Annotated in this window: 55 protein-coding genes (1 of these 55 cut by a window edge); 39 read left to right on the forward strand and 16 right to left on the reverse strand. The window is 54.8% G+C overall.

Translation table 11 applies throughout. The features are described 5' to 3' along the window. The first annotated feature begins 1,107 nt into the window (after window positions 1–1,107). The 15 genes from ACN0XZ_RS15015 to ftsZ all read left to right on the forward strand — a co-directional run bounded on the left by ACN0XZ_RS15015 (window position 1,108) and on the right by ftsZ (window position 18,378). Window positions 1,108–1,518, forward strand: a complete 411-nt coding sequence (locus tag ACN0XZ_RS15015) for a division/cell wall cluster transcriptional repressor MraZ (protein ID WP_417458611.1) — start codon at window positions 1,108–1,110, stop codon at window positions 1,516–1,518. Continuing rightward, window positions 1,518–2,528 carry a 16S rRNA (cytosine(1402)-N(4))-methyltransferase RsmH gene (gene rsmH / locus ACN0XZ_RS15020; RefSeq protein WP_417458612.1) on the forward strand — a complete coding sequence of 337 codons (1,011 nt, stop codon included), beginning with the start codon at window positions 1,518–1,520 and terminating at the stop codon, window positions 2,526–2,528. The genes ACN0XZ_RS15015 and rsmH overlap by 1 nt, the downstream gene beginning before the upstream one ends. Further along, the gene (gene ftsL, locus ACN0XZ_RS15025; RefSeq protein WP_417458613.1) at window positions 2,528–2,917 is read left to right on the forward strand and encodes a cell division protein FtsL; all 390 of its coding nucleotides are present in this window, start codon (window positions 2,528–2,530) and stop codon (window positions 2,915–2,917) included. Before rsmH ends, ftsL begins: the two co-directional genes overlap by 1 nt. Beyond that, a complete protein-coding gene (locus ACN0XZ_RS15030; protein WP_417458614.1) occupies window positions 2,914–4,596 on the forward strand; it encodes a peptidoglycan D,D-transpeptidase FtsI family protein in 1,683 nt (560 codons plus the stop codon). The genes ftsL and ACN0XZ_RS15030 overlap by 4 nt, the downstream gene beginning before the upstream one ends. An 18-nt stretch (window positions 4,597–4,614) precedes the next feature. Next, window positions 4,615–6,084, forward strand: a complete 1,470-nt coding sequence (locus ACN0XZ_RS15035) for a UDP-N-acetylmuramoyl-L-alanyl-D-glutamate--2,6-diaminopimelate ligase (protein WP_417458615.1) — start codon at window positions 4,615–4,617, stop codon at window positions 6,082–6,084. Beyond that, the gene (locus tag ACN0XZ_RS15040; RefSeq protein WP_417458616.1) at window positions 6,081–7,529 is read left to right on the forward strand and encodes a UDP-N-acetylmuramoyl-tripeptide--D-alanyl-D-alanine ligase; all 1,449 of its coding nucleotides are present in this window, start codon (window positions 6,081–6,083) and stop codon (window positions 7,527–7,529) included. The genes ACN0XZ_RS15035 and ACN0XZ_RS15040 overlap by 4 nt, the downstream gene beginning before the upstream one ends. Beyond that, window positions 7,519–8,595 carry a phospho-N-acetylmuramoyl-pentapeptide-transferase gene (gene mraY / locus ACN0XZ_RS15045; RefSeq protein WP_417458617.1) on the forward strand — a complete coding sequence of 359 codons (1,077 nt, stop codon included), beginning with the start codon at window positions 7,519–7,521 and terminating at the stop codon, window positions 8,593–8,595. The genes ACN0XZ_RS15040 and mraY overlap by 11 nt, the downstream gene beginning before the upstream one ends. Window positions 8,596–8,601: 6 nt before the next feature. After that, on the forward strand, window positions 8,602–9,966 hold the full coding sequence (gene murD, locus ACN0XZ_RS15050) for a UDP-N-acetylmuramoyl-L-alanine--D-glutamate ligase (RefSeq protein WP_417458618.1): 1,365 nt from the start codon (window positions 8,602–8,604) through the stop codon (window positions 9,964–9,966). Beyond that, entirely contained in the window at window positions 9,963–11,114 is a 1,152-nt protein-coding gene (gene ftsW, locus ACN0XZ_RS15055; protein ID WP_417458619.1) for a putative lipid II flippase FtsW, read from the forward strand. Before murD ends, ftsW begins: the two co-directional genes overlap by 4 nt. Continuing rightward, complete coding sequence (gene murG / locus ACN0XZ_RS15060; protein WP_417458620.1) at window positions 11,111–12,220, forward strand: undecaprenyldiphospho-muramoylpentapeptide beta-N-acetylglucosaminyltransferase; 1,110 nt, start codon at window positions 11,111–11,113, stop codon at window positions 12,218–12,220. Before ftsW ends, murG begins: the two co-directional genes overlap by 4 nt. Continuing rightward, the gene (murC, locus tag ACN0XZ_RS15065) at window positions 12,217–13,632 is read left to right on the forward strand and encodes a UDP-N-acetylmuramate--L-alanine ligase (RefSeq protein ID WP_417458621.1); all 1,416 of its coding nucleotides are present in this window, start codon (window positions 12,217–12,219) and stop codon (window positions 13,630–13,632) included. The genes murG and murC overlap by 4 nt, the downstream gene beginning before the upstream one ends. Further along, on the forward strand, window positions 13,632–14,564 hold the full coding sequence (gene murB, locus ACN0XZ_RS15070) for a UDP-N-acetylmuramate dehydrogenase (protein ID WP_417458791.1): 933 nt from the start codon (window positions 13,632–13,634) through the stop codon (window positions 14,562–14,564). The genes murC and murB overlap by 1 nt, the downstream gene beginning before the upstream one ends. Next, complete coding sequence (locus ACN0XZ_RS15075) at window positions 14,564–15,343, forward strand: cell division protein FtsQ/DivIB (protein ID WP_417458622.1); 780 nt, start codon at window positions 14,564–14,566, stop codon at window positions 15,341–15,343. Before murB ends, ACN0XZ_RS15075 begins: the two co-directional genes overlap by 1 nt. A gap of 18 nt (window positions 15,344–15,361) precedes the next feature. Further along, window positions 15,362–16,627, forward strand: a complete 1,266-nt coding sequence (ftsA, locus tag ACN0XZ_RS15080; RefSeq protein ID WP_417458623.1) for a cell division protein FtsA — start codon at window positions 15,362–15,364, stop codon at window positions 16,625–16,627. 68 nt (window positions 16,628–16,695) lie between these two features. Further along, window positions 16,696–18,378: a cell division protein FtsZ gene (ftsZ, locus tag ACN0XZ_RS15085; RefSeq protein ID WP_417458624.1), complete on the forward strand. Its 1,683-nt coding sequence runs from the start codon at window positions 16,696–16,698 to the stop codon at window positions 18,376–18,378. A gap of 72 nt (window positions 18,379–18,450) precedes the next feature. On the opposite strand, the gene ACN0XZ_RS15090 is transcribed toward ftsZ, so the two are convergent. The 9 genes from ACN0XZ_RS15090 to ACN0XZ_RS15130 form a co-directional block, all read right to left on the reverse strand. After that, the gene (locus tag ACN0XZ_RS15090; protein WP_417458625.1) at window positions 18,451–18,780 is read right to left on the reverse strand and encodes an ArsR/SmtB family transcription factor; all 330 of its coding nucleotides are present in this window, start codon (window positions 18,778–18,780) and stop codon (window positions 18,451–18,453) included. A gap of 54 nt (window positions 18,781–18,834) precedes the next feature. Continuing rightward, window positions 18,835–19,287 carry a molybdenum cofactor biosynthesis protein MoaE gene (locus ACN0XZ_RS15095; protein ID WP_417458626.1) on the reverse strand — a complete coding sequence of 151 codons (453 nt, stop codon included), beginning with the start codon at window positions 19,285–19,287 and terminating at the stop codon, window positions 18,835–18,837. Between the two features lie 2 nt (window positions 19,288–19,289). Beyond that, window positions 19,290–19,544, reverse strand: a complete 255-nt coding sequence (gene moaD / locus ACN0XZ_RS15100) for a molybdopterin converting factor subunit 1 (RefSeq protein ID WP_417458627.1) — start codon at window positions 19,542–19,544, stop codon at window positions 19,290–19,292. 3 nt (window positions 19,545–19,547) lie between these two features. Then, entirely contained in the window at window positions 19,548–20,099 is a 552-nt protein-coding gene (gene pgsA, locus ACN0XZ_RS15105) for a CDP-diacylglycerol--glycerol-3-phosphate 3-phosphatidyltransferase (protein ID WP_417458628.1), read from the reverse strand. A 72-nt stretch (window positions 20,100–20,171) separates the two neighbouring features. Beyond that, a complete protein-coding gene (gene uvrC, locus ACN0XZ_RS15110; RefSeq protein WP_417458629.1) occupies window positions 20,172–22,025 on the reverse strand; it encodes an excinuclease ABC subunit UvrC in 1,854 nt (617 codons plus the stop codon). 376 nt (window positions 22,026–22,401) lie between these two features. Then, a complete protein-coding gene (gene folB, locus ACN0XZ_RS15115; RefSeq protein ID WP_417458630.1) occupies window positions 22,402–22,830 on the reverse strand; it encodes a dihydroneopterin aldolase in 429 nt (142 codons plus the stop codon). Window positions 22,831–22,834: 4 nt separating this feature from the next. Then, on the reverse strand, window positions 22,835–23,596 hold the full coding sequence (locus tag ACN0XZ_RS15120) for an SDR family oxidoreductase (RefSeq protein ID WP_417458631.1): 762 nt from the start codon (window positions 23,594–23,596) through the stop codon (window positions 22,835–22,837). Further along, the gene (locus tag ACN0XZ_RS15125) at window positions 23,593–24,573 is read right to left on the reverse strand and encodes a calcium/sodium antiporter (RefSeq protein ID WP_417458632.1); all 981 of its coding nucleotides are present in this window, start codon (window positions 24,571–24,573) and stop codon (window positions 23,593–23,595) included. The genes ACN0XZ_RS15120 and ACN0XZ_RS15125 overlap by 4 nt, the downstream gene beginning before the upstream one ends. Before the next feature lie 79 nt (window positions 24,574–24,652). Then, window positions 24,653–25,591, reverse strand: a complete 939-nt coding sequence (locus ACN0XZ_RS15130; RefSeq protein WP_417458633.1) for a 2-hydroxyacid dehydrogenase — start codon at window positions 25,589–25,591, stop codon at window positions 24,653–24,655. Window positions 25,592–25,883: 292 nt separating this feature from the next. On the opposite strand from ACN0XZ_RS15130, the gene rpmF reads away from it, so the two are divergent. The 3 genes from rpmF to ACN0XZ_RS15145 all read left to right on the forward strand — a co-directional run bounded on the left by rpmF (window position 25,884) and on the right by ACN0XZ_RS15145 (window position 27,543). Continuing rightward, the gene (gene rpmF / locus ACN0XZ_RS15135) at window positions 25,884–26,069 is read left to right on the forward strand and encodes a 50S ribosomal protein L32 (protein ID WP_025896608.1); all 186 of its coding nucleotides are present in this window, start codon (window positions 25,884–25,886) and stop codon (window positions 26,067–26,069) included. A 168-nt stretch (window positions 26,070–26,237) separates the two neighbouring features. Further along, window positions 26,238–27,014 (forward strand): M48 family metallopeptidase, encoded by a 777-nt coding sequence (locus ACN0XZ_RS15140; RefSeq protein ID WP_417458634.1) that lies wholly within the window; start codon window positions 26,238–26,240, stop codon window positions 27,012–27,014. 106 nt (window positions 27,015–27,120) lie between these two features. After that, entirely contained in the window at window positions 27,121–27,543 is a 423-nt protein-coding gene (locus tag ACN0XZ_RS15145) for a DUF6869 domain-containing protein (RefSeq protein WP_417458635.1), read from the forward strand. A gap of 20 nt (window positions 27,544–27,563) precedes the next feature. On the opposite strand, the gene nadC is transcribed toward ACN0XZ_RS15145, so the two are convergent. The 3 genes from nadC to ACN0XZ_RS15160 form a co-directional block, all read right to left on the reverse strand. Further along, complete coding sequence (gene nadC / locus ACN0XZ_RS15150) at window positions 27,564–28,403, reverse strand: carboxylating nicotinate-nucleotide diphosphorylase (protein WP_417458636.1); 840 nt, start codon at window positions 28,401–28,403, stop codon at window positions 27,564–27,566. Between the two features lie 19 nt (window positions 28,404–28,422). Further along, complete coding sequence (gene nadA / locus ACN0XZ_RS15155; protein ID WP_417458792.1) at window positions 28,423–29,415, reverse strand: quinolinate synthase NadA; 993 nt, start codon at window positions 29,413–29,415, stop codon at window positions 28,423–28,425. Between the two features lie 99 nt (window positions 29,416–29,514). Then, window positions 29,515–30,420: an MBL fold metallo-hydrolase gene (locus tag ACN0XZ_RS15160; protein ID WP_417458637.1), complete on the reverse strand. Its 906-nt coding sequence runs from the start codon at window positions 30,418–30,420 to the stop codon at window positions 29,515–29,517. A 446-nt stretch (window positions 30,421–30,866) separates the two neighbouring features. On the opposite strand from ACN0XZ_RS15160, the gene ACN0XZ_RS15165 reads away from it, so the two are divergent. Genes ACN0XZ_RS15165 through ACN0XZ_RS15175 form a run of 3 tightly spaced genes read left to right on the forward strand, consistent with a single transcriptional unit; the run spans window position 30,867 to window position 34,225 of the window. Continuing rightward, on the forward strand, window positions 30,867–32,195 hold the full coding sequence (locus ACN0XZ_RS15165) for an APC family permease (RefSeq protein WP_417458638.1): 1,329 nt from the start codon (window positions 30,867–30,869) through the stop codon (window positions 32,193–32,195). Between the two features lies 1 nt (window position 32,196). Further along, on the forward strand, window positions 32,197–33,072 hold the full coding sequence (locus ACN0XZ_RS15170) for a dimethylarginine dimethylaminohydrolase family protein (RefSeq protein WP_417458639.1): 876 nt from the start codon (window positions 32,197–32,199) through the stop codon (window positions 33,070–33,072). Between the two features lie 4 nt (window positions 33,073–33,076). Then, a complete protein-coding gene (locus ACN0XZ_RS15175) occupies window positions 33,077–34,225 on the forward strand; it encodes an aromatic ring-hydroxylating oxygenase subunit alpha (protein ID WP_417458640.1) in 1,149 nt (382 codons plus the stop codon). Between the two features lie 7 nt (window positions 34,226–34,232). Here the strand turns inward: ACN0XZ_RS15175 and ACN0XZ_RS15180 are convergent, their stop codons facing one another. Continuing rightward, window positions 34,233–35,174 (reverse strand): MBL fold metallo-hydrolase, encoded by a 942-nt coding sequence (locus tag ACN0XZ_RS15180; protein WP_417458641.1) that lies wholly within the window; start codon window positions 35,172–35,174, stop codon window positions 34,233–34,235. A 164-nt stretch (window positions 35,175–35,338) separates the two neighbouring features. Between ACN0XZ_RS15180 and ACN0XZ_RS15185 the strand changes: the two genes are divergently transcribed. Beyond that, window positions 35,339–35,938, forward strand: coding sequence for a uracil-DNA glycosylase family protein (locus ACN0XZ_RS15185; RefSeq protein ID WP_417458642.1), 600 nt, complete (start codon window positions 35,339–35,341; stop codon window positions 35,936–35,938). Here the strand turns inward: ACN0XZ_RS15185 and ACN0XZ_RS15190 are convergent. After that, window positions 35,935–36,963, reverse strand: coding sequence for a polyprenyl synthetase family protein (locus tag ACN0XZ_RS15190; protein ID WP_417458643.1), 1,029 nt, complete (start codon window positions 36,961–36,963; stop codon window positions 35,935–35,937). The genes ACN0XZ_RS15185 and ACN0XZ_RS15190 overlap by 4 nt on opposite strands. Before the next feature lie 167 nt (window positions 36,964–37,130). Here ACN0XZ_RS15190 and ACN0XZ_RS15195 point away from each other — a divergent pair, with 167 nt between their 5' ends. From ACN0XZ_RS15195 to ACN0XZ_RS15230, 8 genes are all read left to right on the forward strand, one after another. Next, window positions 37,131–37,937 (forward strand): tRNA1(Val) (adenine(37)-N6)-methyltransferase, encoded by an 807-nt coding sequence (locus ACN0XZ_RS15195; RefSeq protein ID WP_417458644.1) that lies wholly within the window; start codon window positions 37,131–37,133, stop codon window positions 37,935–37,937. A 38-nt stretch (window positions 37,938–37,975) separates the two neighbouring features. After that, a complete protein-coding gene (locus tag ACN0XZ_RS15200; RefSeq protein ID WP_417458645.1) occupies window positions 37,976–38,857 on the forward strand; it encodes a S49 family peptidase in 882 nt (293 codons plus the stop codon). Next, window positions 38,858–39,184: a chorismate mutase gene (locus tag ACN0XZ_RS15205; protein ID WP_417458646.1), complete on the forward strand. Its 327-nt coding sequence runs from the start codon at window positions 38,858–38,860 to the stop codon at window positions 39,182–39,184. Beyond that, window positions 39,181–39,921 (forward strand): type I methionyl aminopeptidase, encoded by a 741-nt coding sequence (gene map / locus ACN0XZ_RS15210; RefSeq protein ID WP_417458647.1) that lies wholly within the window; start codon window positions 39,181–39,183, stop codon window positions 39,919–39,921. Before ACN0XZ_RS15205 ends, map begins: the two co-directional genes overlap by 4 nt. Before the next feature lie 98 nt (window positions 39,922–40,019). Continuing rightward, complete coding sequence (locus ACN0XZ_RS15215) at window positions 40,020–40,898, forward strand: glycine--tRNA ligase subunit alpha (protein ID WP_417458648.1); 879 nt, start codon at window positions 40,020–40,022, stop codon at window positions 40,896–40,898. A 3-nt stretch (window positions 40,899–40,901) separates the two neighbouring features. Next, a complete protein-coding gene (gene glyS / locus ACN0XZ_RS15220; RefSeq protein WP_417458649.1) occupies window positions 40,902–43,082 on the forward strand; it encodes a glycine--tRNA ligase subunit beta in 2,181 nt (726 codons plus the stop codon). A gap of 101 nt (window positions 43,083–43,183) precedes the next feature. Further along, window positions 43,184–45,844, forward strand: coding sequence for a pyruvate, phosphate dikinase (gene ppdK, locus ACN0XZ_RS15225; protein WP_417458650.1), 2,661 nt, complete (start codon window positions 43,184–43,186; stop codon window positions 45,842–45,844). Window positions 45,845–45,921: 77 nt separating this feature from the next. After that, window positions 45,922–46,752, forward strand: a complete 831-nt coding sequence (locus ACN0XZ_RS15230) for a phytanoyl-CoA dioxygenase family protein (RefSeq protein ID WP_417458651.1) — start codon at window positions 45,922–45,924, stop codon at window positions 46,750–46,752. Here ACN0XZ_RS15230 and ACN0XZ_RS15235 read toward each other — a convergent pair. Both ACN0XZ_RS15235 and ACN0XZ_RS15240 read right to left on the reverse strand, forming a co-directional pair. Beyond that, entirely contained in the window at window positions 46,749–46,871 is a 123-nt protein-coding gene (locus ACN0XZ_RS15235) for a hypothetical protein (protein WP_417458652.1), read from the reverse strand. The genes ACN0XZ_RS15230 and ACN0XZ_RS15235 overlap by 4 nt on opposite strands. A gap of 22 nt (window positions 46,872–46,893) precedes the next feature. Beyond that, entirely contained in the window at window positions 46,894–47,679 is a 786-nt protein-coding gene (locus tag ACN0XZ_RS15240) for a YgfZ/GcvT domain-containing protein (RefSeq protein ID WP_417458653.1), read from the reverse strand. Between the two features lie 143 nt (window positions 47,680–47,822). Between ACN0XZ_RS15240 and pyrC the strand changes: the two genes are divergently transcribed. From pyrC to thiD, 9 genes are all read left to right on the forward strand, one after another. Next, window positions 47,823–48,893 carry a dihydroorotase gene (gene pyrC, locus ACN0XZ_RS15245; RefSeq protein ID WP_417458654.1) on the forward strand — a complete coding sequence of 357 codons (1,071 nt, stop codon included), beginning with the start codon at window positions 47,823–47,825 and terminating at the stop codon, window positions 48,891–48,893. Window positions 48,894–48,913: 20 nt separating this feature from the next. Continuing rightward, on the forward strand, window positions 48,914–49,552 hold the full coding sequence (locus ACN0XZ_RS15250; RefSeq protein ID WP_417458655.1) for a LysE family translocator: 639 nt from the start codon (window positions 48,914–48,916) through the stop codon (window positions 49,550–49,552). Window positions 49,553–49,760: 208 nt separating this feature from the next. Further along, complete coding sequence (pal, locus tag ACN0XZ_RS15255) at window positions 49,761–50,321, forward strand: peptidoglycan-associated lipoprotein Pal (RefSeq protein WP_417458656.1); 561 nt, start codon at window positions 49,761–49,763, stop codon at window positions 50,319–50,321. Window positions 50,322–50,472: 151 nt separating this feature from the next. Continuing rightward, window positions 50,473–51,357, forward strand: coding sequence for a tetratricopeptide repeat protein (locus ACN0XZ_RS15260; RefSeq protein ID WP_417458657.1), 885 nt, complete (start codon window positions 50,473–50,475; stop codon window positions 51,355–51,357). 15 nt (window positions 51,358–51,372) lie between these two features. Further along, window positions 51,373–52,668, forward strand: coding sequence for a tRNA lysidine(34) synthetase TilS (gene tilS, locus ACN0XZ_RS15265; RefSeq protein WP_417458658.1), 1,296 nt, complete (start codon window positions 51,373–51,375; stop codon window positions 52,666–52,668). A gap of 130 nt (window positions 52,669–52,798) precedes the next feature. After that, window positions 52,799–54,709, forward strand: coding sequence for an ATP-dependent zinc metalloprotease FtsH (gene ftsH / locus ACN0XZ_RS15270; RefSeq protein WP_417458659.1), 1,911 nt, complete (start codon window positions 52,799–52,801; stop codon window positions 54,707–54,709). Window positions 54,710–54,715: 6 nt separating this feature from the next. Further along, entirely contained in the window at window positions 54,716–55,843 is a 1,128-nt protein-coding gene (folP, locus tag ACN0XZ_RS15275; protein ID WP_417458660.1) for a dihydropteroate synthase, read from the forward strand. A gap of 48 nt (window positions 55,844–55,891) precedes the next feature. Further along, window positions 55,892–57,235, forward strand: a complete 1,344-nt coding sequence (glmM, locus tag ACN0XZ_RS15280) for a phosphoglucosamine mutase (protein ID WP_417458661.1) — start codon at window positions 55,892–55,894, stop codon at window positions 57,233–57,235. After that, window positions 57,235–57,340 carry the start of a bifunctional hydroxymethylpyrimidine kinase/phosphomethylpyrimidine kinase gene (gene thiD, locus ACN0XZ_RS15285; protein ID WP_417458662.1) on the forward strand. It continues 707 nt past the right edge of the window, so the window shows 106 of its 813 coding nt (coding positions 1–106); its start codon is at window positions 57,235–57,237; its stop codon lies off the right edge, out of view. Before glmM ends, thiD begins: the two co-directional genes overlap by 1 nt.

A 57,340-nucleotide genomic window follows, 5' to 3' on the forward strand; every position in this document is an offset into this window, starting at 1 on the left:
ACGTCACTACGATGAAACCAAAACACTCACTTATTCACAACATCAATTCTGTGCCATAGGACCTGACGGGGAACAGTCTAAATACGAACCTACCCAATATTCTGTTAATTGATACGGTAGGGAAATACTTAGGTAAGACAAAAGAAAAATATATTTCAGATACCAGTGTCGAGGCCGATGTCGAAGAGAATGTATCCGATCCCGACAAGTATAAAAATATATATGAATACCTTATCGAGCTTGCAGAGTCTTTCGAGGCTAACGGCAAAATATGCCAAATTTTCCTAGTCGACAATGATGTCCCAGAGGAAATAGCCAGAGAGTACGCAGGGTTTGTGGTTGCACACTATAGTTCCAGTGGGCGAAATGGGCTTCCTGTTGGGCTTATTGATGATTGGGACACTTTTAAGGCTGCGCAGGACGAATAGATGGGCCTCTAGCTCTGTGGCCCCAGTAGCCGTAATGTCCGAGCCTAGCTGTTTGTTTCCACCATGCCCCTTTTGGTGAATGCATCGGACAAGCGTGTGTAGCTGATGGAGCCTCTTCGGCGGGGAAAGTAAATTTCTCCAGAGGGTAACATTCTAAAAGAATTGTCCCAATTTGATGCGCCTCAAAATGGCGCAGAACTTTCCTAAAATTTCCCGCGAACGAAATATCCGGAAACTGTGGCAAAAAGTCCGGCGATTTCTGGCGCACCACAATTTGTTTGAAGGTGCCTGACGATACGCTCGTTTTTTTTTGAGGCTGCTCCGCAGTGCCTCTCTCCCATGTTTTCCCAAAAATCATCTGTTTGTGTGCAGGGGGCCCCAATGCATTCGATTTATGAGAACATATGGGAAACATTAACAGATAAGATATTGTTTTATAACCATAAAGACAGGAGTTTCATGCGAATATCGCCTATATAAAAAGTCACCCGTACCCATATGTACCCATTGACCACCCATTAAAAACCATGATATCCCAAATATGTTCAGAAGACGTTCTGAATGCCTGTGCTTTGTTTGGCGGCAAAGACCGGGGGGAGAAAAATCGGGGGCTTGTTGGGCAATGGCATTTTTCCTGTCCACATTCACAAATAAGGTAGACAAGAAAGGGCGGGTCTCTGTGCCGGCTTCTTTTCGTCAGGCCGTTGCCTCCAGCCACTTCCCTGGGATCGTCGTTTACCGCCCGCTGAATTTCCCCTGTATTGAAGGTGCAGATCTCACTTTCCTTGAGCAGTTGTCAGACCGGCTCTACGGCGACTTTGGTCCGTTCAACCCCGATCAGATGTCCGTCGCTACCGCCATTCTTGCCGGTTCCAGCCAACTTGCTTTTGACCCCGAAGGTCGTGTGATGTTGCCGGCAGAAATGCGTGCTGCCGCTGGTGTGGATACGCACGCCACATTTGTGGGGCTTGGTCGCAAGTTCCAGATTTGGGGTGCCGATGCGTATCAGGCACATTTAAAAGATCAGCTTGAGCACGCTGCCGAGGCTGCGCCGAAGCTGCCGCCATTTGGCGGCGGAGGGCAGGCGTGATGAGCAAAGCCAATATTCTGCCGAAAGAGGCTGCGGGTCAGCATATTCCTGTCCTTCTTGATGAGGTGGTGGATGCGATGGCGCCGAGGGACGGCGAAGTTTACGTCGATGGTACCTTCGGTGCAGGCGGTTATACCCGTGCAGTGCTCCAGAGCGCCGATTGCCGCGTTGTGGCGATCGACCGCGACCCTGATGCCATTAAGCGTTCAGAAGCGCTGAAGGATGAGTTTGGCGACAGGTTCCAGATTCTGGATGGTTGTTTTGGTGATATGGCGTCACTTTTGCCTGAGGCCGGATTTGATAACGTTCACGGCGTGATGCTGGATATTGGCGTTTCAAGCTTTCAGCTTGACGAGGCTGAGCGTGGTTTCTCCTTCATGGCTGATGGGCCTCTCGATATGCGCATGGGCCGTGCGGGTGAAAGTGCTGCGGATGTCGTGAATACTTACGGTGAGGAAGAGCTTGCCGACATTATCTATAATTATGGCGAAGAGAGAAAATCCCGCCGTGTAGCTGCTGCGATCGTAAAAGATCGCGCTACGATTCCATTTAAGCGCACCAAACAGCTCGCTGATATGATTGAGCGCGTGTTGGGGCGTCCGCCAATGAAAAAAGGTCAGCGGGCGGTTCATCCGGCAACGCGGACCTTTCAGGCGCTTCGCATCCATGTGAATGACGAGCTTGGGGAGTTGCGTCGTGGCCTTGAGGGCGCAGAGGCGATCCTCTCTGAGCATGGTCGTCTTGTTGTGGTGAGCTTTCATTCTCTTGAAGACCGTATCGTTAAAAATTTCATGGCTGAGCGCAGTGGCCAGCAGGCTGGTGGCAGTCGTCATATGCCTGGGCCGATTGATGCTGGGCCTGCGCCTACTTTCAAGCTGAAGAATAAGGGAGCCGTGAAGCCGGGTGAGGAAGAGGTGGGTCGTAATCCGCGTTCTCGTTCTTCCCGGCTTCGCGTGGCAATTCGCACCGGTGCGCCCGCCTGGGCGCCTGCCAGAGAGGGGAGGCGCTGATGCGGCGGCTGTTTACCATTCTCGCGGCAGTAACAGCGCTTTTCGCGGGTGCTGCAGTGCTGCAGTTGAAGCTTGCAGTGCAGGAGAAGGCCGACGAGGTGAAGGCGCTGGCGAACCAGATTCATGAAGACCGGGAAGCGATCAGGGTGCTGGAGGCAGAATGGGCCTACCTTACCACGCCGCGCGCATTGCAGGAGAAGTCTATCCGGTTCCTCGCGCTGATGCCGCCCGCGGCGGAGCAGATATTGAGTGAGCCTGACCGTATTCCCTTTCGCCCGCGCGGTGTTGAGGCGGAAGAAGACCCGGGCGTGCTGTTGCCAACAGCCGCCAAGGCGAAATCTACAAGTCAACCCAACAAGCCGGATAAAGAGAAAGGACCCACGCTGTGAGAACGGCATCAACATACGCAGGGCTGTCCATGGAAGGGCGGCACAAGAGTGCGCTTGAAGTAGCCCGCAACCGATTAATGGTTGCGGTTTTGCTGTTTTTTGCCGCTTTTGCGGTGATGATGATCCGTACTGTTGAGCTGGGGCTTTCGACGCCAGAGCAAACGCAGGTGGCTGCGCGGCAAATCGTGGTGCCTCCTGTAACGGTCGCGCGCGCAGATATTCTTGACCGTAACGGCGAAGTGCTTGCGACCAACCTGCAAAGTGCATCCCTTTACGCAAACCCACAGGAAATCAAGGATGCCCACGAAGCGGCTTTGAAGCTCGTGTCTGTTTTGCCGGATCTTTCGCTTGCGGAAGTTGAAGAGAAATTAAGCTCTGGTCGCCGGTTCGTTTGGCTGAAGCGAAAGCTATCTCCTCGCGAAAAATGGCAGGTAAATGCGCTCGGCATTCCTGCATTTCGGTTTCAGGCTGAAGAGGAGCGGGTCTACCCTCACGGGCGCCTGGCGGCTCACGCGCTTGGGTTCGTGGACGTGGATGGTAAAGGCCTGGGTGGTGTTGAGCGGTACTTTGATGACCGTCTTTCCGATCGCACCTTAACTGATCAACCTATCAAACTGGCGCTCGATACTCGTGTGCAATACGCGTTGACGGATGAGCTTGAGGCCGCGATGAGCGCGCATCAAGCCCTTGGCGCGGCGGGGTTGGTGATGGACGTTGCAACTGGCGAGGTTGTCGCCATGGTCTCGCTGCCGGATTTTGACCCCAACAGTATTCGGGGTAGCGCGGGGCAGGAGCGGTTCAACCGCGTAACCCAAGGCGTGTATGAACTCGGCTCAACCTTTAAAACCTTCACCTTCGCTGCAGCTCTTGATCAGGGTGTGGCGACACTTGAGGATGGTTACGATGCAACCAAACCGCTTCGTGTCGCGCGCTTCACTATCAGCGATGACCACCCGAAATCACGCTACCTGACATTGCCTGAGATTTTTGCGTATTCAAGCAACATCGGGACAGCGCAGATGGCGCTTGATATCGGGTCGGACAAGCAGCAACTATTCCTCTCTGAGCTCGGTTTGTTGCAGCCAGCGACAATTGAGATCCCTGAGGTCGGCGCGCCACTATTTCCGGACACCTGGCGCAAGGTCTCGACCATGACGATTTCTTATGGTCACGGCATCGCGGTGAGCCCACTGCAGCTCGCGAGCGGCATTTCAGCCATGGTCAATGGTGGCCGACTTAATGCCGCCACACTTGTTGATAATCCTGACGCTTGGAGTAATGGTAAGCAGGTTATCTCAGCGGCGACCAGCCGCAAAATCCGTCAACTATTGCGTCTCGCCGTCACCAAAGGCACCGGGGGGCGCGCCGATGCGATCGGGTATCGCGTTGGGGGTAAAACGGGCACGGCTGAAAAAGCTGTCGCGGGCGGGTATGACACACGCGCGCTGATCTCCTCATTTGTGGGGGTCTATCCAATGGATGACCCGAGGTATGTGGTTTTTGCACTTCTGGATGAGCCACGCGGTACCAAGGAGACCTTCGGTTTCAGGGCTGGTGGTTGGGTAGCAGCACCCGTGGTGAAAAACGTTATCCTGCGGACGGCACCGCTTCTTGGTGTAGCGCCAAAACAGGAAGATGATGGTCTGTACCAGAACGTCGCAATGATGATTGAGAAGTAGGGATTTGAGTTACAGAAAATGACGCTCACACTGGCACAGCTTTTGGGTGGTTCTGACGTCTCCGGGGATATCGTGATCTCCGGCATGACCGTTGACAGCCGGGCCGTGAAGAAGGGTGATCTTTTTGTAGCACTGCCGGGTACCAAGCAGGATGGCCGCGCCTATATCGCGGACGCAGTTCAAGCTGGTGCTTCTGCCGTGTTAACGACCGAAGGATACCGGGATGCGAAAGCTGGGGTCCCATTCATTGGTGACGTAAACCCACGCCGCCGGTATGCGCAGCTTGCGGCACGGTTTTGTGGTGTGCAGCCGGAGGTGCAGGTTGCTGTTACAGGCACGAACGGCAAAACCTCAGTCGCAGATTTTACGCGCCAGATATGGTGGGCGACGGGTGTTCAGGCGGCGAGCATGGGCACACTTGGCGTACGGTCCGAACGGTATACGGAGCCGGGTGGGCTAACGACCCCAGACCCGCTCGCGTTACATAAGGCACTGAATATGCTGGCTATTAATGGCGTGGACCATGTGGCGGTTGAGGCGTCAAGCCACGGTCTTGATCAGTTCCGCCTTGATGGTATGCGCTTGCAGGCGGCGGCATTTACAAACCTTACCCGGGATCATTTGGACTATCATCGTACCGAGCAAGGGTATTTTTATGCCAAGGCGCGCCTGTTTGGTGACCTGCTGGGGCCGCAAGGTAGTGCTGTTATCAACACTGATGACCCATGGGGACGTATTCTTGAGGATATCGCCTGGGCACGCGGCCAATCGTTGCTGACTGTTGGTTGCAACGCGGACGCCATGCTTCGGCTTATATCGCAGGATGTGGCGCCCGATGGCCAGCATTTGAGCGTTGAGTTCTGTGGGTCCCCTTATGATGTCAACTTGCCGCTTGTTGGGACCTTTCAGGCTCACAATGCCCTTGTGGCTGCAGGGTTGGTGATTGCCACAGGTGGTGTGCCCGATGAGGTGTTCGCAGCACTTGAAGGGCTGACTGGCGTGCCGGGGCGGATGGAGCTTGTTGGTTGCGTTGATACCGGCGGTAGTGTGTTTGTGGACTATGCGCACACGCCGGATGGATTGCGTACAGTGCTCAATGCAGCTCGCGCCCACAACCCTGCCAAATTGCATGTGGTTTTTGGGTGTGGCGGAGACCGTGACGCAGGCAAGCGCCCGCTTATGGGGCAGATCGCGCACGACCTGGCTGATTGTGTTTATGTCACTGACGACAACCCGCGAAGTGAAAACGCTGGTGAGATCAGGCGCCAGATAATGGCTGCCTGCCCGAACGCCTTGGAGATTGGGGATCGCCGCGCAGCGATTGAGGCAGCGATGTCGTCGCTTGGCGCAGGTGACATGTTGATTGTGTCCGGCAAAGGGCATGAAGAGGGGCAGATCATTGGTGGTGACGTTGTGCCTTTCTCGGATATTGGGACTGTCCGGGAAATACTGGGTGCTGCGTCAAGCCAAATGGGGGTTGGGGCGTGAATTTTAAAGAACCATTATGGACATCGGCGGAACTTGTAGCGACCTGCGGCGGTGCGGGGGCGCAGCCTTGGTATGCGGATGGCATCCAGATCGATAGCCGGGAAGTGTTGCCGGGTGATCTCTTTGTAGCCCTGCCGGGGGCAAAGCAAAACGGCCATGACTTTGTGGCTGAAGCTTTCTCGAAAGGTGCGGTCGCCGCCATTGTTAGCGAGGAAGTGTCGGGTAAAGATATCCCACCCCTTAAGCTTGTTCACGTGCCAGACACGATGGAGGCGCTCCGTCTCATGGCTGCCCAGGCACGGTTGCGGGCGCCGGTGAAAACAATCGCGGTTACCGGAAGCGCAGGCAAGACCAGTGTCGTGCAGGCTCTTCGGCAGGCGCTTGAACGCTCGGACGCCACCCACGCCAGTATCAAAAGTTTCAACAATCATGTGGGTGTTCCATTGTCGCTCGCCAGAATGCCACGGCAAGCCCGCTTTGGCGTTTTTGAGGTTGGCATGAGTGGCCCGGGCGAGGTCAGAAGCGGCGCGAGGTTGGTGAAGCCGGATGTTGCGGTGGTCACCACAGTTGGCGCAGCGCATGCTGGTAAGTTTAATCGTCTGGGTGAGATAGCCAAAGCGAAAGCTGAGATATTTGAGGGGCTTAAGTCCGGTGGTGTTGCGATCATCGGCGTGGACCATGATTGGGCTGGTGACCTGTTGGACGCGGTGAAAGTTTCAGGTCATGATCGTATAACAGTCTCGGTGACGGGTGAGGCGGATGTGCGGCCGCTTCGGATAACGGAACACGGTAATTGCACTTGTCTGACGGCGGATATTGCAGGCACCACCATCACCTACAAGATTGGCCAACCTGGGCGTGAGTGGGTGCTAAACAGCCTTCTTGTGCTTGCGGCGGTGAAGGCGGTTGATGGTGACCTGGGGCACGCAGCGCTCGCGCTCGCGAAACTGGAAGCAGAGCCCGGGCGCGGACGGCAGTACCTGCTGAACCTGCCCCACGCGACAGCGACCCTGATTGACGACAGCTATAACGCTAACCCGCTTAGCCTCAAGGCAGGGCTTCGTCGTTTGTCTCTCACCCCGGTTAAAGGGTATGGCAGGCGTATCGCTGTGCTCGCGGATATGCGCGAGTTGGGTGCGAACAGTAGTGCTTTCCATATGAAGCTGGCGGATGATTTGAAAAGATTTGGTGTGGACAAGGTAATCGCCTTTGGCCCGCAAATGAATGAAGCGGGTAAGGCCGCAGGTATAAGCACGGAGCGTTGGCACAAAGACGCGGACAGCGCTCTTCGGCTTGCCGAAACACTGCGAAGCGGAGATGTGGTTATGGTTAAAGGCGCTAACAGCGCGGGCCTTGGCGACATTGTGCAGGGCCTGCTCCGGATTAGTGCAGATGACCGGGCTGATGATGCCGAAGATAAGTTGGGAGTAAGCTATGCTTTATAATCTTTTGGCACCACTCGCTGACCAGTATGGCATCTTTAACCTGTTCAAGTATCTCACCTTTCGTACGGGTGGGGCCGTCCTGACGTCCCTCATTATCTGTTTTATCTTTGGCCCCATGATCATTCGGTGGCTGAAGACAAAACAGAAAAAAGGCCAGCCAATTCGCGAAGATGGCCCGCAAAGCCACATCGTAAACAAAGCAGGCACGCCCACCATGGGAGGCTTTATGATCCTCTTGGGGCTCGGTGTTTCCACCTTTTTGTGGGCCGACCTCTCGAACGTTTATATCTGGGCCGTGATGGTGGTTACTCTTGGCTTTGGTGCTATTGGTTTTGTTGATGACTATCTGAAGGTAACAAAACGCACATCGGATGGTGTGTCCGGTAAAATCCGCTTGCTGCTGGAATTCGCTATTGCCGGTTTTGCTGCATGGCTCGTGTCTGACCTGAACGGCACGACGCTCGCATTACCTTTCGCCAAAAATCTGCTCGTGGAACTGGGTTTCCTCTATATTCCCTTTGCGATGCTGGTGGTGGTTTGGGCGGGCAATGCCGTGAACCTGACGGACGGCCTTGATGGGCTGGCAACTGTGCCAGTGATTATTGCAGCTGGTGCGTTCGGTTTTATTGCCTATCTCGTTGGTAGTTCCGTCTACAGCTCCTACCTTGGTGTGACATATGTTGCTGGCTCGGGCGAGCTTGCCGTGCTCGCAGGTGCCATGATCGGTGCGGGCCTTGGGTTCCTCTGGTTCAATGCGCCACCAGCTATGGTGTTTATGGGTGATACCGGTTCTCTCGCGCTTGGCGGCGCGCTGGGCACCATGGCAATTGTCACCAAGCATGAAATCGCGCTTGGGATAATCGGCGGCCTTTTCTGGCTCGAGACCATATCCGTTATCGTGCAGGTGCTGTCGTTCAAGCTGACCGGCAAGCGCGTATTCCGCATGGCACCCCTTCACCACCACTATGAGCAAAAGGGTTGGGCAGAGCCCACCATCGTGATCCGTTTCTGGATCATCGCTGTCATTCTCGCCCTTGTTGGCCTTGCGACATTGAAGTTGAGGTAAAAGGCATTGATCACAGCTTCCGCATACAAGGGTAAAAAGGTCGGCGTTTTTGGGCTCGCACGCACAGGTGTTGCGGCAGTGCGGGCTCTTGAGGCGTCTGGCGCTGAGGTTCTCGCATGGGATGATGCACCCGAGCGGCAGGCGGCTGTGGGCCCCAGCGCTCATAACCTTTATGACGCTGATATGAAGACTCTTGATGCCGTTATGTTGGCCCCTGGGGTACCGCTGAATTTCCCCACCCCCCATGCTCTTGTTGTGCAGTGCCGTGAGGCGGGAACGGCCCTCATTAGTGATTTCGATTTTTTTGAAGCTGCGCGTGCGGACATGGCGCGCCATAAGATCGTGGCGATTACTGGCACGAATGGTAAATCCACAACCACGGCCCTGATTGGGCATGTGGTGAGCGAGTGCGGCAAGCCCGCAGCGGTTGGTGGGAATATCGGACGTGGTATTCTCTCACTAGACCCTCTGCCAGAAGGTGGTGTGTATGTGTTTGAAATGTCGTCCTTTCAATTGGACCTGACGACTGGTTTTAAAGCCGATGTCGGTATTCTCTTAAACATCACGCCAGACCATCTGGATCGTCATGGCAGCCTTGAGGGTTATGTTGCGGCAAAGCAGCGCCTGTTTGAACAACAGGACGCAAGCGGTGTGGCGGTAATTAGTGTTGATGACGCGCATGGTGCCTCAATGGCCGCTACATACGCGGGCCGGGTGGTTCCCATCTCAGTTGAGAAACCCGTTGCGGGCGGCGTTTACGTTTTGGATGGCTTGTTGACCGATGATATGCGCGGCGACGCGCTTGTTGTGGCAGACTTGCGGAAATGTGCGCCGATGCTGCTTGGCAGCCATAACTGGCAAAATGCGGCGGCAGCGTATGCGGCGGGGCGCAGCCTTGGCCTTGAAGCCGAGACAATCATTTCAGCCTTTACTTCATTCCCCGGCCTCGCGCATCGGCAAGAGACGGTCGCCACAATAGATGGTGTCCGCTACATCAACGACAGCAAGGCGACCAATGTAGACGCAGCGTCGCGCGCACTGAAGGCTTTCGAGAATATTCACTGGGTCGCGGGTGGTCGGCCAAAAGAGAAGAACTTCACCGCGCTCGCGCCTCTCATGACAAATGTAAAACAGGCTTATTTGATTGGTGAAGCAGCGGACGCAATCGCGCACGATGTTGGCGCGGACGTGACGGTAACTGATTGTCGCGATATGGAACATGCCCTCGAGTGCGCGCGTGCAAACGCAAGCGCTGGCGATGTGATCCTGCTGTCGCCCGCGTGCACGGCTTTCGACCAGTTTCGTGATTTTGAGAACCGCGGCGATGTATTTCGGGCTCTCGTTCTCGCGTTAGAAGGGGAACGCTCATGATTGCCTTCTCACGCACAGACAATTCCGTCCTTTCTCGTTGGTGGTGGACAGTAGACCGCTGGATGCTCGCACTCATCCTTGTTCTGATCACTGTTGGTATCTGGTTGACATTGACGGCAAGCCCTGCGGTTGCAGAGAGGCTGGGCCTTGATGCGCTCCATTTTGTAAAACGGCAGGCATTCTTCCTCTGTGCAGCACTTGTCACAGTGCTGGGGATATCCATGATGTCCACCACACTTGTGCGGCGGATGGCCATCCTTGGTTTCCCTGCCATGCTCTTTCTGATGTTGCTTACGCTCCTGATTGGGCCGGAGATCAAAGGGGCAACACGTTGGCTGCAGATTGGCAGTTTTACCCTCCAGCCCAGTGAGTTCATGAAACCTTTCTTCATTGTGACCACTGCATGGGTACTTTCATCTCATTTCACCGATGAAAAGGTGCCAGCAAAGCGGGTTGCTTTTGGCCTTTATCTTCTGGTGGTGATGCTTCTGGTTCTACAGCCGGACTTTGGCCAGACCATCCTGGTAAGCAGTGTGTGGATGGCGCAGATGGCTCTCGCGGGCCTACCGCTTATGTGGCTTACGCTTGCTGGTGTGGTTGGGCTGCTTGGTCTCGGCCTTGGGTACGCGTTGTTGCCGCACGTAGCCAGCCGGATCGACCGTTTTATCTCGCCGGAGAGTGGCGATACCTACCAAACAGATAAAGCCATGCAGGCGTTTGAATCTGGTGGCATGCTCGGCAAAGGGCCGGGTGAGGGGGCCGTGAAGCTACATCTGCCAGATGCACATACTGATTATATCTTTGCTGTTGTTGGGGAAGAGTTCGGCGCCATAGCTTGTGTGATGCTGCTTATTCTTTTCACGGGGCTTGTGGTACGCGGTCTTGCGCACCTTCTGGAAGAAGAAAACCCGTTTCGCCTACTGGCTGCGGCGGGGCTGATTATGCAGTTTGGCCTGCAGACCCTCATCAACGTGGGTGTCAATCTCGCCATTCTGCCCTCAAAAGGCATGACTTTGCCGTTCATCTCCTATGGGGGGTCGTCCATGCTGGCCTTGGCTATTGGCACTGGCATGGTGCTTGCGTTGACAAGACGGAACCGTTTTATCAGGCCGGGTACTGACCCGCTCGGGTGGAGGGCAGCTGAGTGACAGAAGCACCCTATATCGTTTTGGCTGCGGGCGGCACCGGGGGGCATATGATGCCCGCCGAGGCTGTTGCTGATGTGCTGACGAACCAGGGATGTGAAGTTTTCCTGATTACGGATACGCGCGGTGACGCAATCAGGAATGCAATGGCGGATGCCAACCGGCTGGTACTCAAAACCAGCAGCCATGCTTCGGGCGGTACCTTGAGCAAGATTCGCGCTGCATGCAGCATCATAAAAAGCACCATTCAGGTTCGCCGTCACTTTGGCGAGCGCCGCCCGGCTGTGGTGGTTGGGTTTGGCGGATATCCTTCCATGCCCGCGGTGATCGCAGCACGGCTCAAGCGCATTCCGTATGTTCTGCATGAGCAGAACGCTGTGCTCGGTCGGGTTAATCGTTTCATGGCCGAGGATGCGCGTGTGGTGGCGCTGTCGCTCGAAAATAGCCAACGTGTACCCAAGGGCGCTTACACAGAGGTCACTGGCAATCCGGTGCGTCACCTGATCTCCAAGCTTTCAAATATTGCTTACGCGGTGCCGTTTGGTTTTGGGGAGATACGCCTTCTGGTGATTGGTGGCAGCCAAGGAGCACGCATTCTTTCTGACGTTGTGCCGCCCGCTGTTGCTGCTTTGCCTGAAGAGATGAAATCAAGGCTTGAGATCACCCATCAGGCCCGTGAAGAAGATGTTGAGCGCGTGGTTGCTGCATATACGGAGGCGGGGGTCAAGCACCGGGTTCAGGCTTACTTCGATGACGTTGGCTCGCTTCTTTTGCGCACCCAGTTGGTGATAAGTCGCTCTGGTGCTTCCACGATCGCAGAACTTAGCGCTATGGGGCGGCCCGCCATTCTGGTGCCGCTTGCCATCGCTGCCGATGACCACCAAAGCGTCAATGCTTCGGTTATTGAAGATGCCGGTGGCGGTTGGGTAATGACGGAACGTGACTTCACACCCGAAGCGCTAACGGAAAAACTAAACTTTTTGCTCGCGGACCCTTCGGCGCTTAGGGATGCGTCAGATGGCATGCGTGAAATTGCTTGTCTGGACGCTTCTGAGCGGCTCGCTGGTATTGTTATGAGTATTGTAGAAAAGGAAAGAACGGCCCCATGAAAGGTATACCGTTTGACATAGGTACGGTTCATTTTGTTGGTATTGGCGGCATTGGCATGTCTGGCATTGCTGAGGTTATGCATAACCTTGGCTACAGCGTGCAGGGGTCCGATATCAGTGAGAATGCGAATGTCAAACGCCTTCAGGATATGGGGATTGAGGTCAAGATCGGCCAACGGGCCGAGAACCTGGGCGACAGTCAGGTCATCGTCGTGTCTTCCGCTATCCGCAAAGATAACCCTGAGGTTATGGCTGCGCGGGAGAAGGTTATTCCGGTGGTGCGGCGCGCAGAGATGCTGGCCGAGCTGATGCGCCTTAAGTGGTGTGTGTCTGTTGCGGGAACGCACGGCAAAACAACCACCACATCAATGGTGGCTGCGGTCCTTGAAGCTGCGCATATCGACCCAACCGTTATCAATGGCGGTATTATCAACAGCTACGGTACCAACGCACGCCTTGGTGAGGGCGACTGGATGGTGGTTGAGGCAGACGAAAGCGATGGTACCTTCGTCAAGCTTCCCGCGACCATTGCCGTTGTGACCAATATGGATGCCGAACATCTGGATTTCTACGGCACGTTTGAGGCAGAGAAAGAGGCCTTCAAGGCCTTCCTTGACCGTATTCCGTTTTATGGCGCTGCGATCCTGTGCATCGACCACCCGGAAGTACAGGGGCTTATCACCCATGTACAGGGTCGCAAATTTATCACCTATGGCATGTCGGCGCAGGCCGATGTGCGTGCGGTGAACATGCGTTCAAAACACGGAACAGTCACCTTTGACGTTGTTGTGCGTGCTCGTGTTGCGGGTGAAGACCGGACAATTGAGGCTGTCAGTTTACCTATGCCGGGTATGCATAACGTGCAAAACGCGCTTGCGGCCATCGCGGTCGGCCTTGAAATGAATGTGGATGACGCGACGCTCAAGGCCGCATTTGCTGGTTTCGGTGGCGTTAAGCGCCGTTTTACCAAAACGGGTGAAGTGGGCGGTGTAACCATCATTGACGACTATGGTCATCATCCGGTTGAGATTGCAGCGGTGCTGAAAGCAGCGCGGGAGAGTTTTGATCGGCGGGTGATCGCTGTGGTGCAGCCGCACCGCTATACACGGCTTAAGAGCCTTTTTGAGGAATTTTGCACCTGCTTTAACGATGCGGATACCGTGATCGTAGCGCCAGTCTACGAGGCCGGTGAAAGCCCGATTGAGGGCGCAGACCGGGATAGCCTTGTGGCTGGTCTGAAGGCGCACGGACACAGGCAGGTTGATGTAATCTATGGCGAGACGGACCTCGCAGAGGCCGTTCACCGGCATGCCGAGGCAGGCGATGTTGTCGTTTGTCTCGGCGCCGGCTCAATAAGCAAGTGGGCGAACGATTTGCCTGCGAAGCTTGAGACGTTGGAGAGTGAACAATGATGATGGTCGCGACCAAACATTACGCTTTTATCGACCGGTTGCCGCACGTAAGGGGCCGCCTTGTGGAAGACGCGCCGCTGGCGCGGCTCAGTTGGTTCAAGACAGGTGGTCCGGCTGATGTTCTATTCGAGCCAGCTGATGAAGCTGATCTCGTGAACTTTCTTCGCCATGTGCCGGGTGATATTCCGCTTACCATCATTGGTGTTGGGTCGAACCTCCTCGTGCGGGATGGCGGTGTTGAAGGTGTTGTCATTCGCCTTGGTCGCGCTTTCTCGGAAATCGAGATCAGGGCGGATGTGGTCAAGGCTGGTGCTGCCGCGATGGATGTTCACGTTGCACGCGCGGCTCAGAAGGCGGGCCTTGGTGGGCTCGAGTTTATGGTTGGCGTGCCAGGTACTGTTGGCGGCGCCCTCCGCATGAACGCAGGGGCTTATGGGCGCGAGATCAAGGATGTGCTGCTGCACGCACATGCTGTAGATCGCTACGGTCATGTTCACGAGTTGCGGACTGCTGATTTTGGCTATGGCTACCGTTCCAGCACTGCGGCGAAAGACCTTATTTTCCTGCGAGCCTCGTTTCAAACCAAGACGTCCAGCGCTGAGGACATTAAGGCCCGCATGGATGAAATTTCAGCTGAACGCCAGGAAAGTCAGCCGATTGGTACACGTACCGGTGGCAGCACCTTCAAAAACCCGGATGGCAAAAAGGCGTGGCAGCTTATCGACGAGGCCGGATGCCGCGGCATGAAGATCGGCGATGCACAGATCTCGGAAAAACATTGCAATTTCCTCATCAACCATGGGGCGGCAACCGCGAGTGAGATTGAAACCCTTGGTGAAGCTGTGCGGGAAAAGGTCAGAGAAAAAACCGGTGTTGAGCTTGAGTGGGAGATTGCCATTCTTGGTCGTGAGAGCCATGAGGGGAACGCTTGATGCTACAAACCCTTCGCCAACATAGAGGACTGCTTCTCGGTCTTGGCCTTGTGACAGCGGCGAGCATCTATGGCGCCGTGCTTGCGCCAAAAATCGAAGCTTGGGTGGTGGAGCGCACGCGAGACGCGGGTTTTGTGCTGAATGATCTGGAGCTTGACGGTGTGATCCGCGCAAGCAGAGCCGATGTGCTTGCTGCGCTGGATGTAGACAACGGTGTGCCGCTCTTGTCGATTGATCTCGAGCGCATCCGCGCGCAACTCGAAATGTTGCCATGGGTTAAAAAAGCGGAAGTGAGCCGAATTCTACCGGGCAAGCTTAAGATCAATATCACCGAACGCGAACCTTTTGCGCTGTGGCAGCAGGACGGTGTCGTGCGATTGATTGATGAGACAGGTCACGTGATCACGAAGCGTGGGCTCGCTGATTTTGCTCATCTGGTTATGGTTGTTGGCCAAGGGGCCGACCAAAGGGCCAACGATCTGCACGCGATGATCGATCAGTCGCCGACCCTTTCCGCGCGTATCAAAACAGCAGTTTTTGTGGGCGAAAGGCGCTGGGACCTCATTTTCGACAATGGTGTGCGGGTCAAACTACCCGAGGCGGCCCCCGCGCAATATGACGCACAAACCGCATGGCAAAAATTTGCCACTTTGCAGGGTGAGTATCGCTTGCTTGAGAGAGAGGTGAGTGTCATTGATATGCGCCTGCCAGACCGTATGATTCTCAGGGTTTCGCCGGAGGGTCGCCGCATTATGGACGGCACCGGCTGGGCAACATGATGTATTGAGTAGCAGAACATGAAAACGATCAATGGCACACCTGAAGGACTTATCGCAGCGCTGGACGTTGGTTCAGCCAAGGTGGCTTGCCTGATCGCAGAGTTTGACGGTGCTGGGCATATTCATGTGCGAGGGGTTGGGAACCGTGCAAACGAAGGCGGTATCTCGTCAGGCGCCATCGTTGACATGGAAGCCACTGAAAAAGCTATTCGCGCATCGGTCGACCAAGCTGAGAAGATGGCTGGGGCAACGGTGTCAGACGTTTATCTCACTTTCTCTGGCGGTGAGCCGAAAAGCCGGGTGGTTGAGGTAAATGTTGATATTGCCGGGCACGCTGTAAGTCAGGCGGATCTGGATAAAGCCGTGACGCTTGCGAAAGAACAGGTGGACTTCAGTGAAGATGGTCTTCTGCACGCGTTTCCTGCGGCCTACGCAGTCGATGGCAATTTTGGTGTTAAAGCTCCGATTGGCATGTACGGCAAGAAATTGAGTGTTGCCCTGCATGTCGTGACAGTTTCCGCGGGGCCGTTACAGAACCTCCAAGCCTGTGTGCGCCGCGCCCATCTGAATGTGGCGGGCGTGGTTGTTACCCCCTTTGCTTCCGGGCTTTCGACCCTCGTTGAAGACGAAGCGAAAATGGGTGCCGCGTGTATCGATATTGGCGCAGGCACAACTTCTATAGCCGTTTTTGCGCAAGGGGCGCTTGTGCATGCGGAAGTGCTGCCATTCGGCGGGGGCCAGATCACGGAACAGGTGGCACGTAATCTGTTGACGCCGTTCGAGCATGCAGAACGCTTGAAAACCTTCAACGGTGCTGCTGTTGTGGACGCGGCGGACGAGCGGCTTGAAATTGAAGTGCCGCAAGTGGGTGAGGATAGGGATGACGCGGTTATTCGTATGCCGCGCAGTGCACTTACTGGCGTTATTCAGAAAGAACTGGAGCTGCTGTTCGGCACAATCTCGGACCGGTTTGAGGCTTGTGGGTTTGCAGGCATCGCGGGCCGCCGGGTGGTGCTCACCGGTGGGGTTGCACAAGCCGAAGGCGTGCGCGACCTCGCAAGTAAAATTATGGGGCGTCAGGTACGCATCGGACGACCAGAGTTAGTACATGGTTTGCCACAGGCAGCGCAGGCGCCAACCTTTGCTGCTGCGGTTGGCCTTCTTATCTATGCCGCGAAACGGCCAGTAGAAGATACAGTGAATATCAAAGGAAACAAAAAACGCACCCCACCCCCGGCAAGCGCAATGAGCCGCCTGTCGCGTTGGGTCAGGGATAACTTTTAACGGGCGGACCTGTGGGCTGGTTTTAGCCCGTAGTGCAGAATACAAGGATCAAACGGAGGTACTGGGCAATGTCTATTGATTTTGGAAATACGGAACTGACCGAACTGACACCGAAGATTGCGGTCATTGGTGTCGGTGGTGCAGGTTGCAACGCGGTCAACAACATGATCGAGGCGCAGCTGCAGGGCGTCGATTTCATCGTTGCAAACACAGATGCGCAGGCGCTTGCCAATGCGTCGGCTGACAACCGCATCCAACTTGGTGTGCAGATCACTCAAGGTCTGGGCGCTGGCGCACAGCCGAAGATCGGTGAAGCTGCAGCGGAAGAAGCTGTAGATATCATCGACAGTATGCTTGGTGGATGCCATATGGCTTTCATCACAGCAGGTATGGGTGGCGGAACCGGCACAGGGGCAGCGCCGGTTATCGCTCGTCGCGCGCGCGAAAAAGGTATCCTGACTGTTGGTGTTGTAACAAAACCATTCCAGTTTGAGGGTGGTCGCCGCATGAAGATTGCGGACGCGGGTATCCAGGAACTCGCGCAGCACGTTGATACGCTGATCATCATTCCAAACCAGAACTTGTTCCGTGTAGCGAATGAGCGCACTACCTTTGCTGATGCCTTTAATATGGCAGATGAAGTGCTGCACTCAGGTGTCCGTGGTATTACGGACTTGATGGTTATGCCGGGCCTCATCAACCTCGATTTCGCCGATGTTCGCACAGTGATGTCCGAGATGGGCAAGGCGATGATGGGCACAGGTGAAGCTGAGGGTGAGACACGCGCGCGCGATGCAGCAGCGGCAGCTATCTCTAACCCGCTTCTTGAAGAAGCTTCTCTGAAGGGTGCAAAAGGCGTGATCATCAACGTCACGGGCGGCATGGACATGACGCTTTACGAAGTTGATGAAGCGGTGAACATGGTGCGCGATCAGGTAGACCCTGACGCGTTGATTGTTTTTGGTTCTGCGTTTAATCAGGAGCTTGAAGGCCGTCTCCGGGTTTCCGTTGTTGCAACGGGCATTGAGGGTGGTTCAGGCAACATGCAGATGCCTATGCCGCGCCGCGAACGCATTGAGACACCGTCCGTAGCTGAGAGCAAACCAACCGCTCCTGATGCTAGTGTGGAACAGCCAAAGGCAGAAGAGCTAGAGGGGGTTGACGATGAACCCGCAGCGGAAGAGCTGAAAGAAGATACGGCTGAAGACCTGATGACAGCACTGTCTTCGCTTCAGCAGGCGATTGAGGAGCCTGAAGCCGGCAATGATGAGGCAACGTCGGAGGCCGAGACCCGTGACAATCACGAGGAAGAAAAGCCCGAAGCGAATGCGGAGCCTGTAGAGGATGACCTTGAGGCTCGCGCGGTTGCTGCACAGGGTGATGATACGTTCATCGCTGACGCGCCGATGACACCTAAAGCCAGTCAGGCTTCACTGGGTGAGGCGAATGCGTTTCAGGAAGCAGCATATGCAAGTGGCTCACCTACCAAAACGCAGCAAACGCGAGTGGAGGAAGACAGTCATGCGACCGATGACGCTCAACCGCAGAAGCGCAGCCTGTTTCAACTTATGACAGCAGGGCTGAGAAGCGGTGAAGCGGAAGCGCCGGTTACACGTCAAATGCCGTCAAACGATGCTGGCAAGGTTGAACCAAAGCTTGGGGGTGTTAATCCGGAAGAGCGGCCCGCTACTACGGCACCAGCCAAAGATCAGCTTGAAATTCCAAGTTTTCTGAAGCGCCAGCAAAATTAGGCGTAAGCGTATAGACTATCAAAGCCGGGCTTCGACCCGGCTTTTCTTTTGCGCGCAACTCAAGAGTATTGGCTACGAACAGGCTGTACTATCCATGGAAATTGAGCAGATTTCGGGATGACCATCACAGCAATCGTTTACAAGATAGCTCATGAGATCACGGGTTCTATCGAGGTCGACCGAGTAGATCATACTGCGTCCGTGCCGCTTCGAGCTAATCAGGCTCGCATTTGAGAGGATAGTCAGATGCGCTGAAAGGGTATTCTGAGGCACAGCTAGCTCTTTAGCGATATCCCCGGCGGCCATCCCTTTTTTGCCTTGCCGTATGAGAAGACGGAACACACCAAAACGAGTGGCCTGAGCAAGGGCGCTGAGCTGAGATACAGCATCGTCGTCGTTCATTGGCTTGGGCTCCGTAGTCTTAAGGGAGAAGGATGCTTTTTTGATAGCAACCAACTATGAGGATTGCCAGCGTTTGAGGGCGGTTTCATCGGTTTCTTTGGCATCAACCCATTTTACGTCGCGTCCAGTATCTTCCTTTTTCCAGAAAGGTGCTCTGGATTTCAGAAAATCCATCAGGAAGTCTGCGGCCTCAAATGCGGCTTGTCTGTGTGCGCTCAGAGTAACAACAAGTACGATATTGTCCGCAGGTCTGAGTTCGCCGTACCTGTGAATAATTCGGCACCCAAGCAGAGGCCAACGGCTCTCTGCTTCTGCTGCTATGGTCTCAAGCTCGCGTTCCGTCATGCCCGGATAGTGTTCGAGCGTCATGCTTTTTAAGCTGCCGTCAGTGTCACGAACAGTTCCGGTGAAGGTGACAATGGCGCCAACGTCCGTTCGGTCGCCCCTGAGTGCCGCAATTTCTGCCGCAGTGTCGAAGTCTTCAAGCTGAACAGAGACTGTGGCCATATTTACCCTCCTGTAACAGGTGGAAAGAAGGCTATCTCATCAGCGTTGGTTACGCTGTGTTCAGCTTTGACGTGAACTTGATTAACAGCCACACGGATGGCGTCTCGTTTTTCAAACGCTCTGGCGTAGTTGTCACTCTGTGTGGCTAAATAACGGATCAGCGCGGAAACGGTAGTCACGTCTTTCGGTATTTCAACCGTCTCTTCCGATTTGCCGATGGTTTCGCGCACCCATGAGAAATAGAGGAGCTGTGCCACGTGTTACACCATGTGCTTGAGGCCAGCACGCAGATAGTCATAGCCTGTGTAGAGGGTAAGGACAGCAGCTATCCAGAGCGAGATGATGCCGAGTTCTTGCGCGGGCAGGCCAAACTCCACAGCGCCCTTTGACCACACGAGCATGCCGAGCGCGAGCATCTGCACGGTTGTTTTCCATTTGGCGAGCATGGATACAGGCACGCTAACCTGTGCGCCAGCGAGGAACTCACGCAAGCCTGAGACGAGCAACTCGCGGCACATGATGATGACAGCTGCAATGACATGAACGCCTGACACCCAGCCAGCGAACACCACCATGACAATAACAGCAGCAACCATCAGCTTGTCAGCGATCGGATCAAGAAACATACCGATTTTGGAGACGGAGCCGGTGGCACGCGCGAGGTATCCATCAAAAAAGTCAGTGATGCCTGCGAGAGCGAAGGTAACAAACGCGACATGGCTGCCGAACGGTTGCTCCAGAAAGAAGGAGGCAACAAGAATTGGGATCACGAGGATACGTGACAGCGTCAAAATGTTCGGCAATGTCCACATGGTTACACCCTCGTTCTGCTTGTGTCGCCACCATAACCCAATTGGCCGTATGGTCAATCACCGCTCGATCATCTAACCGCGAAAATGATCATATATCTGTTGCGCCATGGCGCGAGAGATACCCTCAACGCTCTCCAGGTCACGGACATCAGCACCAACAATCGCTTTCGCGGAGCCAAAGTGATGCAGGAGCGCCTTCTTCCGTTTCGGACCTATGCCAGGCACGCCGTCGAGTGGAGATTTTTTGATGTCTCCTGTCCGTTTGGCACGGTGGCTCCCGATTGCGAAGCGGTGTGCTTCATCACGCAGGCGTTGGAGATAATAGAGAACCGGGTCAGTTAGCGGCAACATAAAGCTCTCGCGCCCCGGCATATGGAACTGCTCACGTCCCGCGTGCCTGTCTGGCCCCTTTGAGATCGCTACAACGGTGACATCGGTGACGCCAAGGTCATCCAGAATTTCCATCACTGATGACAGTTGCCCTTTGCCACCATCAATGAGCAGCACATCGGGCCAATGCCCTCGTTCCTTGTCTGCGTCTTCCTTCAATAGCCGCTTGAAGCGGCGTTCCATCACCTCTCGCATCATGCCATAGTCGTCACCCGGTGTGAGGTCTTCGGACCTGATGTTGAATTTGCGGTAGGCATTTTTCATCATGCCGTCTGGCCCGGCTACTATCATGCCACCAACCGCGTTTGTGCCCTGAATGTGACTGTTGTCATAAACCTCAATCCGTTGAGGAGGCTCCGACATATCGAAGAGCTCAGCAACGCCTTCCAGAAGTTTTGACTGGCTCGCACCTTCAGCCAAGCGACGTTCGACGGCTTCTTTTGCGTTCCGCACCGCCTCGCGCATCACATCGGCCTTTTTCCCTCGCTCAGGCACGCTCAAAGCGACCTTACGGTCCATGCGTTCGCTGAGGGCGGCGGAAAGCAGCTCTTGGTCAGGGGCGGAGTGCGATAGAAGAACAAGGCGTGGTGCAGGCTTGTTGTCGTAAAACTGGCTCACAAACGCCATCAGCACGTCTTCGATGCTGTCTGACTTGTCGTGTTTAGGGAAATACGCACGGTGGCCCCAGTTTTGCCCTGCACGGAAGAAGAAGACCTGAATGCCAACTTGGCCGCCAACCTCCGCAGCCGCAATAATATCGGCTTCATCGACCATGGCGTTGACCATCGTCTGGTGGCTTTGGATGTGGGTGAGGGCGTTAAGCCTATCCCGGAATATTGCCGCGATTTCAAATTCGAGGTTGTCACTCGCTTCCTGCATGGCGGTTGCGAACTTCTTTTGAATGCCTGAAGTGCGGCCTTCAAGGAAGGCGCGCGTTTCGGCTACCATGTCATTATATTCGGTTTTAGACACATGCCCTACACAGGGACCGCTGCAGCGTTTGATTTGATAGAGCAGACATGCGCGTGTTCGTGTCTCAAGGGTGTTGTCACTACAGGACCGAAGCTGAAATACCTTTTGCAGGGTATTCAGGGTGCGGTTGACGGCAGAGGCGCTGGCGAAGGGACCGTAATATTGCCCTTTGTGGCGCCGGGCGCCTCTGTGCTTGCTGATCTGGGCCCATTCATGGTCTTCACGAAGCAGTATGTAGGGGAAGGATTTATCGTCCTTCAGGAGCACGTTGAAAGGTGGCTTGAAGCGTTTTATGAGCGACGCCTCGAGGAGGAGGGCCTCGGCTTCTGTACGTGTCGTGACAAACACCATCGAAGTGGTCGCTGCGACCATCCTCATCAGGCGAACGCTTAAACGGTTAGGTTGCGTATAAGCGACGATGCGTTTCTTGATACTTTTGGCTTTGCCCACATAGAGAACATCTCCGTGCTTGGAGAGCATCCGGTATACCCCAGGGGCTGTCGGTGCTGTCTTCACATGCGCTTTAATTGTCGCAATACCATTTTCAAGCGACGCTTCGGTCACAGGCGATGTCCCTCCTTCTGTTCTTCAACTTGTGCCGGATTGGTACAGGAGAATCAATGAGACAGTTTTATATTTTGATTCGGAAAAAAGATTTCCACGTATCCTGTGGATAACCTTGTGGGAAAGTTCGATGTTGTGATTGCAACATCGCTGTAACACTAGGTTTTTTACGGATTGCTTATTTTTTGTGCAGATTATCTAAGTCATTGATTTATATAGGATTGGTGGCGGTCAAGGTGAGAATTTTTTTAAGTTGAGCTTTGGCCGCTTGTCTAATGAAATGCATTATGGCAGCGGTTGATTCGGTGTGCACAACTTCGCGTCAAAACCTGACGTTTACGTCGGGGAAAACTCAATTGTTACTAATTGGTTAAGGTTATTGTGCGTGTCTGTGACGCTCAATTTCAACACCGACACTGGCTGCACCTTCAACCGCTTCAAGCTTCTCAACCTTTACCCTCGTGCCGATGACGCGGATATCTTCTAGGGTCATTTGAGCGATTCTTTCAGCCAGTGTTTCGACAAGGTTTATATGCCCCTCATCAAGAATTTTTTGGATGCCGATCACCACGTCATTATAACACACAACTTTTGATAGTTGATCTTCGTGGTGCTCACCCTCTTCGAGAACAGAAAGATCGACACTGATACGGATGCGCTGGCGAGTGTCTTTCTCGTGATCCCAAACGCCGATCTGTGCCACGGTTTCATAGTCACGCACAAAAACATGCCGTACAGACCGTGTGGCATCCGCATAAGGCATATGCAGGATGTTGGATTTGATCGTTGCGTCGTCATGCGCCATGGCATCAGTCCTCAAGTATATCGGCGGTGCGCCAAGCCAAATGTTGGCCACCGTCCAGCGCCATCATTTGCCCTGTGATGGACGGAGTCTCAAGCAGAAAACGCACTGTGCGGCAAATTTCATCAAGCGTTGGGCCTTTTTCAAGCGGTACGGTAGCTGCTTCTGCCGCGAAGTCGGATGCGCTTTGCCTTGTATTGGCGAGCGTTGGGCCAGGCCCGATTGCGTTCACCCGAATAGTGGGGGCGAGGGCCTGTGCCATAGTTTTGGTGAGTGTCCAGAGCCCGGCCTTCGACGCGGTGTAGGAGAAATATTGCGGGTTGAGCTTCAAGACGCGCTGGTCAATCATATTGATGATATTGCCAAGCGTTCCTTCGGGCAACTGAGCGGCGAAATGTTGACTCAATATCGCGGGTGCGGTCAGATTGACGTTCATGTGATGTTGCCAGCGAGCGGCGGTAAAGTCTTGCAGCCGGTCATCTTCAAAAATTGAAGCGTTGTTTATTAGTGCCGTTAATGGCGTGCTCAGTGCGTCGGCGGCGCGAGTTATGAGCGTTGAGGTCTCATTCGTGTTGTTGAGGTCAGCCTGAATAGCAACGGCACGCCCATCAAACGCCTCGATTTCTTCAATAGTATCTTCAGCCTCATCTGGTGAGCCATGGTAGTGTACCGCTACGGCCCAGCCTTCCGCGGCCAGATCCAGGGCGATCGCGCGACCTATCCGGCGCGCCGCACCGGTTACGAGCACCGCCCTTGAAGGGCGCGTCATACGTGTAGCCCCATAACGGCGGCGCTTTCAGACGAATGCGCAAGATACACCATGTAGCCAATATAAAGCACAATCATCGCGGCACCACTTAGTTTGCCGACGTTGGAGCGAAGCTTGATAAACGGCACCAGCAGAAGGGACGAGCCAAGCATGACCCATAGATCAACCCTGAGGAAGCTATCCGGCACGGGAACTGTGCCAAAGAGCGAGGTCACTCCCATGATAGCCAGCAGATTGAAGATGTTCGAACCAATCACGTTACCGACGGCCACATCACAGTGACCACGTATGGCGGCCATGACACCTGTCACGAGCTCTGGCAGGCTTGTGCCGAGGGCGACGAGGGTGAGGCCAATAACAGCTTCCGAAATGCCAAATTCACGTGCGATGTCAACGGAGCCGATTACCAGCATATCCGCGCCAAGCGCTAGGCCAATCAGGCCACCAAACAGACACAAGAAGGCAACTTTATAGGTGTCTGGCTTGCGGTCCAGCTCTTCCATTTCAGCCATCTGGGCCGCAGATTCAACCGGGCAGGCTTTTCGTCCAACGATGGAGAAAACCAGAAACATGCCTAGGAAAGCCAGTAGCATGAGCCCTTCAACCCATGTGAAGGCACCATCCTGAGCAAGGGCAATGAAAACGACGCTAGCACCAAGCATGATGGCAAGGTTGCGTCCGATCTTTGGGGCAGAGCAAGTCATGGGAGCCAGCACAGCGGGCAGGCCGACAACCAACAAGGCATTCGCAATGTTGGAGCCAACCACATTGCCGATTGCGAGCGTTGGGGCGCCCTTGAAGACAGCGTCAACACCAACCAGCATTTCCGGAGCCGATGTGCCAAAGGCCACAATGGTGAGGCCAATAACGAGTTTTGACAGACCGGCGCGCATGGCAAGGGAAACCGATCCGCGGACCAGATAGTCGCCGGCGACTACGAGTAAAACTAACCCGGCGACAACTTGAAAATATGCCATATGGTGATCGTATCCTTTTATGCACGCGCCAAGCGCCACTTAGCGCTTATATAGGTACTGAGTTTCCGAAAAGGAAGGCTTAGTAACCACGATTTGCGTCAAGCAGGTTCTCTGGCGCGTTGCCCTGTTCAATTCGGGCGATATTGCGCATTACATATTCTGCCGCCGTATCCGGGCGGGTTATGGCAGCGATATGGGGAGTGATGATCAGATTGTCTAGCCCCCATAATGGATGATCGCGGGGCAGGGGCTCTTCTGGGAACACATCCAGCGTTGCACCAGCGATATGTCCTTCCTCCATCAATGCCTTCAGGTCATCCAGCACTATCAACGTGCCGCGGCCAGCGTTGACGATGCTCGCACCTTTCGGTAGCAGGGAAAGCCGCTTCTTATTGAGCAAGCCTTGGGTTTCTGCGGTACTTGGCAGCAGACCAACAAGGATGTCAGTATCGGAGATGAAGGCGTCCAGGCTATCCGCGCCGTGATGAAGGGTGATGCCCTCAACAGGTTCCTTTTCTGTACGAGACCACGCCGCAACTTTGTACCCAAAGGGTAGGAGGGTTTTTGCTGCTACCTGACCGAGTGCGCCAAAGCCGAGAATGCCGACGCGGACATGTTTGGCAGCAGGAGCGAAGAAACGTCCCCAGTCTTTATTTCTTTGTTTAGTGATCATACTGGGGATGCCGCGGTGATGCATAAGCACACTCATGGCAACAAACTCCGCCATACCCTCCCTCAGGCCATCATCTCCCATACGGATAATTGGTAGGTTTGGTGGTAGGTCGGGGTCGCGGGTCAGGTGATCAACACCAGCACCGAGTGAGAAAACAGCCTTGATATTGGGGTATTTGGCAAGCAGGCCGGGTTTTGGCTCCCACACAAACGCGTAGGCTGGGCCATCGCTTGGGGTGCCCCAATCAGGATAGCTGCGGAACTCAATGTTTGGAGCAACCTTCAACAGGGAATCGCGCCAGATATCGTGGCTATAGTCCTCAAGGTAAAAAAGAATACGTGTCATGTTGTTTTGCCAGCCTTTTTTGGGTGAGCTTTCAGCCCTGAACTTGGTGCCAGTTCCTCTTTCATAATCACTTAGGGCGAAGTTGGGAAATGTCTGCTTGAATTGCACTCGGGAATCAATTATCAGAACGCCCGAACGAACGGCCTTGCGCATGTGTAAGGTTTTTCTTGCAATTGAACTAGGCTCGCCTTATGTTGCGCGCCTCGAATCAAGGGGTTCACGTGTTTGTGGGCTCCAAAGTGTTGCCCGGTGGCGCCTCTGGCGGGCCCCGGCGAGCGAAAAGGTTAGAAAAATGGCAGTACCTAAGAGAAAAGTAACTGGCTCTCGCCGTGGTATGCGTCGTTCGCACGATGCCCTGAAAGCTGTAAACTATCAGGAAGACTCACACACTGGCGAATACAAGCTGCGTCACCACATCGACCTGAAGACAGGTATGTACCGTGGCAAGCAAGTGCTGGAGCCAAAAGGCGACTACTAAGCCTTAAGTGCTTTCAAGCGAATTTCAGAAACCGGCGTCTCGTATTGAGGCGCCGGTTTCTTTTTGTCTGGATACCTTTCATCTAATTTTCTTTTTCAGAGAATTGTCTTTTAGCTGCCATCGTGTTTGGTATTCTTGACTATCACGTCGCAACAATGGGGACCCGAGATGCGTATTGGAAATATCATTGCCCTTTCTGCAGGCTTGTTTCTGGCGGCCTGCGTGACCGAAAACGCTGTAACGGGCCGGTCGCAGTTCATTACCATTCCGCCAAGTCAGGATGCTGCCCTTGGTCTTGAGGCGATGAATGAGGTCAAAAAAACGGCTGACGTGAAAACAACAGGCCCCGCTGCGCAAAGGGTGAAACGGATTGGTGCACGCATTGCGGCTATTTCCGACAAGCCCGACATGCCCTGGGAATTTGTGGTGATCGAAGAAGATGTGCTCAATGCGTGGGCGCTGCCGGGTGGTAAGATCGCTGTTTATCAAAAAATGGTGGACAGTTTTACGGACGATAATGAGCTCGCCGCGGTGATGGGGCATGAAATCGCACATGCAATCCTCCGTCATGGTGCAGAGCAGATGAGCCGTGCGCAGGCACAGAACCTTGCCATCGTGGGTGTTGGTGCCGCTGTTGGCGCTACCACCAAAGATGGCGAGATGGCCCAGATGGCCGTAACGCTAGGGGCATTGGCAGCACAAGGTTTTGTTCAGCTTCCTCATAGCCGAGCAATGGAGCTGGAGGCCGACGATATCGGCACGCTCTATATGGCGCGTGCAGGGTATGATCCTCGCGCTGCCGTCCGGCTCTGGCAAAAGATGAAGTCAATGAAAGACGGTGCCTCCCAGCCAGCGTTCCTGTCTACCCATCCATCTGATGATAAACGCATAGCGCGTATTAATGCCAAGATGGCAACCTATATGGCTGAGTATAAAAATAATTAAACCTTTAATAAAAACGAGATAGTGATTTGATCGTTGTCTCGTTTTGGTGCACCTTTCAACTATGAGGGGAATTTAATGTTGCTGTTGGGGCGACAGGGGTGCACTGATGACCGAATCTGAAATTCAGGAGTTGGCCAAGAACTATCTTGGCTACTTCCTTCATGATGGTGCTATTGAGGCGCATGAGTTCAAGGCTGTTGAAACCATGTGGCGCTTGTGCAGGGATGAACCCAAAACGGGGTTTCGTGCTATTTGGGTGGCTGTGAACATGATAGAGGCCGAGAATAGCCGCGCCTTGTCATTTCTCGGCACGGGCCCACTCGAAGACCTGATTAACTTTCACGGTGGCGATATCGTCGGTCTGCTTATTGAGGCGGCACGCGAGAATGTAAACTTCTGTATCGCGCTTTCATGCGTATGGAAGAACGCGCTGGATGATTATGCTTGGAATCGTTTGGCTGAAGAGTTGCCAAACATAAGAGCATTCCATGGTAAGCATCGCGACGAGACAGGCGCACCACTTTCCTAATCTGGTCTCTAGGCTATGCTTTAAGCGTAGTCGAGGCCAATATCGACCGCAGGAGCTGATTGTGTCAGCCGTCCAACGGAGATGTATTCCACCCCCGTTTCTGCAATAGCTTTGATGGTGTTGAGATTGACGCCGCCGGATGCTTCGCACGGTATTCGGCCGTTCACAATGGCCCGGGCTTCCCGCAGCATGGCAGGAGGCATGTTGTCGAGCAGAAGGCTGTTCGCGCCCGCTGTCACCGCCTCACGGACTTGTTCTAGCGTATCGCATTCTACCTGAATGTCGTTGCGTCCTGCAGCCTTGGCACTAGCGATGGCGGTTTCGACTGAGCCCGCGACCGCGATATGGTTGTCTTTGATCATAACAGCATCAAAAAGGCCCATGCGGTGGTTCTGAGCGCCGCCCATGGCCGTTGCATATTTACCAAGCTTCCGAAGCCCTGGAATGGTTTTACGGGTATCAAGGAGGATAGTGCCGGTATTCCGTATCAAATCAACATAGCGCCGGGTGAGGGTGGCTATGCCAGACATGTGCTGCACGATATTGAGGGCCGTGCGCTCTGCAGAGAGAAGTGCGCGCGCTTTACCCTCCACTCGCATGATGCGGGTGCCTGGCGCAACTTTATCACCATCGGCCACCAACATGGTTATGGTGCAGTCTGGGTCAAGGCGTTTGAAGATAGGCGTAACCAGAGGCAATCCTGCCAGAACCATGGTCTCGCGCGCATTCATGGTCGCTGATAACATGGCACGTTCCGGGATCACGGTTGCGCATGTTACGTCACCGTCACCAATATCTTCCGCGAACGCGGCATCGATAAATGCATCGACTTCCGCATCTGTGAGGGGAAAGGCAGCCATTTGGCCCTCCTGTTAGGGCTTATGCACCAATCGCTGAAACATCTTTTGATGGTCCCGCCGCGGGGCTCATCTCCAGCATTTTGCGAAGGGGCTTTTCTGCGGCGATCCGTGTCTCTTCATCAAGCTCGATAACCGGGCCTTCATCGCGCAGGCACAGATATAGTTTTTCCATCGTATTCAGCGCCATAAAGGGGCAGGTGTTGCAACTACAGTTGCCGTCTGCACCAGGGGCGCCAATGAATGTTTTCTCAGGCGCCGCCTTCTCCATCTGGTGGATGATGCCGGGCTCAGTCGCGACAATAATGGTATCCGCAGTATGCTCCGTCGCGAACTTGAGGATCGAGCTGGTGGAGCCCACATGATCCGCGTGCTGGACAATATTGTCAGGGCATTCAGGGTGCGCGGCAACGGGCGCGTCGGGGTGTTTTGCTTTCAGCTTGATCAGTTCTTTTTCGCTGAACATCTCGTGCACAATGCAGGTGCCTTGCCATAGTAGCATGTCGCGCTCAAGCTTGCGGGAGAGGAAACCACCCAAGTGCCGATCGGGCGCGAAGATGATCTTTTGGTCTTCCGGGATCTGCTTCACGATATGCTCAGCGTTTGAGCTGGTCACGATGATATCGGTGTGAGCCTTTACGGCAGCAGAACAGTTGATATAGCTGAGCACCATATGGTCGGGGTGTGCTTTGACGAATTTTTCAAATTCATCGGGTGGGCAGCTATCCTCCAGGCTGCATCCCGCAGCGAGGTCCGGCAGAACCACTTTCTTCTTCGGGCTCAGAATTTTTGCGACTTCAGCCATGAAGCGCACACCGCAAAACACGATCATATCTGCATCTGTTTCTGCGGCCTTGCGGGAGAGATCAAGACTATCGCCCACAAAGTCTGCGATATCCTGAATTTCACCGGCCTGATAATAATGCGCGAGGATGACCGCATTTTTTTCTTCACGCAGGCGTTTGATTTCGGCCACCAAATCGAGGGTGGGATCAACTGCCGGATGCGATACCATGTTCATCTGTTTCTCCTGCGCGGGGCATGACTAATAACTTCGTGCAGCGGCATAAATACCGACCTAACGCCGCAAAGGCAATTAAGGATTTTTACGCCTTCAACCAAGCTCATACTGTGCTGATAGTGATGGCGCTCCCGGCGTTTTCACCCGGCCTTCATCACAGAGGGCGATAAGGTGCCCGAGTACGGAACGCGCGGCGGCAGGATGAAGCCGGGGGTCAATATCCTTATACATGCGGCTGACCATCATATTGATATCCATCGGGCCATCTTCAAGGTGCTTGAGAATCTGGCCTTCGCGCATGCGCCGGTGGGTGATAATTCCGCGCACGAACGGGGTTGGGTTTTCAATTCTAGGGCCGTGGGTAGGGTATAGAAATGACGGGGCTTCTTCCATCACGCGTTTAAGGCTTGCGAAATAGGCGCGCATATCCCCGTCTGGTGGTGCAATCACTGTTGTGGCCCAGCCCATAATATGATCTCCAACAAAAAGTGCTTTTTCTTCCTCAAGCATGAAACACAAATGATTTGCGGTATGCCCCGGTGTATGGATTGCACGTAACGTCCAGCCGTCACCATCAAAAACTTGGCCGTCGGAGACCAGATGGTCCGGCATGAAACTGGTGTCCGCACCTGCCTCTACATCTTCGCCCTCAAGCCCACCTTTGCGGCCTGCGCCATGAGCGCTAAAGGCGTAGCTGGGTGCGCCTGTGCGCTCGCTCAACCAACTGGACAGCGGGGAATGATCGATATGAGTGTGGGTGACAAGAATGTGGCTGATGGTCGTATCGCCCGCTGCGCGAAGAATTGCTTCCCCATGTTCGGGCATCATAGGGCCGGGGTCAATAACAGCTATGTTCGCACCGCTTCCGACAAGGTACGTACCTGTGCCGGTGTAGGTAAAAGGACTTGGGTTCTCACACAATACACGGGTTATCAACGGGCTGAGGCGTTCTGCTTCGCCATATGGTGTTTTAAAATCCTGAATAAATTCGGGGCTCATAGACAGTATTCCTCGGTGGATGAGGCTCTATGACTAAACCGGATCAGTTGCAGGGAAAAGGAAAATGGGTCGAAGCCGACTACACCAGCGGATTGAGGTGGGGCATTGAGGTGTAGTCGGACTTCGATTTCGTCGGATCGCAGGCAGTGGCAGCTGGATGCAACCCTTAAACTTGGAAGCCTGGGTCAGGTGGCAGCCGGAGTACCAGGTTCGATCACATAATCGCAACGGGTGTGCCAGAATTAAAAATACAATAATTTCAATTAGATAGAGTTTATTTATTCTCGCCTTGTGCCATGTAGGGACAGGCGTGTTTCAAAATGACACAGTTTCAGTTGTCCCAGAATGAAACAGATCCGGTGCCAATACTCGCCGCTAAACATTTGTTCTATTTCCGTGACATTTCATGTTCTTGCGTTACGCTCACGTTAAATCAGTGGGGGAGAATGCTGGTGAAAGAGAAAAAGCGCGTCATGGGGTTTTGGCGCACGTGGGGCTTGTCCATCGGCATGATGGTTGGCTCCGGTGTGTTCATGCTGCCAACGGTTCTGGCACCTTTTGGAAAATATGCACTCCTGAGTTGGTTGGTAACCGGGGCTGGTACTGTGGCGCTCGCGTTTTCCCTCGCTTATATGGCCCGGCGGGTCACCACTAGTGGCGGCCCTTATGCATATACCAGAGCAGGGTTTGGTGATTTCACCGGTTTTCTAATGGCATGGGGCTATTGGGTTTCTGTCTGGGTTTCAGTGGCGGCTGTCACGGTTGCGTTCATCGGGTATCTGGCCGAGTTTATACCGTCCCTACGGTCATCGTCGTCTGCGTCATTGGCGTGCGGTTTGGCCCTCATATGGGTGCTGGTGATCATCAACTGCCGCAGTGTTCGTGGTTCCAGCGCATTTCAGCTTGTTACGAGCCTCGCGAAGTTCTTGCCGCTGCTTTTCCTAGCGTTATTTGGCCTTGTGAGTGTAGAGAGCGCCAACTACGCGAATATGATTGAACCAGTGAGCCCGCTGTCCGCCACTGCTGCTGCGAGTGCGCTCGCCATGTGGGCGTTTATTGGTTTTGAAGTCTGCACTATCCCGGCGGGCGAGGTGCAAGACCCAGCCCATACCATTCCGCGTGCGACGATGGCTGGTGTGTTGGCGGTGGTGGTGCTCTATCTCGCGGTGACAGTGGCGGCATTTGGCCTTTTGCCTGCCGAACAATTGATGCATTCAACCGCACCGCTTGCGGACGCGGCGTCCGCCTTGGTCGGCCCTGTTGGTGCTACAATCGTCGCGGTTATCGCACTGATCGCAACCGGCAGCGGGGTGAACGCGAATGTGTTTGCGGTGGGGCAGATGCCAATGGCGGCGGCGCTTGACGGCCTGTTCCCCAGCCCGTTTGGAAAGCTGACCCGATACGGCACGCCAGCAATTTCTTTCATCATTGGTGGTGCGCTGGCGTCTGTTTCCCTCGCGCTCAACTTTGTTGATGGGCTTATCGTTGCGTTTGAATTTCTGATCCTGCTTGCGACAGTGACAGCAATTTTGCCTGTGGCGATGTCTGCGGCATCGGCATGGCTTTTTGCCGTACGCGAACCCTCAGTATCCAAGGTAGGGCATATGCGAGACACAGTCGTCGCAGCTGTTGGGTTTGCCTACGCGGTATGGGTGATCGCCGGGTCGGGGCGCGATAGCGTTTATTGGGCGCTTTTGCTCTTGTTGGCTGGCGTGCCGATCTATGTGTGGGTAACAGCGCAGCGACGAGACCAAGTTAGCGTGAAGGATAATTAGAGTGGCGACTATATCTGGCTTGAATGAATTTGGTCGTATCAAGGCGGTTGCAGTACGCACACCTGCCGAAGCCTATGTGTCTGAGGACAAAATTGGGACAGAGTGGCAGGCATTACGCTTCTATGAGGCACCGGTGCTGGAGGCGGCGCATCAGGAACATAAGGCACTTATAACTATATTGTCTGATGCCGGGGCAGAGGTGATCGAACTAGGAGGTGATGACGCGCTTACGCTTGACAGCATCTACGCCAGGGACGCGCTGCTTGTAAGCCCCAAGGGGCTTATCATGTGTAATATGGGACGGGCGAGCCGCGGCGCTGAGCCGGCAAGGAACGCAGCGCTTTTGAAAGCCTTGGGTTTTAAGATTGCAGGGGAGGTAAAGGCGCCGGGCACGATTGAGGGAGGCGACCTTATCTGGCTTGACGACAACACCCTTGCCGTGGGTGAGGGGCCGCGCACTAATGCTGAAGGCATCCGCCAGCTAAAGGAAATACTCGGCGAGGCTATCGAGGTACATGTTGTGCCACTGCCTGCGCCCAGTCACCCCGAAGATGTTTTTCATCTCATGTCCATGATCAGCCCACTGGATGCTGATCTGGCGCTGGTATATCCCCCATTGATGCCGGAAGATTTTGCTCGCTGGCTCAAGCAGCACGGGATCGAGCTTATCGACGTGCCGGAGGAGGAATTCATACCCATGGGGTGCAATGTATTGGCGCTGGGCCCAAGAAATGTGGTGATGCTTGACCAGCTACCAAAAACCAAAGCGCGGCTTGAGGCAGCTGGCTGCGTGGTACAAACCTATAGGGGCGATGAAATCAGCCGGAAGGGCGAGGGTGGCCCAACATGCCTGACCCGGCCGCTGGTGCGGGAGTAGTGTCATGGATGAGAGCAACCAAATGACCTCAGCCACAAGTGTATACGAAAGTCTGCCCGCATGGGCTTATTCAGATACCACCTATTTCAGGGCCGAGATGGAGGCGGTCATTCGCCCTTCTTGGCAATTGCTTTGCCACCAGAACGACCTGCCGAATACAGGCGACTATGTAACGCTTGATATCTTGAATGAGCGCATTGTTGCGGTACGGGGTAAAGACGGCTCCATTCGTACATTCCACAATGTTTGCAGGCACCGCGGCTCCCGCCTACTGGAGGGTAGCCAGGGCGCTTGCGGTGCACGTATCCGCTGCCCTTACCATGCCTGGACATGGGATCTCGAAGGTACCCTGGTGAACGTTCCTTATGAAAAAGACTTTGAAGCCTTTGACAGGCGTGAACATGGTCTCGCGACGTTGCCGTCCGAGGTGTTTTTGGGTTTTATTTGGGTGCGGCTTGATGGGAGATCCGATGCTCCCGGTGTTGCTGATCAGTTTGCTCCCTACCTTGAAGAGATACTCCCCTACCGGATTGATGAGATGCAGCCCCTCGGGCGTGTCACTCTGCGTCCTCGTCCGGTAAACTGGAAGCAGATCGCTGACAATTATGTGGACGCGCTTCATATCCCGGTTGCGCATCCGGGCCTCTCAGGTCTCGTCGGCAATACCTACGGGATGGAGGTGAAGGGCGATATTCACAAAATGTGGGGCAATGTGATGGAAACGCGTAAGGACAGTTGGTCAACACGCGCCTACAAAAGGTTGCTGCCAGAAGTTTCACACTTGGCTGCCGACAAGCAGCGGCACTGGGTTTACTATCGCCTTTGGCCAAATGTGGCATTTGATATCTACCCTGACCAAGTGGATTTTATGCAGTTTATTCCGGTCTCTGCCACTGAGACTTTGATCCGCGAGGTGGCCTATGTGCTACCAGATACCCGGCGGGAGATGAAGGCCGCCAGATATCTGAACTGGCGCATTAATCGGGAGGTTAATGCGGAAGATACAGCAATTATCAGCCGCGTGCAGGACGGGATGGCGTCTTCAAGTTTTACTTCGGGGCCGCTTGCAAAAACAGAGGTATGCCTGCTCGACAGTGTGCGACGTATCAGGGAGGCGCTGCCGCAAACCATGTCACGGCAGAAACCTTCCTGAGTTTGGGCTACATGCCTTTTTTCTTGGTGAGAATCTCTTTTTCCGCGCCAAACACGTTGCCAGCTACAAGCTGACGTGGGTTGAAGCCGAAGTCGTCATATGAACGGTATTTCTCGAGCAGGCTGTCAACAACACCGCGCCTTGCCGCTTGCGTGAGGTAACCATTCTCGCCAAGGTTTTCAGGTTTGGTCATTGCTTCCTCGGTGAGCTTTTGAACAGTTTCAATATAGGCGATCTGTTCATCCGCTGAGGTGAGGCGAGACACATCATTATGGCCGGGCAACACAAAGGTGTCGGCGGGATAGGTGTTCTTGAGGAATGTCAGGTGGCCAATCGCGCCGTCAAGGTGTCCTTCACCAACATAATAGTGGGTATGCGGATAGTAGGTATCACCCGCGAAGACAACATTGAGGTCTTTTTGGTAAATCACTGCATTGTCCGCCGCCTCTCCAGCGCCTAGCAAATGTATCTTGAACATAAGGCCGGTGATCGAAAGCTCCTGCCCGTCGCTGATTATATCGGTTACGGAACCAAGGCGCTCGTCCAATGCTTCGCCAAACGCGTTCGGCATGGGGTAGTAGCCGAGTATCTGCTTATGCACGCTCGTGAAGTTGTCGGCAGTAACCTGACTTGCATACACAGGAAAATCGCCCAGTTCGTCCTTGAGCGTGGGGAGGCCACCAAAATGGTCGAGGTGCGGATGAGTGATAATCACGCCCTTGAGCGGCTTACCAGTGGCTTTGATTTGTGCCGCCAGCATCTTGGCGTCAGACGGCACAAGCTGGGCATCAATAAGCGCAACACCATCGGGCCCTTCAACCCAGTAGGAGTTTGTACTCCATGCCAGGTGGTTGGCTGCATAGCGGTGGACCTTGGCGTCTTCTGCTTGAGCGGCCGGCAATGCGATCAGGCTAAAACCCAGTGCGGCGGCGATGATATTCTTTTTCATTTCGTTTCCTCACATCCCCCAATGAATGGCAACAGCAGACACTTAAAGCCTCCCTGAGGTCAACTGCGCTTATGTTTAGGGCAAAGGTTCGGTCCTTGGGAAACCAGATGTGATTTGATCGTTACTGGCAGAGCGGGCTAGCTATGCGCTGAGGGGATGTGGGAATGGAAAACACACTCGATCAATTGAGCAGAGATGCGCGCGGCTGCCGGATCTGTGCCGATCACTTGGCACTTGGCCCACGGCCTGTGTTTCAAGTGCATACGAACGCGCGAATACTGGTGGCGGGGCAGGCGCCTGGCACCAAGGTTCATGCCAGCGGTGTGCCGTTTGACGATGCGAGCGGTGACCGGCTGAGAGACTGGATGGGCATTAATCGAGACGTGTTTTATGACGCCAAGCGTGTGGCCATCTTACCCATGGGCTTTTGTTATCCTGGGCGCGGCCGTTCAGGTGATCTTCCGCCAAGGCCAGAGTGCGCGCCAAAATGGCGACAGGCAATGCTGGAGCTGATGCCAAATCTTCACCTTACGCTTGTGATAGGTGCATACGCGAAAGACTGGCACCTGCCAGAACTGAAGGCAGTCTCACTTACAGAAGCCGTGAAGCAGTTTGAGGGTCAGTTGCCAGATGCGCTTCTGTTGCCGCACCCAAGCCCGCGCAATAATATCTGGCTCAAGAAAAACGATTGGTTTGAGGAGAGGGTATTACCCACCCTTCAAGCGAGGGTTGCCGAAATTCTGGGCGCGAAGCACCAAGCCTAGTAGGCGCGGTCTATACAGAAATCGACGATATCAAGAAGTGCGGTTTTAGCCGGATGATCCTTGAAGATCGCGAGCGCGTCTTTGGCCATGGCGCCGTAGTGACGCGCGCGGTCAATCGTTCCGTTCAGCGTATCATGTTGGCCAAGCAGACGGATGGCTTTCTCAAGATCACCATCTTCTTGCCGTCGGCGTTCCACTGTGCGTTTCCAGAAGGCTTTTTCTTCATCTGACCCGCGACGGAAGGCAAGGATAACCGGAAGCGTAACCTTGCCTTCGCGGAAGTCATCGCCAATTTCTTTACCCAAGGTGGCCTGTACCGCAGAATAATCGAGCGCATCATCCACAAGCTGGAACGCGATACCGAGATATTTGCCGTAAGCGTCCAGTGCTTCTTCTACCTCGCGCCCTTGGTCTGAAACCACACCAGCCACCTCACAGGCCGCAGCAAAAAGCACCGCTGTTTTTGCGGTGATCACCTCAAGGTATTTCTCTTCAGGCGTGCTCAGGTCATTTGCTGTGGTGAGTTGAAGGACCTCGCCCTCTGTAATAACAGCCGAGGTGTTGGAGAGAATTTTAAGGACCCGAAGCGAATCGCTTTCAACCATCAGCTCAAATGCACGGCTGAACAGAAAGTCACCCACCAGCACCGTTGGCTGATTGCCCCAGATGAGGTTAGCGGTTTTTTTACCGCGCCGCATGTTGCTTTCATCCACCACATCATCGTGCAGAAGAGTGGCGGTGTGGATAAATTCAACCGCGGTTGCAAGGCCGATATGCCGCTTGCCCTCATAGCCAATCATCTGGGCTGATGCGAGCGTCAGCATGGGGCGCAGGCGCTTGCCGCCGGATGAGATCAAATGGCCTGCAAGCTCAGGGATAAGCGCCACTGGGCTCTGCATGCGATCGAGAATTAGCTCGTTCACAAGGTTCATGTCGTCGGCCACAAGGCCTTGCAGGACCTTGATGGGGTTTTCGGTTGTATCCGCTTTGCGGCGACCGTGAATAGGGACGACATTGGTTGGCATGGTGACCTCGACGCTGCTTGTGTTATTTTTTGTTGGCGGACAATACCGCCGTGGTTAAGTGAAGGCAAGGCATAGCCGCCACACGTGTGTCATTTGACCGCAGATAAATTCCACGTACAATTGCCCATGATAAATGAATAAAACGTGAACTAGGCGGTATCGGCCCCATGACACAGCAGGCGACACTAGAGGAAGGCACAATCACTGCGGGTGAGGCACAAGGCCAAGCCGTTACGGTGGATGATTTTTTGGGTGGCGCTATCAAGCTTATTCAACCCAAAGATGGGTACCGGGTGTCGATGGACACGGTGATGCTGGCGGCGTCTGTCCCCGCGAAAGCTGGTGAACGTGTGATTGAAGGTGGTGTGGGCTCAGCTGGCGCGGCGCTTTGCCTCGCGCGCCGGGTGCCCGGTGTGCAGGTTTTTGGTTTAGATATTCAGGACGATATGCTGGCCTTTGCGCAGCGGAATATTGATCACAACCAGCTCGGCGAACAGGTGCAGGTTGCGAAAGGGTGTATCACTAGTAGGGATATTGGCGAAGCAACCTTCGACCATGTGATGGTGAACCCGCCTTATTTGGCCGATGGACGGGGGATCAGGCCACCGGTGGAGAGTAAGGGCCTCGCGCACATGGATTCGTCCGCTGCGCTGTCGGACTGGATAAAGTTCTGCATCCACGTAGTGAAAAACAGGGGAACAGTTTCCATCATCTACCGGGCTGACCGAGTGGATGAGGTGATCGCGCATTTGCACCGGCGGGTGGGGGAGTTGAAGATCATGCCGCTGTGGCCACGGTTTGGGGCGCCAGCAAAACGCGTCATCATTCAGGGCCGCAAAGGGGTGCATGGTGCCGCAAGCATATTGCCTGGTCTGGCACTACATGGTGAGGTTGCCCGCTACACCCGTGAGGCAGAGGCTATTTTGCGGGATGGTGCTGCGCTGGACCTGAAAGGTTTTGCACGACAACGATAAAGCCGTTATTGAGGGCGAAACGAAAGCAAAGCCGCCAGATGCAACGAAAACTTTCAAAACTGATTTACACCCTCCGGTGTACCTTATTTGGTGATCCACCGCCCAAAGTGGCTGTGGTTCGGCTTTATGGTGTGATTGCGGCTGGCAAACGGTTTCGTGGTGGTATCAATATGGCCTCTGTTGCGGGGCAGCTTGAGCAGGCCTTTTCAATGCCGGGTGTGGCGGCAGTTGCGCTGCAGGTAAACTCACCAGGTGGTTCGCCTGTTCAGTCAGCACTCATTACGGGGCGCATACGGGCGCTGGCGCGGGAAAAAGACATACCTGTCCTCGTGTTTGCTGAAGATGTGGCGGCATCAGGGGGCTATATGCTCGCGCTCGCGGGTGATGAGATTTACGCCAACGAGTCTTCCATTATCGGGAGCATTGGGGTGATCTCCAGCGGTTTTGGTTTCACGGAGGCAATCAAGAAGCTCGGTATAGAACGGCGCCTGTACACTGCAGGTGAAAGCAAAGCGATGCTGGATGCTTTCTCTGAAGAAAAGGCAGAAGATGTCGAGCGGCTGAAGGCTATCCAAGCTGATATCCACGAACATTTCAAAACCTTGGTGCGTGATCGCCGGGGCAAGCGTCTGAAAGGGCTGAGGGCGCGCATTTTTTCCGGGGATGTGTTCACAGGCAACGATGCTGTCAAAATGGGTCTCATTGATGGTATCGGTGACATACGGACAGTGCTTCGGGACCGGTTTGGCAAGAAAGTTCGGTTGCGCCTGATTGGTGAACGTAAACCTCGTTTCTCTGCACTGCTAGGCCTTGGCCGCAGTATGGGCGACGGCGGAGAGAGCAACACGATGGCCGACTTACCGCAAGGTATGCTATCGGCTATTGAAGAACGGCTCTTCTGGAACCGGTTTGGACTATAGATGAAGGTGACGGAGGACCGCGTGACGGAAGCGCAAACCCATGAGGCCCAGTTGACAGCGTACCGGGAAAGTATCGACAATATTGATGCTGCCCTCGTATTTATGTTGGCGGAACGATTTAAGATAACCAAGGCGGTTGGCTTTTATAAAAAAGAGCATGACCTGCCTCCCGCCGATCCCGGGCGGGAACAGCGGCAAATTGAGCGGCTGCGTGAGCTTGCCAAGTCGGCCAATCTGGACCCGGAGTTCAGCGAGAAATTTCTGCAGTTCGTGATCAGGGAAGTGATCCAGCACCATGAACGTATTCGTGAAAAAGGTGAGATATGACGGTTGACGGTCCAGAGCAGCTTGAGAAGCTCAAGGAAATTGGCGGTATTTGCCGTGACATCCTGCGTGCGATGGGGGCCGCTATAAAACCGGGTGTTACACCTCGCGAGCTGGATGCTATTGCCGAGAAAATGATGAAAGAAAGAGGCGCACAGTCCGCCCCTATGCTTGCTTATGATTTCCCGGGCTACACCTGCATTTCTGTTGGTACCGCCATTGCGCATGGTATCCCCAGCGATATACCTCTGAAAGAAGGTGAACTGGTGAATATCGATGTATCGGCCGAGAAGGACGGTTTTTTTGGCGATACTGGCGCGAGCTTCCCGGTTGGTGAAATTGCGCCTGAATTGAAGAAACTTCTTGAAGCCACCAAAGCAGCGCAGCGCAAAGCCATGTTTGCCGCACGTGCGGGCCAGCCGCTGAACGCAATTGGAAAAGCGGTGGAAAAAGAAGCCAAGAAATACGGCTACCATATTATTGAAGGCCTGAATGGTCACGGTGTCGGGGCGTGGATTCATGAAGAACCCACCGTCTCCAACATCTATCAATCCAGCAACCGTCAGAAGTTGCAGGAAGGTCAGGTCATGACGATCGAGCCGTTCCTCGCCACCAAAAGCCGGACCTACGCGGAAGATATGGACGGATGGACGCTGCGTCTCGCCAATGGTGGTTTTGGTGCGCAGTTTGAGCACACTTTTGTCGTGACCAAAGGTGCGCCAATTGTTCTTACCGAATAACAAGCATTCTCTTGCTTGACCGGTGCTGGCCTGACCGTTACGTTGCGCGCAATAATTTTGAGTAACAGATTCGCCCATTTAAGAGTTGGTCAACAATAATGTCATCCCCCAAAACCGGCGGAATGCCGTTCCAGAACATCATTCTGACACTCCAGAATTACTGGGCAGAGCAGGGCTGTTTGATCCTGCAGCCGTATGACATGGAAATGGGGGCGGGTACTTTTCATACCGCGACGACCTTGAGGGCGCTGGGGCCAGATAGTTGGAACGCAGCTTTTGTGCAGCCATGCCGCCGCCCGACCGATGGCCGGTACGGTGAAAACCCGAACCGCCTGCAGCATTATTATCAGTTTCAGGTCATCCTCAAACCAAGCCCTGCCAATATGCAGGAACTTTACCTGGGCAGCCTTAAGGCGATTGGTCTTGATAGCAGTCTGCATGATTTCCGTTTTGTGGAAGATGACTGGGAAAGCCCAACCCTTGGCGCATGGGGCCTTGGCTGGGAGGTTTGGTGTGACGGTATGGAGGTAAGCCAATATACTTACTTCCAGCAGATGGGCGGGTTTGACTGTAAGCCTGTCTCCGGTGAGCTTACCTATGGGCTTGAGCGCTTGGCCATGTTCGTACAAGGCGTTGATAACGTCTATGATCTGGATTTCAACGGCGCGGGCGCGACCTATGGCGATGTGTTCCTTGAGAATGAACGTCAGCAATCAGCCTATAACTTTGAATTCTCAAATACTGACAAACTGTTTGATGATTTCAAAAAAGCGCAGGATGAGTGCGCGGCACTTCTTGAAGCTGAGTTGCCGCTCCCTGCCTATGAACAGTGCATCCGCGCAAGCCATACCTTCAACCTGCTGGACGCACGTGGGGTCATTTCGGTAACGGAACGACAGGCCTACATCGGGCGGGTACGAGACCTTGCTAAAGGTTGCTGTGCTGCGTGGATCAAGAAAAACGGGTGGGAGGTATAAGTCATGGCTGATCTCCTTATCGAATTATTCTCCGAAGAAATCCCGGCTGGCATGCAAGCCAAGGCGTCTGAAGACCTCACGCGCATGATGGGCGACGCCTTCAAGGCAGCCGGATTGAGCTTTGATAACGCCCAGGCTTTTGCCACACCTCAGCGGCTGGTGCTGAGCGTTTCCGGTTTGCCTGTTAGCACGCCGGATGTGCGCGAAGAACGCCGTGGGCCACGTACAGACGCGCCAGAAAAAGCGATTGAAGGCTTTCTGCGCGGTGCAAAGGTCGCACGTCACGAATGTGAAGAACGGGAAGAAGCAAAAGGCACTTTCCTCTATGCGGTTATCGAGAAAAAAGGCCGGGCTACAAGCGAGGTGATTGCGGAGGCTCTTGAAGCAACCATCCGCAACTTCCCTTGGCCGAAGTCACAACGGTGGGGTTCCTTCAGCCATAAATGGGTGCGTCCGCTGCGGAATATTCTATGTGTCTTTGATGGTGAAGTCGTTGAGGGCGAGCTTATTGATGTGCAGGTTGCTCCGTATAAAGGTGCGGGGGCGTTACCAAAGTTGGATAAGTTCCAGAACTTTAGGTTCAATAGCGTCACTTTTGGCCATCGGTTTATGGCACCTGAAAGTTTTGATGTATCGGATTTCTCCGACTACAAACAGAAGCTGCTTGATCATAAAGTGATCCTTGATCCTGCGCGCCGCGCAACCTTGATCCATGACACCGCGCAAACGCTTGCGAGTGCCGCAGGGCTTGAGCTTGTTAAAGACCAAGGCCTTATCAATGAGGTCGCTGGGCTTGTTGAGTGGCCGGTGCCAATGATGGGGTCGTTTGACCCCGTCTTCCTTAGCGTGCCTGAGGAAGTTCTGATCCTGACCATGCGGAAGGACCAGAAGTATTTTGTAACGCGTGACCCTTCAACCGGGAAACTCGCAAACAAATTTATCTTCACCGCGAATATTGAGCCAACAGACGGTGGCCAGATTGTAACTGCGGGGAATGAGCGCGTGCTCACAGCGCGGCTGTCTGACGCCAAGTTTTTCTGGGATCAGGATCTGAAGCACAAGCTGGAAGATAACCTGGCTGCGCTTGAAGATATCGTCTTCCATATTGAACTTGGCCGGGTTTCTGACCGTGTGGCGCGTATGCGGTCACTTGCGCAGCATCTGGCGCAGTTTATCCCTGACTGCGACGCAGCGGAGGCCGATCGTGCCGCAATGCTGGCCAAAGCGGACCTTGTCTCCGGCATGGTGTTTGAGTTCCCTGAGGTTCAGGGCGTTATGGGCCGCTACTACGCCAACGCCCAAGGTGAAAGCGATGCCGTTGCGGACGCGGTGCGGGACCACTATGCGCCCGCAGGCCCCAATGATGAATGCCCAAGCGCGCCGGTCTCTGTTGCAGTGGCATTGGCTGAAAAGATCGACACACTGGTTGGTTTCTTCGCCATTGATAAGCGGCCAACAGGTTCCAAAGATCCTTATGCGCTTCGCCGTGCAGCGCTTGGCATCATCCGACTGATTACAGAAAACGGTATTCGTCTTGAGCTCGCGGAGACACTTCTCAATGCCGCCAAACCACTGAAGCCGTACCTCGGCCTTCAGATAAGCGTTGAAGAAGGCGGGGACCGTGACGAAGCGATCCTCAATCATGTTTCAGCAACGATTGAAGAGCATCTGCTGCCGTTCTTTGCGGACCGCCTGAAGGTTCAACAGCGCGACCTTGGCGTGCGGCATGACCTTATCGATGCGGTTTTTGCAAAAGGCGACGATGATCTCGTGCGCGTGCTCGCGCGCGTGTCTGCGCTCTCGGCTTTCCTTGATACGGATGACGGCGCGAACCTGCTTGCGGGTTATAAGCGCGCGGCCAACATCCTCCGTATTGAAGAGAAGAAGGACAGCCGCACATTTGACCAAGCGGTTGACGAAGCTGTACTGGTTGATGCGGAAGAGAAAGCTCTTGCGGAGGCGCTCACATCCGCAGTTGCCGACGCTGAGACAGCCCTTGAGGATGAAGATTTTGAAGCGGCCATGGCGGCGCTCTCGAAGCTGCGCGCACCCATCGATGCATTTTTTGACAAGGTTACCGTGAATGCCGACGACGCGGCACTGCGGGCGAACCGTCTCGCGCTTTTAAGTGCAATCCGGTCGGCGGTGAATACCGTCGCCGACTTCAGCCTGATTGAAGGCTAAAACTGAACGTACTGGACCAACAGAAAACACAACGGCCCAGTTTAAAGACCTAACTCAGTGCCACCAAGGGGACTAAGTGGTGCGGTAAAGGACTGCTTAACATGAGCAAATGGGTATATCGATTTGGCGACGGTGCTGCTGAAGGGCGTGCCGACATGAAAAACCTTTTGGGTGGCAAAGGCGCCAACTTGGCGGAGATGGCCTCATTGGGGCTTCCGGTTCCTCCGGGTCTGACCATCACCACCGAGGTCTGCACATATTATTACGCCAACGGCCATTCATACCCTGATACGCTTGAGAGCGAAGTTAATCAGGCTATCGTTGCCATTGAAAAAAGCGTTGGGGCCAAGTTTGGCGATGAAGAAAACCCGCTTCTGGTTTCCGTTCGCTCTGGCGCCCGGGTTTCCATGCCCGGCATGATGGACACGGTCCTCAACCTTGGTCTCAACGACAAAACCGTTGAAGGGCTGGCGAAACAAAGCGGTAACCCGCGTTTCGCATGGGATAGCTATCGCCGCTTCATTCAGATGTACTCAGACGTGGTTTTGGGTGTTGATCACTATCACTTTGAGGAGCTGATTGAGCTTCATAAAGAAGAAAAGGGTGTTGATCTTGATACCGAACTGGATGCTGACGACTGGCAGGAAATTGCGAGCCAGTTTAAAGCCAAAACCGAGGAAGAGCTGGGTCGCCCGTTCCCGCAGGATGCAAAAGAGCAGCTTTGGGGTGCAATTGGGGCTGTGTTCTCCAGCTGGCAGATTGACCGCGCGAAAGTATACCGCAAGATCAACAATATTCCAGAAGACTGGGGCACGGCCGTAAACGTGCAGGCCATGGTATTTGGCAACATGGGCGACACATCGGCAACGGGTGTTGCCTTTACCCGTGACCCGTCCACGGGCGCGAATGAATATTACGGCGAATATCTGATCGATGCGCAGGGCGAGGATGTTGTGGCGGGTATTCGCACGCCGCAAAACCTGACCAAAGCGGCGCGTGAGGCCGCCGGTGCGACAGCACCGTCCATGGAAGAAAGCATGCCGGAAGTGTTCGCGCAGCTCGCAGATGTTTTTGACAAGCTTGAGCGTCACTACCGCGACATGCAGGACATTGAGTTTACCGTACAGCGCGGCAAACTCTGGATGCTGCAAACCCGCGCGGGCAAGCGCACAGCCAAAGCAGCGCTCAAAATCGCTGTTGATATGGCAGCCGAAGGCCTGATTGACGAAAAAACAGCCGTGCTTCGTGTTGAGCCAAGCGCGCTTGACCAGCTTTTGCACCCGACACTGGACCCTGATGCGCCGCGAGACATTTTTACCCGTGGTTTGCCTGCGTCACCGGGCGCCGCAGCAGGTGAAGTGGTGTTTGACGCTGACACAGCCGAAGCGCTGGCCAAAGAGGGCAAAGCGGTGATCCTTTGCCGGGTTGAAACCAGCCCGGAAGATATTCACGGCATGCACGCGGCCAAAGGCATCCTGACGGCCCGTGGCGGTATGACAAGCCACGCGGCTGTGGTGGCGCGCGGCATGGGGCGCCCTTGTGTATCGGGCGCGGGCCAGCTCCGTATCGACAGTAAGGCGGGTGTGATGACTGCTGTAGGCCGAGAGGTCAAGGAAGGTGATTGGATCACCATTGACGGCGCTTCCGGCGAAGTGATGGTGGGTGAGGTGAAAACCTTGCAGCCTGAACTGGCGGGCGATTTTGGCACGCTCATGACTTGGGCTGACCGCTACCGCAAACTGAAGGTGCGCACCAACGCTGATACACCCCATGATACGCGCACTGCGCGTGAGTTTGGCGCGGAAGGCATCGGCCTTTGCCGTACTGAGCATATGTTCTTTGAGGGGGAGCGCATTGTTGCGGTGCGCGAGATGATCCTCGCGGAAGATATCGCAGGCCGCCGCTCTGCGCTCGCGAAGCTGCTCCCTATGCAGCGCAGTGACTTTGAAGAGATTTTCAAAATCATGCGTGGTCTGCCGGTAACGATCCGCCTGCTTGACCCGCCGCTTCATGAGTTTTTGCCGCGTGAGGAAGATGAGTTTGAGGATGTGGCCAAGTCGATCGGTGCTGACGTGAAGGTGCTGCAGCGCCGCGCGGCTGAGCTGCATGAGTTCAACCCGATGCTGGGCCACCGGGGGTGCCGCCTTGGCATCACATACCCGGAAATTTATGAGATGCAGGCCCGCGCAATCTTTGAAGCTGCTATCGCGGTTGAAAAAGAGGGCGGTGAAACTGTTGTGCCTGAGATCATGATCCCGCTTGTTGCTACACGGGCGGAGCTTGAGACGCTTCGCCGTCATGTGGAAGCGGTGGCTGAGGAAGTGTTCACCGAGCAGGACCACAGGGTTGAATATCTTGTGGGCACTATGATTGAGCTTCCGCGCGCTGCATTGCGGGCTGACCATATCGCTGTTGCGGCAGATTTCTTCAGCTTTGGCACCAACGACCTCACGCAAACCACCATCGGCATCAGCCGGGACGATGCGGCCCGCTTCCTCGATCAGTATGTGAAGCAGGATATTTTTGCGCAGGACCCGTTTGTCTCTATCGATCAGGAAGGTGTGGGTGAACTGGTTGAGATTGGCGCAGAGCGCGGCCGCTCCACCAAGCCTGACCTGAAGCTCGGTATATGCGGTGAACACGGCGGTGACCCGGCGAGCGTTGAGTTCTGCCACCGGACGGGGCTTGATTATGTATCCTGCTCGCCTTACCGGGTGCCGATCGCCCGCCTGGCAGCCGCACAGGCAGCGCTTAAAGACTAGAGACCAAAGCCCCGCACTCGCGGGGCTTTTCTTTTGCGGGCCATGCACTACTCTCACATAACGACTGGGAGGCGAGTATGGACCATCAGCATATTATCGAGACCATCAAGGACCGTGGGTATTTCATCATCGAAAACCTGATGCCGGAAGCTGGCGTTCAGGCCGCGCGGGATATTCTCGACCCCATTTTTGCGGAGCAGCGCACAGGTCGCAATCAGTTTGAAGGGTTTAAAACCCAGCGTATCTACAGCCTACCCAAATATGGCCCTGCCTTATGGCCGTTTTTCATGCATGAGGATTTGCTCAAGATCATCAAGCCCTTGTTGTGGGATGACTGTCTTGTGACGGCAGCACTGGCTGCAAATGTGCTGCCGGGCGAACAACCGCAAGCCTTTCATGTGGACGACGGCTTCTATCCGCTGCCACGCCCGCGCCCGGCTTTCTCTGTGGGCGCCATATGGGCGATGGATGATTTCACCGCCGACAATGGCGCGACGGAACTCATCCCCCACAGCCATAAATGGGGGGAAGGCGAAAAACCGGAAGGGGTGCTGGAACTTCAGGATGCTTTTCATCGGCATGAGCCGGGGCAGGGAGATGGTTGGCATTCGCCCGAGAATGCAGAGATCATCAAGGCCGAGATGCCGCGTGGCTCTGTGCTGATCTTCCTTGGGAACCTGTGGCACCGGGCGGGCGGCAATAAAACCGATGGCGCCCGGCTCGGGCTCTTCCCGCAATATTGCGCTTCATGGGCGCGTACGCAGGAAAACTTCTTCCTCTCTATCCCGAAAGAGACGGTAGCAGAAATGCCGACAGTGATGCAGGAATTGCTGGGCTATAATATTCACCCGCCCTTCATGGGGCACGCAGGCGGCTTTCATCCGCAGAAAACACTGCCGATCGCTTAGCCAGCCAGCACAAAAAATGTGATCAGGACAGCGGCAACAACCAGCCCAAGCGTAATGAGGTTGTTACGCTCATGGGCGGCGTTCGCTTCTTTTTCACGCTGTTTTTTTGATTTGGTCATGTCGTCCCCCGTTTTGGCCCTGTTATGCAAGATGCACAGGCACGCCATCAGCATTAAGGGAAGTATCGCCAAATTCAAGCCGGAAATAAGCGATGGCATGAGTGCCGTCTGTCGTGCGGATTTCGCCCGCGTTTTTGCCGTCCGGCGTCAATAATGTTTGCCCCGGGGTCAGCGAGCCACCCTCTGCTTTAACCGCTACCAGTTTTTTCTTGAGCGTGGTGCGGTGCTTCATTCGGGCAGTAAGTTCCTGGCCCACAAAACAGCCTTTGGTGAAGGATACACCGTTTAGCCGTTCGGCATCTGTTTCCAGCCAGAAGTATTTTTCAACCTCCATGTCCCGGCCGCCGTCAGGCACGCCAAGGGTCAAGCGTTTAGCCTCATACTTGGCGGCTGAAAGTGTTGTGTCATCTGGTGTCTTGCTGGTAATCAGACGCCAGCCCAACTCTTCATGTCTTGGGTCTTGATAGGCTACGCCGCCGCATGAGGGCTTGGCAAAGGAGACCCAAACGCTGAGGTCGGTCTCATCTGCAATCGTTACATCTGCGCGCAGCTTATACATCATCAGGCGGCGCATCAGGTCGGGCTTGCGCTCGGCCTCTATATCCAGCAACAGGTCATCCCCATCTGCCACGATCATCATGTCAAAGAGGAATTTTCCCTGCGGGGTAAGAAGGCCTGCATAGAGCGCCGCATCGGCTGTTACTTTCATCACATCATTGGTGACAAGGCCCTGAAGAAAAGTCTTTGTCTCGCTACCCGAAAGGCGAAGTACGGCGCGGTTTTCGAGCTTGAGCATGGCTGCTGTCATGAAACTTCCTTGTCACACGGTTATGGGTTCATCATCTATGGCCATAAGATGGCGATGCGCTGACGGCTTTCAAGTTGTAAGCGCGTGCCAAGCCCGTTACAACTGCGGACACAAAATTAAGTTTCAAGAGACAGAGTTTGACCATGACCACCACGCCTCAGCCCGATCGCCTCGTAATCCGCCAGCCAGATGATTGGCATGTCCACCTGCGAGACGGTGAAATGCTTGGGGCGGTTGTGGGGTACACGGCGCGGCAATTCGCGCGGGCGATTGTCATGCCCAACCTGACACCGCCGGTGACGACAGTTGCGGCGGGTGAAGCCTATAGGGACCGTATTCTGAAAGCATTGCCGGGCGGGCTTGAGTTTACGCCACTCATGACCTGCTATCTGACAGATTCGATTGACGCCGAAGAAGTTGAGCGCGGATTCACATCAGGTGTGTTCACTGCCTGCAAGTTATATCCTGCGAACGCAACGACCAATTCGGCGCACGGTGTGAGCGATATAAAAAAGATCTATCCCGTGCTGGAGACCATGCAGCGCATCGGCATGCCGTTCCTTGTGCATGGTGAGGTGACAGACCATGACGTGGACATCTTCGACCGTGAGGCAGTATTTATTGAACGCACCATGGCAAAAGTTGTGGAAGATTTCCCTGACTTGAAGGTGGTGTTTGAGCATATCACCACGGCAGAGGCAGCCGCGTTCGTTGAGGCCAGCGGCCCCAATGTGGGGGCTACCATCACGCCGCAGCACCTTGTGCATAACCGAAACGCCATGCTGGTTGGTGGTATCAGGCCACATTATTATTGCCTGCCGGTTATCAAACGTGAAAAGCACAGGCTCGCCTTGCGGGCGGCGGCAACCTCCGGGTCGCCGAAATTTTTCCTCGGGACCGATTCTGCACCACATACAGTAGAACGTAAGGAAACAGCGTGTGGCTGTGCGGGCATTTTCAATGCGCCTTATGCGCTCGAGAGTTACGCCAAAACCTTTGAGGAAGAGGGCGCGCTTGACCGCCTGGAAGCTTTTGCATCGGAAAACGGGCCGAATTTCTACGGCTTGCCGCTAAACAAGCGCTATGCGGTGCTTGAGCGAGCGGAAACGCTTGTGCCGGAGATGCTGGAAGCTCCCGGCCTTCGCATAAGCCCGTTCCATGCTGGTGAAACCTTGGCCTGGCGCTTCGCGGGCATAAAGGACAAGGCTGAATAAGCCATGAGGCTGAACGCATAGTGATTGACGAAATCGGATATGTGCTTTGGGGGCTAGCCTTTGGGTTTGCCCTTTCGGCACCTGTGGGGCCCGTTAATATCATATGCCTGCGCCGCAGCCTTTTTGGCCGGGCGCGAGATGGTTTTATGATCGGGCTTGGGGCTTCAGCGGGCGACGCCTTCTATGCGGGGCTCGCGGCACTTGGGCTTAAAGCTTTCCTCAGTGTTATCGATAGTTTCGATACGGAGCTGAAACTAATCGGTGCAACCATTATGATTGTGTTTGCGATCCGTATTTGGCGCAGCCATCCGCATATCGACCAGAGCCCGCAGGAGGGCGGTGTGAAGCGCGGCATGCTCGCGTCGCTTGTGCTCACCCTTACCAACCCTGGCGTATTCTTCGGTTTTCTCGGGCTTTATGCGCTAGCGGGCATCGGTGACCTTGGCGCGGATGGCGGCTATATACATTCTGACGCTATCGCATTGATTGTGGGTGTGTTTTTGGGATCGAGCCTGTGGTGGGCAACGCTTGTTGGTATCGGGCGCTACCTGAGGGATAAGGTCAACGATAAATTCCTCAGTATAATCAATCATTTCTCTGCTGCGCTTATCGGGCTTTTTGCGCTTGGAGCCATTTTAAGCATTTGGCTAAAGTTTTAACCATAAGGGCTGATGGGCTCCCGTTGGTCCCTGTTCACGAAAAATTCACGACAGAACAAACATTTGCCGCATTTTGATTGCTTGATCATCCGAAATTCGCGTTCTATAGTTGCCGCGAACAAGCGTGACCTGCCTGAAGGAAATCTTTGGGCTGGTTTCGTGTAATGTATGTAATCCGGGGGAACCCATTCCGTTGGAGGGAGCGAAAATGACGTCCAAGCGCCTGGGCAAGAATATTGCCGTAATTTCTGCTGTCGCACTCATGCTGGCAGCATGTTCATCTAAAGATACACCCCCTGAGGATACAACTCCGCCGGTGGTTGAAACTGAAGATTCCATGTCTTCCGGTCAGCCGGATCAACCTTCAACGCCTGAACTATCAGCTGAAGAGCTTGATGCACAGGCGATGGGCAGCCCGAACCAGGCAAGCCTGACAGCTTATGCTGGTGACCGTGTATTCTTCGCCTACGACAGCTCTGAGCTGACTGACGAAGCACGCATGACATTGGCTAAACAGGTTCGCTGGCTTGAGCGCTTCCCTCGCGTTGCTGTAACAGTGGAAGGCCACTGTGACGAACGCGGCACCCGTGAGTATAACCTAGCCCTTGGTGAGCGTCGTGCTACGGCTGTGAAAAATTATCTGATCGCACGCGGTATTCCTGCGTCACGCCTCAAAACCATTTCTTATGGTAAAGAGCGTCCTGCAGTTGTTGGCAACGGTGAAAGCACCTGGAGCCAGAACCGCCGTGGGGTTTTGGTCGTTCAGTAAATACTGACGGCGCATCATGGACATGTGGCCCCGTGCCCGGATATCCGGGGCGGGGCCCTTTTTTTACCGGATTTGTTGAGTACACCCTGATAAGGCGTTGGCGCTTATGGCTGTGATTGCCAGCGAAGCCACAAGGGGAAGGAGACGGCACATGAAAAAAGCGATTTTTATCACTCTCTTTTTGGCCATGGCGGCGGGAACTGTTCCGGCTGGCGCACAAAGCAGGGCAGAGCTGGCCCTCAAGGTTGAGCGACTTGAGCGGGAGATGATCGCGCTTGAGAACCGGCTGCGTGGCGGGCAGGCAAACACTGGCGCTGTACCGATGCAGGGCGGTGCCGATAATGCGGCTCTTGCGGATATGGTTGCCAAGATGGGCACGATGGAACGCCAGATGCGCATGTTTACCGGAAAAATTGAGGAGCTGGAGCACCGGTTGCGCCAGCAGGACCAGGCCATGGAAATGCTGCGAAAAGAGCTTGACCTGCAGCGGCAGGAAGCGGCTCAGGCCCAAGCGTCTCGGCCCCAGCAAAACATGAATACCAACGCGCCAGCGGGCAATACTGCAGCGGCCAATAATAATGCAGCCGCGCCAGCTGCGGAAACACCCGCGGCAACCACGCCTGCCAAGCCAGCCATTGAGCTGCCTGCAGGTGATGCTGCCGAGCAATATCGCTATGCCTTTGAATTTATTCGCCAAAATGACCTAGATAGCGGTTTTACTGCCATGGAGATGTTTCTCAAGGCCAACCCGGGTGATGAACGTGTGGGCAGTGCCAAGTTTTGGCTCGGGCGTATTCACCTGCTGAAAGGCCGCATGCCACAAGCTGCACAGCAGCTTCTGGCGTTGATTGAAGAACACCCTAACCATGAGAAGCGGGTGGATGCATTGGTTGACCTTGCCGACGTGCTGATCGCGCTTGATAGCGCACCAGATGCCTGTAATGCACTGGCTGAGTTCCGCCGCAGTGAAGCCAAGGCAAACGACCGTCTGAAGGCGCGTGCCGCCCGTACGGCTGAAAAAGCTGGCTGCAGCTAAGCCTTTGGAAACAAGATGATGGCCGAGCCTGAAGCCTATAGCGCCGACGCGCTTCTGCGCACACTTGATGACGCGCTTCAGGCGTGCCGGGTACCAGAGGGTGCCCGGCTGGCGATTGCGGTGTCAGGCGGGCCAGATAGCCTGGCACTCGCGCTTCTGCTTCATGAAAGGCATGATATCGTTGCGATTTCTGTTGATCACGGCTTGCGCCCTGAAGCTGCATCTGAGGTCAAAACTGTGGCGGAAATCATGCACAAATGCGGCATCCCCCATATCGCTCTGAAATGGCAGGAATCCAAGCCTGAGAGCAATATTCAGGCCTCTGCACGTGTGGCGCGTTATCGCCTCATTGGGGAGCGGTGTGTGGCGGAAAAAATTTCCCACCTGCTTACCGCTCATCATCAGGACGATCAGGCCGAAACCGTGTTGATGAGATTGGCGCGGGGTAGCGGTGTTTATGGGCTGGCCGGGATGAACATGGTCTCCGAGGTGCCCGGCGTGCCCGAGGTCAAGCTCATTCGTCCGCTCCTTGATGTGCCAAAGGCTGCGCTCAAGGCATACCTGAGAGCGAGAAACATCGATTGGATTGAAGACCCGAGCAACAAGAATACCGATTTTGACCGAGTGAAAATTCGTCGGTTCCTCGAGACCCCGCCGCTCGAAGGTCTCTCTGGTACGCGACTGGCGGAAACCGCCAAACGCCTGCGCCGCAGCCGTGATGCGCTTGAGCATTACGAGCGGGAATGGACCGCACGCTCGGTGCGGGAGGAAGAGCCGGGCTATCTGCTACTGAAGAAAGGCCAACTCACAGCGGCACCGGAAGATATCATCCTGAGGGGGATTTCTTCGATCTGCCGTGCGTTCTCGGGCGCAGATTATGTGCCGCGTATGGAGAAGGTCGAGCGCTTGCTCATGAGCTTGAGAGACAATGGGTTTTCAGGCGCCACGCTATATGGCACCCAGTTCCTGCCGGGGGGCGAGGGTAGTGTACTGATTTGCCGGGAACCGGCGGCGTGTACTACACGCACCAACCTCACCGCACATCAAATCTGGGATAAGCGGTTTGAAATTTCGGTGGATGGTGCTACTACAGCCCTCGAAATCGGTGGGCTTGGGGAAGCCGGGTGGAAAATGGCCGTCACAAAATGGCCAGAAGTACGTGAGACACCTATTCCCTATGCCGTCCGGCTCGGCTTGCCTGCGATTTTTGAGCGCGGGCAATTGCGGGCGCTTCCGCATATGGGATATAGTGAGCTGAGTAATGCTGCACTTCACCTGTCGCGGAGAACGCTCATCCGGTCGAAAAAATAAGCCCGGTGGCATTTGGCCTCTTGCACCTTTGGCGGGGAGGCTTATCTCTTGGGGAAGCATTCCAAGGGGATAGTGCATATAATGCGGCTGCTGCCCTCAGTATGGGCGGTAGCGTTAGAAAGGCAAAAAAGTGAACGGATTTATGCGGAATGCGCTGGTTTGGGTGTTGATCATCCTGCTTCTTGTTGCGCTTTTCAATATGTTCCAGGGCGGCTCTGCGAAGGTGCCGGAACTTGCTTACAGCCAATTTATTGAAGCCGTTGAGCAAAACAAGGTAGCGCAGGTTGAACAGCAGGATCAGGACCTGAACGGCGTTTTCACAAGTGGTGATGAGTTCCACGTGATTGCACCTCGTTATGATGACGAGCTGTATCGTACGCTCAAGGAACACAATGTAAGCCTCACGGTTAAAAAGCCGGACGAAGGCTTTCTTATGGGCGCGCTTATCTCGTGGCTGCCGTTCCTGTTGCTTATAGGTGTCTGGATTTTCTTCATGCGGCAGATGCAGGGCCGTTCCGGCGGTGGTGGTGCTATGGGCTTTGGTAAAAGCCGCGCGCGCCTCTTGACCGAGAAACAAGGCCGCGTCACCTTTGAAGATGTTGCGGGTATTGAAGAAGCCAAAGAAGAGCTTGAAGAGATTGTGGACTTTCTGAAAGACCCACAAAAATTCCAGCGCCTTGGTGGTAAAATCCCTAAGGGCGCGCTTCTTGTTGGCCCTCCTGGTACCGGTAAAACATTGCTTGCCCGCGCGATCGCCGGTGAGGCCAATGTACCGTTTTTCACCATTTCGGGTTCAGACTTTGTTGAAATGTTCGTGGGCGTGGGCGCGAGCCGCGTACGCGACATGTTTGAGCAAGCGAAGAAAAACGCTCCGTGCATCATCTTCATCGATGAGATCGACGCCGTTGGCCGTCACCGTGGTGCGGGCCTTGGCGGCGGTAATGACGAGCGCGAGCAGACCCTGAACCAGCTTCTGGTTGAGATGGATGGTTTTGAAGCCAACGAGGGTATCATCATCCTCGCGGCGACCAACCGTCCTGACGTTCTTGATCCTGCGCTTCTGCGTCCGGGCCGGTTTGACCGTCAGGTTGTTGTGCCAAACCCTGATATCAATGGCCGTGAGAAAATCCTTGGCGTGCACATCAAGAAAGTGCCGTTGGCACCTGATGTAGATGTAAACACCATTGCGCGCGGTACGCCGGGCTTCTCTGGCGCGGACCTCATGAACCTTGTGAATGAAGCGGCGCTTCTGGCGGCGCGTCGCGGCAAGAAAATTGTGGCGATGTCAGAATTTGAAGCAGCCAAAGACAAGGTGATGATGGGCTCAGAGCGCCGCTCCATGGTGATGACGGAAGACGAGAAGAAGCTGACAGCCTACCATGAAGGCGGCCATGCCCTTGTGACGCTGCACTGCAAATCGTCTGACCCTATCCATAAAGCGACAATTATCCCACGGGGCCGTGCGCTTGGTATGGTGATGCGCTTGCCGGAGCGGGATGAATATTCCCAGAGCCGCGAGAAGATGCACGACAATCTGGCAATTGCCATGGGTGGCCGTGTCGCGGAAGAAGTGATCTTCGGGTATGAAAAGGTGACATCTGGCGCGTCAAGCGACATCCAGTATGCCACCAACTTGGCCCGTAACATGGTCACGCGTTGGGGTATGTCTGATAAGCTTGGTCCGCTTCAGTATGCAGCGAACGAGGAAGAGGTATTCCTTGGTCACTCAGTCGCGCGCCAGCAGAATGTCTCTGGTGCGACAGCCAAGCTGATTGATGAGGAAATCAAGGCTTTTGTTGATAACGCCAACACTCGTGCGAAAGATATCCTCACAGAGAATATCGATGACCTGCACAAGCTTGCCGGTGCGCTTCTCGAGTATGAGACACTCTCCGGCGACGAGATCAAAGCCATCCTGAAGGACGAGCCGATCCGGGTGCAGCCAAAACGCAAGGACAATGAGCCAACGGTTCCGCCGACAGCACCAAGCACGGTGCCGACTACGGGCCTTGGCCATGGTGAACCACAGCCGGAAGGCTAAAAGCTGGTGACAGTCTTTGACCTAGAAAACATTTCCGACGGGGCAAGAGTTTATCTTGTGCCCGTCGGTTCCGTTTGGGGTGGTGTGGAAGGCATGCGCACCGCTGTCCCCGGCCTTCGTTTTCTGGCTGCTAAAATCGTGGTCAGGGACGGCGGGGATCTGATCTGGCAACGCCATGTGCCTGCGGGTGAGCTTGAGGGCGTGCTGGAAGCTTTACCTGAAAGCTTGCGGGCGCAAGCCCATGTCCAAAAAGCCGCGCTTGAGGCACCTCGCCCAAACATTGCTTTGCCTGGGCGCGATATGCCTCTCGCTTTCACGAAACCGCGTATCATGGGTGTGCTGAACGTCACACCTGACAGTTTCTCCGATGGGGGGCAGTACTTGGATGCTGACGCGGCGGTCCGCCGCGCGCGGCAGATGATCGCGGAAGGCGCGGATATCATTGATATCGGTGGGGAAAGCACGCGGCCCGGCGCCAAACCAGTGTGGGAAGGCGAGGAGGCTGAGCGTGTGGTGCCGGTGATTGAGGCGCTACAGTCGGATGGTGTCCCGCTCTCCATCGACACTCGCCACTCGTTTGTGATGGAAAAAGCGCTCACGGCGGGGGCGCATATCATCAATGACGTTTCGGCGCTTGAGTATGATGGTGACAGCATTGGTGTCGCCGCTGGGAGCAATGCACCAGTTGTGCTCATGCACTCCCAGGGCACGCCTGAGACCATGCAGGATAACCCGAGCTACGGCCATGTGCTTTATGATGTGTATGACTATCTGGTGAGCCGCATACAGGCCTGTGAGATTGCCGGGATTGATCGCGCCCGCCTTATCATGGACCCAGGCATCGGTTTTGGGAAACGGGTGGTGCAGGATAATCTGGCTCTTATAAGCGGGTTGCCGCTTTTCCTTACCCTCGGGTGCCCCATCCTTTTAGCCGCATCGCGCAAGCGTTTTATCGGCGCAATAACGGGGGAAGAAGAGGCGTCCCGCCGTGTGCCTGGTTCGCTTACCGCAGCACTTCGGGGGGTAGAGCTTGGCGCGCAGATCATACGGGTTCATGATGTTGCGGAGACATCTCAGGCGCTCAAGCTGGTGCAGGCATTTCATGATGCCGCAATCATGGACGGGCAGCTCTGAAGTCGCTACAATTTAGGCATATTTTTATCTGTTGTTGGGGAAGGCAATATGAGCCGTAAATATTTTGGCACTGACGGCATGCGTGGCCGGGTGAATGAGGGCTTTATGACGCCTGACGTTGCCATGCGTGTTGGTTTGGCTGCTGGCCGGTCGTTTATTCGCGGCGACCATGTACACCGTGTGGTGATTGGCAAGGATACGCGCCGGTCCGGTTACATGTATGAGCCTGCACTCGCAGCGGGTTTTGTGGCTGCCGGTATGGATGTGATCATGGTGGGGCCAATGCCAACACCTGCAATTGCCATGCTGGTGAAATCCCTGCGGGCTGACCTTGGTGTGATGATCTCCGCGAGCCACAACCCGCACTATGACAATGGCATCAAGTTTTTTGGCCCTGACGGTTTCAAACTCTCGGACGAAAAAGAACTTGAGATCGAACATATGGTTGATAACGGCGTGTTTGATGCGCTGGTACCGTCCGAAGACCTGGGCCGTGCGACCCGCCTCGAGGATGCGAGCGGCCGCTATGTTGAGTTTGCCAAAGCGACAGTGCCTAACGGTTTGACCTTTGATGGCCTCAAGATTGTGGTCGATTGCGCTAATGGCGCTGCCTACAAAGTGGCGCCTACCGTGCTTTGGGAGCTGGGGGCGGATGTAATCTCTATCGGTGTTTCGCCCAACGGCTTCAACATCAATGACAAATGCGGCTCTACCCACCCGGAGGCCATGTGCGAGCAGGTGGTAGCACACGGTGCCGACCTAGGCATCGCGCTGGATGGTGACGCCGACAGGCTGATCCTGTGTGATGAACGCGGGCAGATTGTGGATGGTGACCAGATCATGGCGCTGATTACCCGCAATTGGCACAAACGCGGCGTCTTACGTGGCGGCGGGCTGGTTACCACGGTGATGTCCAACCTTGGGCTTGAGCGATTGCTAACGGGCGAGGGCCTGTCGCTTGCACGCACCAAGGTGGGGGACCGCTATGTGGTTGAGCATATGCGCAAAACCGGCATGAACGTGGGCGGTGAGCAATCCGGCCATATCGTGCTGAGTGATTTTGCCACCACAGGGGACGGCCTTGTGGCAGCTTTGCAGGTGCTGACGGAAATTCAGCAATCGGACAAACCGGCGTCCGAGGCATGCAGGCAATTTGACCCGGTGCCGCAACTTCTTAAAAACGTGCGCTACTCTGGCGGAGACCCGCTTGAGGCTGCGTCTGTGAAAGCGTCAATTGAAGCGGCGGAGCAGGCGCTCAATGGTTCCGGGCGGCTTGTCATCCGCAAGTCTGGCACAGAGCCGCTGATCCGCGTGATGGCCGAAGGCGATGATGAAGGCAAGATCACCGCACTTGTGGACGCTATCTGCAGTGAGATTGAGGCGGCAGCATAATGACAAGCACTTCCACCATGGGGCGGGTTTTGATCGTTGCGGGCTCTGACAGTTCAGGCGGTGCCGGCATTCAGGCGGATATCAAAACGGTGACCATGCTGGGTG

The organism is Kordiimonas sp. (genome assembly GCF_048264555.1).
Lineage (GTDB): Bacteria > Pseudomonadota > Alphaproteobacteria > Sphingomonadales > Kordiimonadaceae > Kordiimonas.

Bases quoted from the DNA above. Each gene is read 5' to 3' on its own strand.
- ACN0XZ_RS15120 (WP_417458631.1), bottom strand. From the start codon at position 23,596: ATGACGCGCCCTTCAAGGGCGGTGCTCGTAACCGGTGCGGCGCGCCGG.
- ACN0XZ_RS15145 (WP_417458635.1), top strand. From the start codon at position 27,121: ATGACCGAATCTGAAATTCAGGAGTTGGCCAAGAACTATCTTGGCTAC.
- glmM (WP_417458661.1), top strand. From the start codon at position 55,892: ATGAGCCGTAAATATTTTGGCACTGACGGCATGCGTGGCCGGGTGAAT.
- rsmH (WP_417458612.1), top strand. From the start codon at position 1,518: ATGAGCAAAGCCAATATTCTGCCGAAAGAGGCTGCGGGTCAGCATATT.
- mraY (WP_417458617.1), top strand. From the start codon at position 7,519: ATGCTTTATAATCTTTTGGCACCACTCGCTGACCAGTATGGCATCTTT.
- ACN0XZ_RS15185 (WP_417458642.1), top strand. From the start codon at position 35,339: ATGGAAAACACACTCGATCAATTGAGCAGAGATGCGCGCGGCTGCCGG.
- ACN0XZ_RS15035 (WP_417458615.1), top strand. From the start codon at position 4,615: ATGACGCTCACACTGGCACAGCTTTTGGGTGGTTCTGACGTCTCCGGG.
- ACN0XZ_RS15075 (WP_417458622.1), top strand. From the start codon at position 14,564: ATGCTACAAACCCTTCGCCAACATAGAGGACTGCTTCTCGGTCTTGGC.
- ACN0XZ_RS15215 (WP_417458648.1), top strand. From the start codon at position 40,020: ATGTCATCCCCCAAAACCGGCGGAATGCCGTTCCAGAACATCATTCTG.
- ftsA (WP_417458623.1), top strand. From the start codon at position 15,362: ATGAAAACGATCAATGGCACACCTGAAGGACTTATCGCAGCGCTGGAC.
- map (WP_417458647.1), top strand. From the start codon at position 39,181: ATGACGGTTGACGGTCCAGAGCAGCTTGAGAAGCTCAAGGAAATTGGC.
- ACN0XZ_RS15130 (WP_417458633.1), bottom strand. From the start codon at position 25,591: ATGACACGTATTCTTTTTTACCTTGAGGACTATAGCCACGATATCTGG.
- pyrC (WP_417458654.1), top strand. From the start codon at position 47,823: ATGACCACCACGCCTCAGCCCGATCGCCTCGTAATCCGCCAGCCAGAT.
- murC (WP_417458621.1), top strand. From the start codon at position 12,217: ATGAAAGGTATACCGTTTGACATAGGTACGGTTCATTTTGTTGGTATT.
- ACN0XZ_RS15090 (WP_417458625.1), bottom strand. From the start codon at position 18,780: ATGAACGACGACGATGCTGTATCTCAGCTCAGCGCCCTTGCTCAGGCC.
- ACN0XZ_RS15240 (WP_417458653.1), bottom strand. From the start codon at position 47,679: ATGACAGCAGCCATGCTCAAGCTCGAAAACCGCGCCGTACTTCGCCTT.
- pal (WP_417458656.1), top strand. From the start codon at position 49,761: ATGACGTCCAAGCGCCTGGGCAAGAATATTGCCGTAATTTCTGCTGTC.
- ACN0XZ_RS15180 (WP_417458641.1), bottom strand. From the start codon at position 35,174: ATGAAAAAGAATATCATCGCCGCCGCACTGGGTTTTAGCCTGATCGCA.
- ACN0XZ_RS15260 (WP_417458657.1), top strand. From the start codon at position 50,473: ATGAAAAAAGCGATTTTTATCACTCTCTTTTTGGCCATGGCGGCGGGA.
- ACN0XZ_RS15125 (WP_417458632.1), bottom strand. From the start codon at position 24,573: ATGGCATATTTTCAAGTTGTCGCCGGGTTAGTTTTACTCGTAGTCGCC.
- ACN0XZ_RS15205 (WP_417458646.1), top strand. From the start codon at position 38,858: ATGAAGGTGACGGAGGACCGCGTGACGGAAGCGCAAACCCATGAGGCC.
- rpmF (WP_025896608.1), top strand. From the start codon at position 25,884: ATGGCAGTACCTAAGAGAAAAGTAACTGGCTCTCGCCGTGGTATGCGT.
- ACN0XZ_RS15095 (WP_417458626.1), bottom strand. From the start codon at position 19,287: ATGGCCACAGTCTCTGTTCAGCTTGAAGACTTCGACACTGCGGCAGAA.
- nadA (WP_417458792.1), bottom strand. From the start codon at position 29,415: ATGGTATCGCATCCGGCAGTTGATCCCACCCTCGATTTGGTGGCCGAA.
- ACN0XZ_RS15140 (WP_417458634.1), top strand. From the start codon at position 26,238: ATGCGTATTGGAAATATCATTGCCCTTTCTGCAGGCTTGTTTCTGGCG.
- ACN0XZ_RS15160 (WP_417458637.1), bottom strand. From the start codon at position 30,420: ATGAGCCCCGAATTTATTCAGGATTTTAAAACACCATATGGCGAAGCA.
- ACN0XZ_RS15190 (WP_417458643.1), bottom strand. From the start codon at position 36,963: ATGCCAACCAATGTCGTCCCTATTCACGGTCGCCGCAAAGCGGATACA.
- tilS (WP_417458658.1), top strand. From the start codon at position 51,373: ATGATGGCCGAGCCTGAAGCCTATAGCGCCGACGCGCTTCTGCGCACA.
- ACN0XZ_RS15230 (WP_417458651.1), top strand. From the start codon at position 45,922: ATGGACCATCAGCATATTATCGAGACCATCAAGGACCGTGGGTATTTC.
- pgsA (WP_417458628.1), bottom strand. From the start codon at position 20,099: ATGTGGACATTGCCGAACATTTTGACGCTGTCACGTATCCTCGTGATC.
- ACN0XZ_RS15200 (WP_417458645.1), top strand. From the start codon at position 37,976: ATGCAACGAAAACTTTCAAAACTGATTTACACCCTCCGGTGTACCTTA.
- ACN0XZ_RS15175 (WP_417458640.1), top strand. From the start codon at position 33,077: ATGGATGAGAGCAACCAAATGACCTCAGCCACAAGTGTATACGAAAGT.
- ftsW (WP_417458619.1), top strand. From the start codon at position 9,963: ATGATTGCCTTCTCACGCACAGACAATTCCGTCCTTTCTCGTTGGTGG.
- glyS (WP_417458649.1), top strand. From the start codon at position 40,902: ATGGCTGATCTCCTTATCGAATTATTCTCCGAAGAAATCCCGGCTGGC.
- nadC (WP_417458636.1), bottom strand. From the start codon at position 28,403: ATGGCTGCCTTTCCCCTCACAGATGCGGAAGTCGATGCATTTATCGAT.
- ACN0XZ_RS15235 (WP_417458652.1), bottom strand. From the start codon at position 46,871: ATGACCAAATCAAAAAAACAGCGTGAAAAAGAAGCGAACGCCGCCCAT.
- folB (WP_417458630.1), bottom strand. From the start codon at position 22,830: ATGGCGCATGACGACGCAACGATCAAATCCAACATCCTGCATATGCCT.
- murB (WP_417458791.1), top strand. From the start codon at position 13,632: ATGATGGTCGCGACCAAACATTACGCTTTTATCGACCGGTTGCCGCAC.
- ppdK (WP_417458650.1), top strand. From the start codon at position 43,184: ATGAGCAAATGGGTATATCGATTTGGCGACGGTGCTGCTGAAGGGCGT.
- ACN0XZ_RS15165 (WP_417458638.1), top strand. From the start codon at position 30,867: ATGCTGGTGAAAGAGAAAAAGCGCGTCATGGGGTTTTGGCGCACGTGG.
- ftsZ (WP_417458624.1), top strand. From the start codon at position 16,696: ATGTCTATTGATTTTGGAAATACGGAACTGACCGAACTGACACCGAAG.
- ftsL (WP_417458613.1), top strand. From the start codon at position 2,528: ATGCGGCGGCTGTTTACCATTCTCGCGGCAGTAACAGCGCTTTTCGCG.
- ACN0XZ_RS15195 (WP_417458644.1), top strand. From the start codon at position 37,131: ATGACACAGCAGGCGACACTAGAGGAAGGCACAATCACTGCGGGTGAG.